This window comes from Mesonia sp. HuA40 (assembly GCF_008017835.1).
Taxonomy (GTDB): Bacteria; Bacteroidota; Bacteroidia; order Flavobacteriales; family Flavobacteriaceae; genus Mesonia.
Window position 1 is genome coordinate 57,672 of sequence record NZ_VRLT01000005.1, and the last position, 57,671, is coordinate 115,342.

51 protein-coding genes, 3 tRNA genes, 1 other RNA gene and 1 riboswitch (2 of these 56 cut by a window edge) are annotated in these 57,671 nt (G+C 36.7%); of the genes, 28 read left to right on the top strand and 27 right to left on the bottom strand.

All coding sequences use genetic code 11. The annotated features are described in order from the left end of the window. Window positions 1–143: the beginning of a YkgJ family cysteine cluster protein gene (locus FT993_RS00420; protein ID WP_147860570.1), read on the bottom strand. The gene continues 352 nt to the left of window position 1, outside the view; the window shows 143 of its 495 coding nt (coding positions 1–143); the start codon lies at window positions 141–143; the stop codon falls past the left edge of the window. 18 nt (window positions 144–161) lie between these two features. Between FT993_RS00420 and FT993_RS00425 the strand changes: the two genes are divergently transcribed. Then, window positions 162–887, top strand: coding sequence for a bifunctional 2-polyprenyl-6-hydroxyphenol methylase/3-demethylubiquinol 3-O-methyltransferase UbiG (locus FT993_RS00425; RefSeq protein WP_147860571.1), 726 nt, complete (start codon window positions 162–164; stop codon window positions 885–887). Between the two features lie 9 nt (window positions 888–896). On the opposite strand, the gene FT993_RS00430 is transcribed toward FT993_RS00425, so the two are convergent. Genes FT993_RS00430 through FT993_RS00440 form a run of 3 tightly spaced genes read right to left on the bottom strand, consistent with a single transcriptional unit; the run spans window position 897 to window position 7,342 of the window. After that, window positions 897–2,519, bottom strand: coding sequence for an amidohydrolase (locus FT993_RS00430; RefSeq protein WP_147860572.1), 1,623 nt, complete (start codon window positions 2,517–2,519; stop codon window positions 897–899). Between the two features lie 12 nt (window positions 2,520–2,531). After that, a complete protein-coding gene (locus FT993_RS00435) occupies window positions 2,532–4,307 on the bottom strand; it encodes a TonB-dependent receptor (protein WP_147860573.1) in 1,776 nt (591 codons plus the stop codon). A gap of 11 nt (window positions 4,308–4,318) precedes the next feature. Beyond that, on the bottom strand, window positions 4,319–7,342 hold the full coding sequence (locus FT993_RS00440) for a tetratricopeptide repeat protein (protein WP_147860574.1): 3,024 nt from the start codon (window positions 7,340–7,342) through the stop codon (window positions 4,319–4,321). A 221-nt stretch (window positions 7,343–7,563) separates the two neighbouring features. Between FT993_RS00440 and FT993_RS00445 the strand changes: the two genes are divergently transcribed. Genes FT993_RS00445 through FT993_RS00455 form a run of 3 tightly spaced genes read left to right on the top strand, consistent with a single transcriptional unit; the run spans window position 7,564 to window position 10,093 of the window. Further along, on the top strand, window positions 7,564–8,247 hold the full coding sequence (locus tag FT993_RS00445; RefSeq protein WP_147860575.1) for a cell division ATP-binding protein FtsE: 684 nt from the start codon (window positions 7,564–7,566) through the stop codon (window positions 8,245–8,247). Between the two features lie 15 nt (window positions 8,248–8,262). Continuing rightward, window positions 8,263–9,159 carry a glycosyltransferase family 2 protein gene (locus FT993_RS00450; protein WP_147860576.1) on the top strand — a complete coding sequence of 299 codons (897 nt, stop codon included), beginning with the start codon at window positions 8,263–8,265 and terminating at the stop codon, window positions 9,157–9,159. Then, window positions 9,152–10,093, top strand: coding sequence for a glycosyltransferase family 2 protein (locus tag FT993_RS00455; protein WP_147860577.1), 942 nt, complete (start codon window positions 9,152–9,154; stop codon window positions 10,091–10,093). The genes FT993_RS00450 and FT993_RS00455 overlap by 8 nt, the downstream gene beginning before the upstream one ends. Here FT993_RS00455 and FT993_RS00460 read toward each other — a convergent pair. From FT993_RS00460 to typA, 4 genes are all read right to left on the bottom strand, one after another. Then, the gene (locus FT993_RS00460; protein ID WP_147860578.1) at window positions 10,080–11,171 is read right to left on the bottom strand and encodes a glycosyltransferase; all 1,092 of its coding nucleotides are present in this window, start codon (window positions 11,169–11,171) and stop codon (window positions 10,080–10,082) included. The genes FT993_RS00455 and FT993_RS00460 overlap by 14 nt on opposite strands. Then, on the bottom strand, window positions 11,168–12,745 hold the full coding sequence (locus FT993_RS00465; RefSeq protein ID WP_147860579.1) for a phosphoethanolamine transferase: 1,578 nt from the start codon (window positions 12,743–12,745) through the stop codon (window positions 11,168–11,170). Before FT993_RS00465 ends, FT993_RS00460 begins: the two co-directional genes overlap by 4 nt. After that, window positions 12,738–14,027: an O-antigen translocase gene (locus tag FT993_RS00470; RefSeq protein ID WP_147860580.1), complete on the bottom strand. Its 1,290-nt coding sequence runs from the start codon at window positions 14,025–14,027 to the stop codon at window positions 12,738–12,740. Before FT993_RS00470 ends, FT993_RS00465 begins: the two co-directional genes overlap by 8 nt. A gap of 128 nt (window positions 14,028–14,155) precedes the next feature. Then, a complete protein-coding gene (gene typA / locus FT993_RS00475; RefSeq protein WP_147860581.1) occupies window positions 14,156–15,958 on the bottom strand; it encodes a translational GTPase TypA in 1,803 nt (600 codons plus the stop codon). Window positions 15,959–16,277: 319 nt separating this feature from the next. On the opposite strand from typA, the gene kdsA reads away from it, so the two are divergent. Beyond that, complete coding sequence (gene kdsA / locus FT993_RS00480; RefSeq protein ID WP_147860582.1) at window positions 16,278–17,096, top strand: 3-deoxy-8-phosphooctulonate synthase; 819 nt, start codon at window positions 16,278–16,280, stop codon at window positions 17,094–17,096. Window positions 17,097–17,478: 382 nt separating this feature from the next. On the opposite strand, the gene FT993_RS00485 is transcribed toward kdsA, so the two are convergent. Continuing rightward, on the bottom strand, window positions 17,479–18,240 hold the full coding sequence (locus FT993_RS00485; protein WP_187240722.1) for an endonuclease/exonuclease/phosphatase family protein: 762 nt from the start codon (window positions 18,238–18,240) through the stop codon (window positions 17,479–17,481). Between the two features lie 97 nt (window positions 18,241–18,337). Then, window positions 18,338–19,540: an NAD(P)-dependent oxidoreductase gene (locus tag FT993_RS00490; RefSeq protein ID WP_147860584.1), complete on the bottom strand. Its 1,203-nt coding sequence runs from the start codon at window positions 19,538–19,540 to the stop codon at window positions 18,338–18,340. Window positions 19,541–19,869: 329 nt separating this feature from the next. Here FT993_RS00490 and ssrA point away from each other — a divergent pair. Next, window positions 19,870–20,269, top strand: a transfer-messenger RNA (tmRNA) gene (ssrA, locus tag FT993_RS00495). A gap of 228 nt (window positions 20,270–20,497) precedes the next feature. On the opposite strand, the gene FT993_RS00500 is transcribed toward ssrA, so the two are convergent. Together FT993_RS00500 and pnuC are read right to left on the bottom strand one after the other, a co-directional pair. Then, window positions 20,498–21,526 (bottom strand): acyl-CoA dehydrogenase, encoded by a 1,029-nt coding sequence (locus tag FT993_RS00500; protein ID WP_255504370.1) that lies wholly within the window; start codon window positions 21,524–21,526, stop codon window positions 20,498–20,500. After that, window positions 21,486–22,097: a nicotinamide riboside transporter PnuC gene (gene pnuC, locus FT993_RS00505; RefSeq protein ID WP_147860585.1), complete on the bottom strand. Its 612-nt coding sequence runs from the start codon at window positions 22,095–22,097 to the stop codon at window positions 21,486–21,488. Before pnuC ends, FT993_RS00500 begins: the two co-directional genes overlap by 41 nt. Window positions 22,098–22,148: 51 nt before the next feature. After that, window positions 22,149–22,254, bottom strand: a riboswitch (TPP riboswitch). Between the two features lie 170 nt (window positions 22,255–22,424). Between pnuC and FT993_RS00510 the strand changes: the two genes are divergently transcribed. From FT993_RS00510 to FT993_RS00555, 11 genes are all read left to right on the top strand, one after another. Then, window positions 22,425–23,876, top strand: coding sequence for a sodium:solute symporter (locus FT993_RS00510; protein ID WP_147860586.1), 1,452 nt, complete (start codon window positions 22,425–22,427; stop codon window positions 23,874–23,876). Between the two features lie 117 nt (window positions 23,877–23,993). Beyond that, on the top strand, window positions 23,994–24,131 hold the full coding sequence (locus FT993_RS12245; RefSeq protein WP_187240723.1) for a hypothetical protein: 138 nt from the start codon (window positions 23,994–23,996) through the stop codon (window positions 24,129–24,131). Window positions 24,132–24,234: 103 nt separating this feature from the next. Beyond that, the gene (locus FT993_RS00515) at window positions 24,235–24,867 is read left to right on the top strand and encodes a flavin reductase family protein (protein WP_147860587.1); all 633 of its coding nucleotides are present in this window, start codon (window positions 24,235–24,237) and stop codon (window positions 24,865–24,867) included. Next, on the top strand, window positions 24,860–25,000 hold the full coding sequence (locus FT993_RS00520; protein ID WP_147860588.1) for a DUF2256 domain-containing protein: 141 nt from the start codon (window positions 24,860–24,862) through the stop codon (window positions 24,998–25,000). The genes FT993_RS00515 and FT993_RS00520 overlap by 8 nt, the downstream gene beginning before the upstream one ends. After that, the gene (locus tag FT993_RS00525; RefSeq protein ID WP_147860589.1) at window positions 24,970–26,286 is read left to right on the top strand and encodes a DASH family cryptochrome; all 1,317 of its coding nucleotides are present in this window, start codon (window positions 24,970–24,972) and stop codon (window positions 26,284–26,286) included. Before FT993_RS00520 ends, FT993_RS00525 begins: the two co-directional genes overlap by 31 nt. Continuing rightward, entirely contained in the window at window positions 26,283–27,818 is a 1,536-nt protein-coding gene (locus tag FT993_RS00530; protein ID WP_147860590.1) for a cryptochrome/photolyase family protein, read from the top strand. The genes FT993_RS00525 and FT993_RS00530 overlap by 4 nt, the downstream gene beginning before the upstream one ends. Window positions 27,819–27,966: 148 nt before the next feature. Further along, window positions 27,967–28,683: a LytTR family DNA-binding domain-containing protein gene (locus tag FT993_RS00535; protein ID WP_147860591.1), complete on the top strand. Its 717-nt coding sequence runs from the start codon at window positions 27,967–27,969 to the stop codon at window positions 28,681–28,683. Window positions 28,684–28,834: 151 nt separating this feature from the next. After that, window positions 28,835–30,790, top strand: a complete 1,956-nt coding sequence (locus tag FT993_RS00540; RefSeq protein ID WP_187240724.1) for a tetratricopeptide repeat protein — start codon at window positions 28,835–28,837, stop codon at window positions 30,788–30,790. A 64-nt stretch (window positions 30,791–30,854) separates the two neighbouring features. Continuing rightward, entirely contained in the window at window positions 30,855–31,691 is an 837-nt protein-coding gene (gene prmA / locus FT993_RS00545) for a 50S ribosomal protein L11 methyltransferase (RefSeq protein WP_147860593.1), read from the top strand. Window positions 31,692–31,740: 49 nt separating this feature from the next. Next, window positions 31,741–32,016, top strand: coding sequence for an ATP-dependent Clp protease adaptor ClpS (locus tag FT993_RS00550; protein ID WP_147860709.1), 276 nt, complete (start codon window positions 31,741–31,743; stop codon window positions 32,014–32,016). A gap of 57 nt (window positions 32,017–32,073) precedes the next feature. Then, entirely contained in the window at window positions 32,074–32,778 is a 705-nt protein-coding gene (locus FT993_RS00555; protein WP_147860594.1) for a ZIP family metal transporter, read from the top strand. Here FT993_RS00555 and FT993_RS00560 read toward each other — a convergent pair. Together FT993_RS00560 and FT993_RS00565 are read right to left on the bottom strand one after the other, a co-directional pair. Further along, a complete protein-coding gene (locus tag FT993_RS00560) occupies window positions 32,775–33,545 on the bottom strand; it encodes a TIGR03915 family putative DNA repair protein (protein ID WP_147860595.1) in 771 nt (256 codons plus the stop codon). The genes FT993_RS00555 and FT993_RS00560 overlap by 4 nt on opposite strands. 1 nt (window position 33,546) lies before the next feature. Continuing rightward, window positions 33,547–34,809, bottom strand: coding sequence for a putative DNA modification/repair radical SAM protein (locus FT993_RS00565; protein WP_147860596.1), 1,263 nt, complete (start codon window positions 34,807–34,809; stop codon window positions 33,547–33,549). Between the two features lie 99 nt (window positions 34,810–34,908). Here FT993_RS00565 and FT993_RS00570 point away from each other — a divergent pair, with 99 nt between their 5' ends. Then, on the top strand, window positions 34,909–35,670 hold the full coding sequence (locus FT993_RS00570; RefSeq protein WP_147860597.1) for a S24 family peptidase: 762 nt from the start codon (window positions 34,909–34,911) through the stop codon (window positions 35,668–35,670). A 107-nt stretch (window positions 35,671–35,777) separates the two neighbouring features. Here the strand turns inward: FT993_RS00570 and tpiA are convergent, their stop codons facing one another. The 4 genes from tpiA to FT993_RS00590 are packed head-to-tail and all read right to left on the bottom strand — an operon-like array spanning window position 35,778 to window position 39,269. Beyond that, on the bottom strand, window positions 35,778–36,527 hold the full coding sequence (gene tpiA, locus FT993_RS00575) for a triose-phosphate isomerase (RefSeq protein WP_147860598.1): 750 nt from the start codon (window positions 36,525–36,527) through the stop codon (window positions 35,778–35,780). A 10-nt stretch (window positions 36,528–36,537) separates the two neighbouring features. Beyond that, a complete protein-coding gene (locus tag FT993_RS00580) occupies window positions 36,538–37,614 on the bottom strand; it encodes an ABC transporter permease (protein ID WP_147860599.1) in 1,077 nt (358 codons plus the stop codon). Window positions 37,615–37,617: 3 nt separating this feature from the next. Beyond that, window positions 37,618–38,715 (bottom strand): BT_3928 family protein, encoded by a 1,098-nt coding sequence (locus tag FT993_RS00585; RefSeq protein WP_147860600.1) that lies wholly within the window; start codon window positions 38,713–38,715, stop codon window positions 37,618–37,620. A 2-nt stretch (window positions 38,716–38,717) separates the two neighbouring features. Then, window positions 38,718–39,269, bottom strand: a complete 552-nt coding sequence (locus tag FT993_RS00590) for a DUF1599 domain-containing protein (RefSeq protein WP_147860601.1) — start codon at window positions 39,267–39,269, stop codon at window positions 38,718–38,720. Window positions 39,270–39,327: 58 nt separating this feature from the next. Between FT993_RS00590 and folP the strand changes: the two genes are divergently transcribed. Together folP and cdaA are read left to right on the top strand one after the other, a co-directional pair. Next, on the top strand, window positions 39,328–40,152 hold the full coding sequence (gene folP / locus FT993_RS00595) for a dihydropteroate synthase (RefSeq protein ID WP_147860602.1): 825 nt from the start codon (window positions 39,328–39,330) through the stop codon (window positions 40,150–40,152). A gap of 37 nt (window positions 40,153–40,189) precedes the next feature. Further along, entirely contained in the window at window positions 40,190–40,966 is a 777-nt protein-coding gene (gene cdaA, locus FT993_RS00600; RefSeq protein WP_147860710.1) for a diadenylate cyclase CdaA, read from the top strand. A 22-nt stretch (window positions 40,967–40,988) separates the two neighbouring features. On the opposite strand, the gene FT993_RS00605 is transcribed toward cdaA, so the two are convergent. Both FT993_RS00605 and truA read right to left on the bottom strand, forming a co-directional pair. Next, entirely contained in the window at window positions 40,989–42,752 is a 1,764-nt protein-coding gene (locus FT993_RS00605) for an ABC transporter ATP-binding protein (protein WP_147860603.1), read from the bottom strand. Then, window positions 42,742–43,497 carry a tRNA pseudouridine(38-40) synthase TruA gene (gene truA, locus FT993_RS00610; RefSeq protein WP_147860604.1) on the bottom strand — a complete coding sequence of 252 codons (756 nt, stop codon included), beginning with the start codon at window positions 43,495–43,497 and terminating at the stop codon, window positions 42,742–42,744. The genes FT993_RS00605 and truA overlap by 11 nt, the downstream gene beginning before the upstream one ends. Before the next feature lie 92 nt (window positions 43,498–43,589). Between truA and FT993_RS00615 the strand changes: the two genes are divergently transcribed. After that, the gene (locus tag FT993_RS00615) at window positions 43,590–44,096 is read left to right on the top strand and encodes a metallophosphoesterase (RefSeq protein WP_147860605.1); all 507 of its coding nucleotides are present in this window, start codon (window positions 43,590–43,592) and stop codon (window positions 44,094–44,096) included. A 56-nt stretch (window positions 44,097–44,152) separates the two neighbouring features. Here the strand turns inward: FT993_RS00615 and FT993_RS00620 are convergent, their stop codons facing one another. After that, window positions 44,153–44,563, bottom strand: a complete 411-nt coding sequence (locus tag FT993_RS00620) for a DUF4293 domain-containing protein (RefSeq protein ID WP_147860606.1) — start codon at window positions 44,561–44,563, stop codon at window positions 44,153–44,155. Window positions 44,564–44,791: 228 nt separating this feature from the next. Between FT993_RS00620 and rho the strand changes: the two genes are divergently transcribed. Further along, window positions 44,792–46,462, top strand: coding sequence for a transcription termination factor Rho (gene rho / locus FT993_RS00625; protein ID WP_147860607.1), 1,671 nt, complete (start codon window positions 44,792–44,794; stop codon window positions 46,460–46,462). 153 nt (window positions 46,463–46,615) lie between these two features. Here rho and rpsT read toward each other — a convergent pair whose 3' ends face one another. The 5 genes from rpsT to proS all read right to left on the bottom strand — a co-directional run bounded on the left by rpsT (window position 46,616) and on the right by proS (window position 48,761). Next, window positions 46,616–46,864, bottom strand: coding sequence for a 30S ribosomal protein S20 (rpsT, locus tag FT993_RS00630; RefSeq protein ID WP_147860608.1), 249 nt, complete (start codon window positions 46,862–46,864; stop codon window positions 46,616–46,618). A 31-nt stretch (window positions 46,865–46,895) separates the two neighbouring features. After that, a tRNA-Glu gene (locus FT993_RS00635) sits at window positions 46,896–46,967 on the bottom strand. A gap of 45 nt (window positions 46,968–47,012) precedes the next feature. Next, window positions 47,013–47,084: transfer RNA gene (locus tag FT993_RS00640), tRNA-Glu, on the bottom strand. A gap of 45 nt (window positions 47,085–47,129) precedes the next feature. Then, window positions 47,130–47,201 (bottom strand) — tRNA-Glu (locus FT993_RS00645). An 81-nt stretch (window positions 47,202–47,282) separates the two neighbouring features. Then, window positions 47,283–48,761: a proline--tRNA ligase gene (gene proS / locus FT993_RS00650; protein ID WP_147860609.1), complete on the bottom strand. Its 1,479-nt coding sequence runs from the start codon at window positions 48,759–48,761 to the stop codon at window positions 47,283–47,285. A 100-nt stretch (window positions 48,762–48,861) separates the two neighbouring features. Between proS and FT993_RS00655 the strand changes: the two genes are divergently transcribed. The 6 genes from FT993_RS00655 to lgt all read left to right on the top strand — a co-directional run bounded on the left by FT993_RS00655 (window position 48,862) and on the right by lgt (window position 55,045). Continuing rightward, the gene (locus FT993_RS00655; protein ID WP_147860610.1) at window positions 48,862–49,977 is read left to right on the top strand and encodes a hypothetical protein; all 1,116 of its coding nucleotides are present in this window, start codon (window positions 48,862–48,864) and stop codon (window positions 49,975–49,977) included. Between the two features lie 11 nt (window positions 49,978–49,988). Then, complete coding sequence (locus FT993_RS00660) at window positions 49,989–51,521, top strand: OmpP1/FadL family transporter (RefSeq protein WP_147860611.1); 1,533 nt, start codon at window positions 49,989–49,991, stop codon at window positions 51,519–51,521. A gap of 195 nt (window positions 51,522–51,716) precedes the next feature. Next, window positions 51,717–52,394: a GTP cyclohydrolase I FolE gene (folE, locus tag FT993_RS00665; protein ID WP_147860711.1), complete on the top strand. Its 678-nt coding sequence runs from the start codon at window positions 51,717–51,719 to the stop codon at window positions 52,392–52,394. A 30-nt stretch (window positions 52,395–52,424) separates the two neighbouring features. Further along, window positions 52,425–53,918, top strand: a complete 1,494-nt coding sequence (cysS, locus tag FT993_RS00670) for a cysteine--tRNA ligase (protein WP_147860612.1) — start codon at window positions 52,425–52,427, stop codon at window positions 53,916–53,918. Then, on the top strand, window positions 53,911–54,135 hold the full coding sequence (gene yidD / locus FT993_RS00675; protein WP_147860613.1) for a membrane protein insertion efficiency factor YidD: 225 nt from the start codon (window positions 53,911–53,913) through the stop codon (window positions 54,133–54,135). The genes cysS and yidD overlap by 8 nt, the downstream gene beginning before the upstream one ends. Before the next feature lie 85 nt (window positions 54,136–54,220). Next, window positions 54,221–55,045 carry a prolipoprotein diacylglyceryl transferase gene (lgt, locus tag FT993_RS00680; RefSeq protein WP_147860614.1) on the top strand — a complete coding sequence of 275 codons (825 nt, stop codon included), beginning with the start codon at window positions 54,221–54,223 and terminating at the stop codon, window positions 55,043–55,045. 520 nt (window positions 55,046–55,565) lie between these two features. Here the strand turns inward: lgt and secDF are convergent. Continuing rightward, on the bottom strand, window positions 55,566–57,671 hold the 3' portion of the coding sequence (gene secDF / locus FT993_RS00685) for a protein translocase subunit SecDF (protein WP_147860615.1). It continues 903 nt past the right edge of the window; 2,106 of the gene's 3,009 nt are visible here — the last part of the coding sequence; its start codon lies off the right edge, out of view; its stop codon occupies window positions 55,566–55,568.

Genomic DNA, 57,671 nt, shown 5'->3' on the forward strand with positions numbered 1-57,671 from the left:
TTAGCAAATTCTTCCTCGTGTAAATCTTGCATCAAGACATCAAGCTGTTTGGGGGGCTTTTTTTTAAGCTTAGCAAAAAACTTTTTGTTCTGCTTATGCTTATCTTTGGCGTTTTTGGGTAGGTTTTTCAGCAAATCTTCCATACCACAAAAGTAAATGAAATGAAACAAGATAAAACCTATAATCCCGATATTTTTGGAGAAGCCGTTCACGATTATTTTACTAACGGTCAAGCCGAATCAATTCGCGTTTGGCAAGAAGATTTCGATGAAGATGAAATTCCCACCGCCTATCTTTTTAGAGCTTTCGAGGATATGCTAATTATAGAGCAAAAAGCGCTTAAAAACAGTTTTGGTCATTGTCTTGATGTTGGTTGCTGCGCGGGCAGTCACTCCTTGTATTTGCAGCAAAAGGGATTAGAAGTTACCGCCATAGACATTTCTGCTAAAGCTATAGAAGTATGTCGCTTACGCGGAATTAAGGATGCTCAAGTAAAAAGCTTTTTTGAGGTTGAAGAACAATTTGACACTATCCTGATGCTTATGAACGGTAGTGGTATTATAGGGAAACTCAATCAATTGGATTCTTTTTTTAAACAGCTTAAAATGATTTTAAAACCTGGTGGACAATTGTTAATCGACTCTTCAGATTTGCGGTACTTATATGAAGAAGAAGACGAATCCCTATCAAAAATAACCTCACAAAACTATTATGGAGAGGTTCAATATCAAATACAATATAAAGAACAAAAAAGCCAGTGGTTTGACTGGCTTTATATCGATTTTGAAAAATTAAAATTAGCTGCTTCGGCTCAAGGATTTTCGTGTAAACAATTGGTTGCGGGCGAGCACTATGATTACTTAGCACAAATTACTTATAATAATTAATACTGGCATTTAATATACTTTTTCGCCATTTACATAAGTTGCCAAAACACGGGTAAGCGGCAACTGCTGCTCATTCACTTTCATCAAATCTTGGTTTACCACAACAAAATCGGCAAATTTTCCCACGGCAATACTGCCTTTTTCTTGTTCTTCAAAATTAGCATAGGCTGCCCAAATGGTCATTCCTTTTAATGCTTCTTCTCTCGACAAAGCTTGGGTTTTTTGAAATCCGTTGGCCGGATAGTTATCCAAGTCTTTTCGAGCTACAGCCGCATAAAAAGTAAGTATGGGGTTTACTTGCTCTATAGGAAAATCGGTTCCTAAAGCTACCAATCCCGCGGCCTCTAAAAGTTTCTTATAGGCATAAGCATTTTGCAATCGCTTTTCACCTAGCCTATCTTTTGCCCAATACATATCGCTTGTTGCGTGGGTGGGCTGTACAGACGGAATGATATTTTTATCAAAATAATTAAAATCTTGGGGAGCTACCACCTGCGCGTGCTCAACTCTCCACCTTCTGTTGGGTTTTTCTTTTAAAAGATTTTTGTAAGTGCGCAACACCACGGCATTTGCAGAATCTCCTATGGCATGGGTATTCATTTGCCAAGAAGATTGAGAAAGTTTTTGGGCTAGTGCTTTAAAATCGTCTATACCAATAAGCATACTTCCATAATGTCCTTTTTTATCGGAGTAAGGCTGTTTTAGCACAGCCCCTCGAGAACCCAAAGCGCCATCGGCAAAAACCTTTACAGATCTAAGGTTTAAAAAATCGGTTTTTAGTGGCCCTCGTGCTATAAAATAATCAATCTCCTCTGCATTATTGGCTAGCATAGCATACAGTCTAACTTTTAGCACCTCTGCCTGTTGCAAACTATCAATCAATTCTATTTTATCTTTGTTTAATCCTGCATCGGCTATACTGGTTAAACCGTTTTCAAAAGCTATCTTTTGTGCTGCTAGCAAAGCATCAATTTGGTTAGCACGCGTAGACTCTGGAATAATAGCTTGCACCGGCTGCATGGCATTATCTATCAACACTCCTGTTAATTCTCCTTGGTGCTTTAATAATTGCCCACCTGATATTTCGGTATCGTTATTAAGATTGGCCAATTGCAAGGCTTTTGTATTGGCCAAAAGCGCGTGCCCATCTATGCGTGTAAGCACCACTGGCGTGTCAGGAAACAAGTCATCTAAAGCTTTGTTTGTAGGAAATTCCTTATTGGGCCAATCGTTTTGATCCCAACCCCTTCCTACAATAAACCGGCGTTGTTCTTGCTCTTGAAAAGCTTTTAACTTTTCTAAAACCTCATCAAAACTCTTGGTACCGGTTAGCTCTACCCTTTGCTGCTGCATTCCTAAGTTATAAAAATGAGCATGTGCGTCAATAAAGCCAGGATAGATGGCTTTGCCTTTGGCATCATAAGATTGCTTGGGTTTATAACGCAAATGCAAATCTTCGTAATTTCCCAAGGCCACTATCTTTCCGTCTTTAACAGCAAAACCCTTCACCACATCAAATGAATCATTCACGGTATAAACTTTGGCATTGCTTACTATTAAATCAACCTCTTCGCGCTGTTGACAGGCGCTAAAAAGTATAAGCATGCAGCAACTAAACAGTATATTCTTCATACGTTCTTCTTTTTACCAATCAAATTGATAGGTGGCTCCTGCCATAATTTGCAGACCTTGTGTTGGGTAAGCATACCAACGCTCATAATTATCGCCCAGCAGGTTGTTCCCTCTTAAAAAGAAGCCCCATTGCTCGGTGAATTGATAATCTACGCGTAAATTGGCATCTATAAAAGCGTCTAGCGTTTGGGTTTGTGCACTAGACTCTGGGGTGCTATTTATGATAAATAAACTATCTTTTCTCTCGCCCATCGCCAACATACTCGCGCTTATTAACCATTTTTGATCAATCGCATAATTTAACATAAGTTGACTTTCAAATTGTGGTAAATTCCAAGCTTCTGGCTCTCTGTCTTCCCCGTAGCTATAAAAACTTCCGTTTAATTTTAGGTTAAATTGATCGTTAATATCCAATTGTAATTCTGCAAATAATTGTAATGTATTTACCTCATCGTAAACCACGCCAAAGCTATTGAAGTATTCGTAACCCTCACGAGAGGTTACGTTTTGGTTATCTGTGCTATGTTTAAATAAAGCCTTATTCACCTCGTTTTGGTAACTGGCTTTTACATTATAGCTTAAGGCTTCGGTAAATTTACCTTTACCACCTACAAAAACATTATATTGTTTATCGGTTGGGGCAACCACCAATGCCGGCGCTACAAACGGATTGTTTTGGGTAAAACCATAATAAGAGTTTTGTTTTAATCCGCCTTGAGCGCCCCCATAAACCGTAAAGTAATCGCCTGCTAAGCGGTAACTACCACTGACTTTTGGGTAGATATAAAAATTATTTTTCTCGTTTTCAACATCCATACTGTAAACCAGTTCGGCACCTAATTGCACCGAGTAATCTTGATCTGACAAGACGATACGCGGACTAATACTCGAATTCAGGTAAGCGTATTTAGGCATAAAACTTACATTATTGGGTTGTTCGTCAAAATTACCATTTACATAATCAAATTTTAGCTCTAGGTCTACAGGCATTTGCGTTAAAGGCAGTTCAAATTTAGGGGTTAAAACCAATCTATTCTCACCTGCACCCCAATTATCTGCGAAGCGCATATAGCTTAAATCAATAGCTTGAAATACCCCTTCTCCCGTATTTAAATATGCATCTAGTCCGCCACCTAAATAAGCGTGACCGGTTTCTATACCGTCTAATAAAGGTTCTGGAATAGAAAATTCTTGCGGTAAACCGTACCAATTAAAAGACTGGTGTAAAGCATTAATTTGTGTACCCCAGGTAAAACTACGTGTTTCTTGCTCATAACCTAACTTGAGTTGGGTATCATAAAACTCATCATCTAAGGCTACTCCGTCTATTCCTCCTTGGGTAGATTGGTGTGTAAAACTTAAATTGAGATCTTGGTAACGACTTAGCGGGATACGTCCGAAAAAAGCAGCGTCTACATTAAAGTAGTTGCCCACACCCAAAGAAGCATAATTATCAAAACTTGCGGGTAAAGCCTGTTGTTGCACTCGGGCCGCTCTACCCTTTGCTGGGGTAAAAGTTGAGGCTACTGGAAAAGAATTAATGGTGTAGTTTACTTTTTTCTTTTGTCGCTCGGTAGAATCATTGATTACTGGGTTCTGCTTAATTTTAAAAGCATCGCTTACCGTGGGCGAATATGGTTTTACAATTATCAAGCGTTCGGTATCTATATCGCCTTGCTCTTCTTTGTCTTCTTGGGCAAAACTTAAGGCTGTGCTAACAAGGAATAAGCCAATGGATATACCTAATTTAAAACGCATAGAAGTATTGAATTTATGATTATATAACATAGCTATTTTTTCTAATTTTGAGGGGTTTCTACAGAAGAATTGGTTTTGGCTTCATTGGTTTTTATACGAATCAATTCAGCTTTAGCTTCTTCAACCAAATCGGGGTAGGCTTTAAAATTCTTAATGATATTTTCTAACACATAGGTACTCTGATAGGCATCATTCAAATCATAGAAGTTTTTTGCCATCACGAGAAGTCCTTTGCCTCCAAATTTCTTATAACCCGAATAATCTCTGGCTAAAGTTTGCACCGCTTCGTTTGACTTTTGATAATCGCCATCTTCGCGTAAAAAGTAAGCATCATAATAATGTGCTTCTGCTGCCAATGCTCCTTGTGCTATTTTCTTTACCGCTTCATACGCCTTTCTAGCCTTTGCATCATCGCCTAATTTTATCGCCGCCCGAGCAATAAAAACTTGCGCATCACTCTTTATACTGTTTTCTATTTTCTGATTTTCAAGTACGCGATCGGCGTAGGTGATGGTTTGTGCATACTGCTCTTGCGCATAATAGGCTTTCATTAAATTTGACTGCGCAAAGGTGATATTTTGTGGGAAATCTGCTTCTTGTTCCAGTCGAGTTAAAATTGGAATAGCCGATTTATAATCTTCTTGTTCTAGGTAAACCTGACCCAGTCGGGCTAAGGATTGCTCTGTAAACTCACTGCGCGACTGATTGATTACATATTGGTAATGCGGAATGGCCGCTGCATAATTTTCATCGGCGTAATTGATTTGAGCCAAATAAAAGTGAGCCGATAAAGCGTGTAAACCTTTTGGAAATTGATTCAAGTATTTTTCAAATCCTTTTTTGGCTTGGGTCATTTTATTTTCAATAAAAGGCAATTCTGCCGCCTCATAAGTAGCGTTATCGATATCAGAATCGGCTACCTCAACAAAATCAAGACCGCTTACCCATTGGGCATACTCCTCTGTTCTTCCTAAATCTACATAAATGCTACGCGCGGTTTTTACCGCTTGGTTGGCTTCGGTGGTATTGGGGTAATCGGCTACGACCTTTTTAAATGTTTTCAATGCCTGTTCGCCTTGATTGTTGTTATAATACAGCAATCCTACTTTTAGCATAGATTTTGAAACATACGAGCTAGTAGGTAGTTCTTTTTGCAAACGTTTATATGCTTCAAGAGCTTGGTTGGTTTTACCTTCGGCTACATAGGTATTTCCCAATTCGTACAAGGCATCATCTTTATAAATACTTGTAGGATACTTGGTAATGAAATTGTTTAAATCTTCAATTTTACGCTCATTCTTATCTACAAAACCATAGCTTATAGCTTTTTGAAAGTACGCATAATCAGAGTCAATACCCTTTAAACCAATGGCTTTATTATAAGCCTCCATCGCGGGCCAATAATCACTGCTTACAAAATAACTATCGCCTAGTCTTAAATAGGTGTCGTTCTTTTGTGCTAATGGCACCGATTCTTGTTCGCTATATTTTTTAAAATGCTTTATGGCTTGGGTATAGTCTTTGGTTTTAAAATAGGCATAAGCAATATTATAATCTATGGCTTGCACGGCCTCGGTTTCATTGGCTTTTGGCATACCTAGAAACTCCTTGTACCCAATTAAAGCTTCTTTAAAATTACCTAAATTATATTGCGTCTCGGCCTTCCAATAGGTAGCTTTAGCCGTAAATAAGGCATCGCTACGATTAGCCAGAGATTGATTAAAGTAATGTAATGCTTCGCTGTAACGGTTCTCATTATATAGCTCTACCCCTCTATAAAAACTAACTTTTTGATACACTTGCTTATCGCTGAAGCGTTTGCTACCCTCTAAAAGATCTAGTGCTTTTTTATAGTTTTTACTAGTGATATAAGAATCGATTAAAAGGTTCTGTATCTCGGTCGTGGCCGGATTATTTGGGTAACGCTCAACAAAATCGGTTAATACTTCGGGAATACTTTTGTAGGAGTTTCCTATTTCATAGCTCAACTTGGCATAATTAAGCGCAGCGTCTTCTTGAATCTTAGGCTCAAAATCCATTTCAGAGGCATTTTTAAAAGCGTTGAGTGCCTGTTGTTTCTGGTTTAATTCTACATAAGATTCTGCCAAATGGTAATAGGCATTCTGTGCCACGTGATTTTGACCGTCTATAATTTTATTGAATTCATTTATGGCATTTTGATACTCGCCTTGTTTATAATAAGCATAACCTAATTGGTAATAATCAGTATTATTCCATTTACCGCGCTTGCCTTGGTATTCTTTTAAATAGGGAATAGCCTCTTCATATTGCCCTAAGTTAAAATAGCTTTCTCCTATTATTTTATTCAGTTCAGATTTTTCAAGTCGGTTAGAGCGATCTAGCTGTTCTTTACCCAAAGCAATAGCTTCTTCAAACTTTCCCAATTTAAAATTCATATCGGCTTGAAAGTAAGACAAGGTTTTGTCTAAACGTTTATCCCCTTTAACGGCATCAAACATCTGGTTGGCTTCTTCATATTCATCGCCTTCATAAGCCATAAAACCCAAATAGTATTTCGCCTGTGCCCCAAATTCTTGATCGTCTCGCACGCGGTTCAAGTACTTCTTTGCCTCGTTTGTTCTACCCGCCTTAAAATAGGTGTACCCATTATTAAAATAATAAGTAGTTTTTTCTTCTTTGCTTAGACCATCTACATCTACCTTATTATACCAATTCCTAGCTTCAACATAATTGCCAGCCGAAAAGTAATAATTGGCTACGTTATAGTAGGCCGAGTTTCGTTTGGTACTGGTGGGGTGATTTTGAACAAAACTATCTAAGAGTTGTTCGGCATTGCTCGCTTGTGTTCGCACCGCACAAAGCGCGATATAATAATCACAATCGGCTTTAAGCTCTTCGCTTTGCGTTAACTGCTTGGCCTCTTTAAACAAATTTTGTGCGGCTTGGTACTGCTGTTTATTGAATAAACGAGTCGCCTGCTGGTAGGTCATAAAATTCTCGGTATACACTGCCGTTTGCTGACTGTAACTCGAGAAACCCGAACCGATTCCTAATACTAAACAAAATCCTATTGTTTTAAACATAAAGTCGTTTTTTTATCAAAACTCAAATATAAAAGAATTGCTTACTACATAACGCCAAACCCGGTTAATAATTATATCAAATTTAGCATTTTAGTCCGTCTCAACTTCCGCTTGACGCAAAAGCAAACTCATGAAATTTTCTATTACCCCTATAAATTGACTAGGCTAGTAAAATAGAACTTAAAAACTTTTGTTACCTTTAGCCTCAAATCTTAAAAACTATGGCGCAATCTATCCTTTCGCTTCGCAACGCGGCGATCTACCAAAGAGAAAGTCTTATTTTATCTGAATTAAATGTAGAAATCAATAAAGGTGATTTTGTTTATTTAATTGGTAAAACAGGAACCGGTAAAAGTAGTTTTATGAAAACGCTATACGGTGATATTCCCTTGAAAGAGGGCGAAGGAACCATTGTTGGTACCGATTTACGTAAACTCAAAGAAAAGGATATTCCTTTCTTACGCCGCAAACTCGGCGTGGTTTTTCAAGATTTTAAATTGCTGAACGACCGCAATATCAAGGAAAATCTAATGTTTGTTTTAAAAGCTACAGGCTGGAAAGACAAGGCCAAAATGGAAGAAAAAATTGATACGGTATTAAACAAAGTGGGTATGAAGACCAAAAATTTTAAATACCCCTACCAACTTTCTGGTGGTGAACAACAACGTATTGCTATCGCGCGTGCTTTACTCAACGACCCCGAATTAATACTAGCCGATGAGCCTACGGGTAATTTAGACCCACAAACCTCTGTAGAAGTAATGGAAGTTTTGCAAGAAATAAACCGTAACGGTAATACCATTTTAATGGCTACACACGATTATGCTTTGTTATTAAAATACCCGTCTAAAACTTTAAAATGCGACGGCCAAAAAGTGTTTGAAGTTGTACAGAAAACGGCTTAAAAAGAAGATTTATTTATGATTTCTGTTCTGATTCCCACTTATAACTATACTATTTTTCCATTGGTACAGAAAGTACACCAACTCCTCGCTGCCGAGAAAATCGATTTTGAAATTATTTGTTTAGATGATGCTTCTACCAACCAATCTAGTATAGATGAAAATGAAGAGATCAATGCTTTAGACCACGCATCTTACCAAGTACTTAAAGTAAATATTGGGAGAAGCAGAATTAGGAATCTTCTAGCAGACACTGCAAAATTTGATTGGCTACTTTTTTTAGATGCCGATGTGATGCCCATTAAAGATGAATTTATAAAAAACTACCTCAAATTTATCTCTAATGAGCACGACATTATTTACGGAGGCATAAAGTATATTCCCAACAAGCCCGATGCTGCTCAACTCTTACGCTGGCATTATGGGAATTTAAGAGAAGCTTTAGATACCGAAAAACGAAGTAGAAAGCCCTATGTTTCTTTTCTTACACTCAATTTTCTAATCCGTAAGTCAGTTTTTAAGAAAGTAAAGTTTAATGAAGATATCCCAAATTTAAGACACGAAGACACGCTATTTTCTTACCAGCTTCAGCAAGCAGAGGTACCTATCTTACATATTAATAATCCGGTGTATCATTTGGGGATAGAAAGCAGTAAAGAATTTTTGAGAAAATCTTTAGATTCTTTAAAAGCTGCCTTGTATTTTAAACAACATAAACTTATTGACCCCGACTATATTAAAATTTTAGCCTTTCATAAAAAATTAAAAAAAATAAAGTTAGATCGTGCTGCCGCTTCCTTGCCAAAAAGCACTTTACGCCACATCGAACGAAATTTATTAGGACCCAAACCTTCTTTGCGTCTTTTTGACTTGTACCGTCTTTACCACTTAATTCAACTCGATAGAAATGCCTAGGTTTTCTGTGATTATACCTATGTATAATAAAGCTGATTATATACAGCGAAGTGTACACTCTGTATTGCAACAAAAACTAGTAGATTTTGAATTACTCATTGTGAATGATTGCTCTACAGATGAAAGTTTATCTCGTGCAGAAAAAATAAAAGATTCCAGAACAACCATTCTTCAACACGAGGTAAATAAAGGTTTATCAGCTTCAAGAAATACTGGGATTTCTAATGCTAAAGGAGATATTATCACTTTTTTAGATGCCGATGACGAATGGAAGCCCAACTTTCTTGCTGCAATTGACACCCTTGCCAGAAAATTTCCCGAATGTGATATTTACGGAACCGATTACGAAGAAAAGATTAACAACCACACCGTTATTCCCGTAAAAAACCTTCCCAAAGGGGTGAGGCCCAATCAATATGTAAAAATTGAAGATTTCTTTACCGCCAGTTTATTCAACCCTATTTATTGCTATAGTTGTGTTGCATTTTCTAGAAAAGCGTTAAATAAAATTGGAAATTTTAATACCGCAGTAGATATAGGTGAGGATTTAGATTTTAACATAAGAGCCAATTCTCAATTTAAATTGGCTTATTATTATAAGGCTTGTGCAATTTACTATGTAGACATTCCTAATCAAATGACAAATAGTACTATTCGCAATAAAAAGCTAATAGATTTCAAGAAGTTTGACCGTCAAGCGGAAAGTCATCCCGAATTAAAAAAATACCTTAATGCTAGCCGGTATTATTACGCCTCCCAGTATAAAAATCAACGGAATAAAGCCTTGTTTAAAAAATTTAAACAAGAGATAGATTTTTCGGCGCTCAGCTTTAAACAGAAAGTATTACTTGAATGTCCGTTTTGGATGTATCAGGGTTTAAAAAAATTAAAAGCCTTTTTGATAAAAAGAGGAATTAAAGTCACTCCTTTTTGAGCCCAGTTAGGTATTGCTTCCAAAGCTGCTTCACCTTTTCCATAGAGAAACAAGCTACACTTTCAAGTGCAAAACCTTTGCATTGCTCATATAATGCTCTATCATCAATCATTCGATTCATCCCGTTGGTTAAGGCTTTAAAATTTTGATTTTCAACCAATAGACCATTTTTTTCTTGTTGAATAATCTCACTCGGCCCCGAAGAGCAATTAAAAGCCACCACAGGAGTTCCGCAGGCTAATGCTTCTACCAACACATTGGGAAATCCTTCATATTTACTGCTTAAAACCAAAAATTTAGCATGCTTTAAAAAAGGAAAAGGATTAGTTTGAAAAGCTAGCAGTTGTACTTGCTTTTGCAAATTGAGTTGCCTAATTCTATTTTTGAGCACTTCACTCTCGTAGCCATCTCCCATAATAACCAATTTTATTCCTTTCTTTGGCAAATTGCTTTTTGAAAACGCTAGGATTAAAGCCTCAAACTGTTTTACAGGATGATTTCTACCTACAGCAATAATATACTCCTCTGGTGTATTTAGGCTTTCGTTAGCTTTACGCTGAATTGTTTTTATATCTATAGCATTAGGAATGGCTGTAACATTACCAAAACCGTATTGCTGTTGTACTATCTGCTTTATTTCTTTGGCTACGGTTATTATGCCGGTATAATCCGCGTATAAATGTTGAGCGAGTTTTTTGGGTTTTGGAAAATACCACTCCAACCTATAACTGCGCACCATATTTATCATGGGGTATTTAAAAACCAATCTATTCAGTAACTTTTCCCTTAACGGAAAATCCTTCATTCTAAAATCTAAAATCAAATCGGGATTTTCGGCTTTTAAAGTTGTATGAAGTTTTTTATACCTTAAATATTTTGAAAGTGAAGAGCGTGAACCGGTTTTATACTTCCCTAAATTAATCAACTTTCCTTGGTAGGGATAGGCTACATCATCAAACAAGGTCACTATAAAAATTTTATGCCCCAATTCAGATAAAAGTTTCGATATAATTCCTGCAGCACGCTCGGCTCCTCCCCCGTTTAATCGATCGATTAAAATCCCTATTTTGTAACTCATTTTTTCTCTTTCGCTTTAAATTCATCAAAATCAACTCCATCTTGAATCAGACGTTTTTTAGGCCGAAAAGAATCGCTAAAAATACTCCTAGTTCTTTTTAAACCTTCAGCAGAAATGCCCATTAAATGGGTTAGCGTATGCGGAAAGTCATCTAGCATATAGGCTCTACTAGTATCAATCACAAAGTCAGTTGGCGTTTCAAAGCTAGGAGATTTCCAAAATATAAAAGGAATTTCATACATCGTTGAAGTGGGTTTATCTTCAAAATGCCCAAAAAATTCAGCAACATCATACATCTCTTCTCCGTGATCAGAAAAATATAAGAAAGCGCTCTTTTTGTTTTGTTGCTGTATTAACTTTAAAACTTCCGAAAGCACATAATCATTGTAGCGAATGGCATTGTCATAGGTGTTAATATTGCTCGTTTTTTCGTTTTTCTCTTCGGTTTTAAAATAATTAAAACGAGTAGGATAACGCTTATTATAAGCATAATGATTTCCGGCAAGGTGAAGAAAAATAACTTTTTTACCTTCTTCACTTAAGGTTTCATTCAGTAAAGGTAACAGCACCTCGTCATAATTTCCATTTTCATTAAAAGCGGAGTAATTTAGAAATACTGTCTCATGAGAAACTGAGGCTAGTTTAGAAATTAAATTATCATGAAAGCCAACGGGACGTTGATTGGAAAGCCAATAGGTCTTGTAGTTGGCACTTTTCAAAAACTGTATAAGCGATTGTGAGGCTTTAGGGTTTTCATAATTAGCCAGCGTAAGGGCATCATATAAAGAGCCCATAGTATAAACGTGAGAACTTATCACGTCATTAAATAATTTTAAAGAGTCTTGCGCTATCAATAACGGATTGGTAGGCCTATCATAGCCATACACTTGCATGTGTTTTCTACTGGCAGATTCTCCTATGGCTACCACAATCAACTCATTTTGAGTAGTGGTTGCTACTTCAATCTGTAAATTTTCTGCTCTAAATTGCTCTATTTCATTTACCTGCTCCTTGTATTGCGTGTAAGATTTTACCGTGATATACGGTAAATTATAGATTATAAGCTTAGAAAACTTAAGCACCCCTGCTAACATTAAAATAAATATGACACCGGTTACTATCTTGGGTTTTGATATCGCTTTCGCGGAAGCTATAGATTTAGGAAAAAATGAAAAAAGAGGAAGTAAAAATAAAAGTAACCACAGCAGATAATAGGTAGAGAACGTCTGGCTAAATTCGGTTATCTCGGCAGTATTGGTATTTAGAATCACATAAATATAACTCGCGTTAAATCTGGTTTCAAATAGAATATACAATCCGGTTTCAATAATTAAAATCAAGTAAAAGCCAAGCAACATGGCTTTACTAATCCATTTACTGCCTTTAAAAGAATTTAAAATTAAAACAGACACATAAATAATTATCCCAAAAAGCGTATTCTCTAAAACATTTAAAAACGTTGATGGTCCTATTTGATGAATACCTACCTCCAGCAACAGCGCCAAAATTATTGGGTAAACCAATAATAAAATTAAACTCATTTTAGGGGCTTGTAAGTTGAAGATTCTATTCATTTTTTTTTGAATTAAAATGCATATAAACGAAAAACAAAACAAGAATTAAATAGATAAAATAAGCCAAGGCATAGGCCTTCACTATTCCTTGCAACCCATAAACCTCAATAAACAGATGACTAAAAATAAGATAGGAAAGGTTTAAAACGCTATTGCTAATTAAATAAGCCTTAATCATTCGTTTGGCGTGGAACTGCTTTACCAGAGCGATGGCTAAGATGCTTATAAAATCACCAACCAACTGCCATAAAAATAAACGCTCTGTAGGTAAAAATTCATCGCCCAACAACAATTGAAGCAACCAAGTACGCAAAAAATAGATTATAAAAAATGCAACTACCAACAAAGGGATTGTAAGGGTATAAAAATGCTTCAACTCTTTTTTAAAGCTACCATACGCATCGGTTTTTGCTAGTTTGGGTAACAAATAAAATGAAGTAAGGCTTATAAAAAACATTAAGTAAAAAGAAGACAATCTATTCATAGCCTCCCAATAACCAGCGTCTTCTGTAGATAAGGTTTTAATTACTAAATTTCTAATCATTAAATAAGTAACCGAAACTATTGCGGTAGCATAAATGGTCATCAATAAATAACCACTTAATTTTTTTACCACAGTAAGAGAAAATAATTTGAATTGAAATAAATTCAATAATACCTCTCTTTCTTTTCCTAGCCCCAAAAGCATAAGGATAAAAACTAATATTGGTCCTAAGATAACGCCTATAAGCGCGCCCCTTAAACCCATTTGAAGCGCCAAGACAATAGTCATTACCATATTGCCTAGGCTTAAAACTCCATTAAGTACCACTAATTTTTTGTAGCGCTCTAAACCATTAAAAATATAAATTAATAATAGATTAAGCGATAAAAAGGGTAAGCCCACAGCAACCAACCGAATGATGTCTGCGTATGCATCTGTCTTGAAAACCACCTCACTCCAAAAAGAAGAAAATAAAAAAAGCACCACCCCAAAGACTAGCGCTACCCCCATACTCAATTGAAAAATACTGGCGATAATTTGTTGCTGTTGCTTAGCGTCTTCTTGGTATTCTGATACGTATCTTATGGCCCCGTTTTGATAACCTTCGGCAGTAAAACTAGAAATAGTCTGAGTAAAATTTCGCAAGTTTCCTAATAAAGCTAGGCCAGACGGACCTATTACCCGACTAACTACCATTGTAGTGACCACTCCAGATAAGGCTTTGAGCGCAACAATAATTCCGTTAAAATAAGAAGCTTTTAATAAAAGCCGATGTGTATTAAAAAACCTAAACCTCATTCGAAACTACTAAAGATACGAAGATACACTATTGAAGATTAATCTTTAGGTAAGCTACTAAAAAAGAATAACCCCAAACCAGCTGGTTTGGGGTTATTGTGATATAAAAACTAAAACAGTTTTTTATTTTAGATTATTTTATTGCGTTTACGTTCGTTCTCGGTTAAGAAAATTTTACGTATTCTAAGATGGTTAGGAGTCACCTCAACATACTCATCTTTTTGAATGTATTCTAAAGCTTCTTCTAAGCTAAATTTAATAGCCGGAACAATTTTTGCTTTATCGTCGGCTCCAGCCGAACGCACATTCGAAAGCTTCTTGGTCTTGGTTACGTTCACCGTCATATCATCTTGACGTGAATTCTCCCCAATCACCTGGCCTTCATAAATATCTTCACCCGGATCTATAAAAAAGCGACCGCGATCTTGTAGTTTATCAATCGAATAAGGAATTGCGGTACCTTTTTCCATAGAAACTAAAGAGCCGTTCAAACGCTGAGGAATGTCTCCTTTAATAGGCTGGTATTCTTTAAATCGGTGTGCCATAATCGCCTCTCCTGCTGTTGCGGTAAGCAACTGGTTACGCAAACCAATAATACCACGTGAAGGAATGATGAATTCACATACCATACGGTCTCCGCGAGCTTCCATACTAAGCATTTCACCTTTACGCATACTCACCATTTCAACCGCTTTACCAGAAACTTCTTCGGGTAAATCTATGGTCAATTCTTCTACCGGCTCACACTTTACACCGTCTATTTCTTTAATGATTACTTGCGGCTGCCCAATTTGCAACTCGTAACCTTCTCTACGCATAGTTTCTATAAGCACAGACAAGTGTAAAACACCCCGACCAAAAACCATAAATTTATCGGCACTATCGGTTTCTTCAACACGCAATGCCAAGTTTTTCTCCAACTCTTTGGTCAAACGCTCTTTAATGTGCCTTGAGGTTACAAATTTACCGTCTTTACCAAAAAATGGAGAATCATTAATAGTAAACAACATACTCATAGTAGGCTCATCTATGGTAATGGTCTTTAAAGCTTCAGGATTTTCTACATCGGCAACGGTATCACCAATATCAAAGCCTTCTAAACCTACTAGCGCACAAATATCTCCTGCTACAACTTCTTGCACTTTTCTACGGCCCAAGCCCTCAAAAACGTGCAATTCTTTAATTTTAGATTTTATAATGCTACCATCTCTTTTTACTAGAGAAACCTGCATACCTTCTTTTAAAACACCTCGTTGCAGGCGTCCAATTGCGATTCTTCCTGTAAAAGATGAGAAATCTAAAGAGGTAATCAACATTTGTGGCGTACCTTCTTTATCTACTTTAGGTTCAGGAATATGCTCAATAACCATATCTAAAAGCGGCTCCAAATTTTCGGTTTCATTTTTCCAATCGGTGCTCATCCAGTTGTTTTTAGCCGAACCATAAACCGATGGGAAATCAAGCTGCCACTCTTCTGCCCCCAACTCAAACATCAAATCAAATACTTTCTCATGTACCTCGTCTGGCGTACAGTTTTCTTTATCTACCTTATTGATAACCACACATGGTTTTAAGCCTAAATCAATTGCTTTTTGCAATACAAAACGCGTTTGCGGCATAGGCCCCTCAAAAGCATCTACCAATAGTAAAACCCCATCGGCCATATTTAAAACTCGCTCTACCTCACCTCCAAAATCGGCGTGACCAGGGGTGTCAATAATATTAATTTTGGTTCCCTTGTAAGTAACCGATACGTTTTTTGAGGTAATCGTAATACCACGCTCACGCTCAATATCGTTATTATCAAGAATAAGGTCACCTGTGTTTTCGTTTTCACGGAACAAACGGCAATGGTACATAATCTTATCTACCAAAGTGGTTTTACCGTGGTCAACGTGTGCAATAATTGCAATGTTTCTAATTGAAGTCATATAGTAATTTAAAGGCTGCAAATTTACGCTTAATTTTCTGATATTAAAGCTTTAACCTAAAAATATAACATGAAGTTTAAAGAAACTAACATTTACTTACATAAACCCTTTATTTTAAACGATTTCTATCCGCTTTAAGCGGAATAATTCACTCATAAATAAAGAAAATGCAATGCTCAAGATTAAAAAATAACCGCTTATTACCGTATAATTACTTGGTTAGGGCTCTGTTTACGAAAGTATGCCCATTGGCTATAATTTTTCTTCAGCGGCAAATCAATTTTAATTTATTCTCTACCTTTGTCTTAAAGTTAATGTTATGAATTTAGAGCAAATACCCCATATTAAACATATAGATAAAGATAATTTTTTCTTACTCGCCGGCCCTTGTGCTATTGAGAGCGAAGAAATGGCACTGCGTATTGCCGAAAAAGTGGTAAATATTACCGATAAACTAGGAATACCCTATATTTTTAAAGGCAGTTTTAAAAAAGCCAATCGAAGCCGAATAGATAGTTTTACCGGGATTGGCGACGAAAAGGCCTTAAAGATTTTACGTAAAGTTGCCGAAACTTTTAAGGTACCCACCGTAACCGATATTCATGAAGTTAGCGATGCAAAGCTGGCCGCCGAATATGTAGATGTACTGCAAATACCTGCCTTTTTAGTGCGCCAAACCGACTTGGTGGTGGCTGCCGCCGAAACCGATAAGGTAGTTAACTTAAAAAAGGGACAATTTATGAGTCCAGAAAGCATGCAACACGCGGTTAAAAAAGTTACCGACAGCCACAACGAGCAAGTTATGATTACCGATCGCGGTACTATGTTTGGTTACCAAGATATGATAGTTGATTTTAGAGGTATACCTACTATGCGCCAGTATGCGCCCACAGTGCTAGACGTTACGCACTCCTTACAACAACCCAACCAGAGCAGTGGCGTTACCGGTGGCCGACCAGAAATGATTGAAACCATTGCCCGTGCAGGAGTGGTGAATCATGTAGACGGACTTTTTATTGAAACGCATTTTGATCCGGCAAACGCAAAAAGTGATGGCGCGAATATGCTAGATCTTAAGCATCTAGAAAAACTTTTACACAACCTGGTGCAAATTAGAAAATGCGTTAAGGCTTTATAAAAGCTTGACTCTGGCTTTAGTGTAGCATAGATTTTAAGCACTAACTGCTCAACTTTTAAACCTAACCCCAAGAACTTTTTAAATTAAGGTCTTGGGGTTTTGTTTTCAACCTAAAGAGCTTTTCTATAAAAGTTGTACAACTTTCTGAAAAATATTGTACAATTTTTATAAAAATATTGTACAATTTTTGGTGGAATATTGTACAATATTTTATTACACTCTCAAAGGCTTGTGTTTACAAGCCCTACAACTTGTCATTAAAAGCTGCTGTAGTTTTCATTAATTAGCTGGCAATTACCCCATAAAATAAATAAAACATAGCCTTAAAGGCTATGTTTTATTTAGTAAAATCTTATGGTTGATAATAAAAGTTTGTCTAGTGCTAAGGAAGCATCAAGGCTACGTAAACCGGATAATGATCTGAAGGATACCTTCCTTCATACTGATTATCTAAAACTTGATAACTTTTTACTTTTATCGCTTTAGATACGTAAATATAATCGATACGGTATTTATGCGGTATTCGTGAATTAAAATAATTAAAAGTACCCTTTGGCCCAATGGGCGCTGTTTGAGCAACTTTTTTTGCGTCTTTAAAATACTTATCAAAATAAGCAATAGGCGCTGTGGTCTCTTTCGAGTTAAAATCACCTCCTATTATAACAGGGTAGTGTTTTTTATTTATTTCTTCAATCTTTCTTTTGATCAGTTTTAAACTTTCTAATTTGGCTACCTCTCCCACTCTATCTAGATGAGTATTTAGTACATAGAACCTTTTACGGGTTGCCTTATCTTTTAATAATGCATAAGTAGCAATGGTAACTTGTTTGGCATCCCAGCCTTTAGATTCTTGTTCGGGCGTTTCAGACAACCAAAACGTATTGCTTTCTAACAAGGCAAATTTATCTTCATTATAAAAGATAGCGTTATAGCCTCCCCATTTTACATTTTCAACACGTCGATCTCCTACAAAACTAAAATTAGTTAGCGCCTTTTTTATATCTATTATCTGCTGATCTAATGGCTCCTGCAACAAATAGATATCTACGGGCACTTCTTTTAACTGCCTTATGAGCAATTCTTTTCTGTTCGACCAGCTAATTTCTCCCACACCTTCTTGAGCATACCTAATGTTGTAACTCATGATCTTAAGATTCCTATCTTTTTCGGCTTTGGGCAAACGCTTTAATCCAGCGCAAGAAAAAAGAATGCCGGTGCCTAATAGCAAGCATAAAAATGCTCTACTCCCCATTTACATAATCTTTTAAGTAAGCATATCTTGGGGTTAACTCTCCATTAGACGTCATTCTAGCCCGTTCTAAGATACCGTCTGGGTCGTCATTAAAAAAGTTGGGAATTACATGCTCTAAAAACATATCTCCAAAGCCTTCGCTAGCATCTTTAGGTAGTTCACAAGGCAAATTATCTACAGCCATTACGCAAATCGCATTTTTTGCATCGTAGGCGACTTCTTTGCCAGTGGTTTTATCATAGCCATAAAACGGATCGGCGATGGTTGAAGCCCTTATGGTGCTGGCAATGGGTCCGTTGATATCGCAACTTACATCGGCAATGAGATTGATCTTAAAATCTGGCTGTTGGATTTGTTCTTGGGTAATCAATTTTGGCGCGCCTTCACCATAAAAATGACCGGCTATAAAATAGTCGGTTACCCGCGAAAAACGCATAAAATTAGATTCGTATTGTTCAGGATGATTGTAAAAGTCGTATTTATCTAGCACCTTAGCATCTTTACGTTTGTTATAATCAAGCACATCTAGCAGCGTATACACCGGCTCATCATAGCTTTTGGTTAAGAAATCGTGCACGCTAATCATTTTGATATTCAGGTGTTCTAAAATTTCTTGTGCCCCGTGGGCTACTTTTCCCGATCCTGTTAGCGCTATTTTAATAGGTGACAATTTTACCTGCTGCAAGTTGGCTACCACAGCATTATAATCGGGTAGGTCTTCTACCTTGGGTAAATTGAACAAATTATCGCGTAATCCTAAAGCTCTAAAGCCATTGTACGCCCCAACAATACCAGCGTAGCGACCAAAGCCAATAAGCCTGCTGTTTTGGGCATCGGTAATTACTTCGTGATCATAGAGTTCTATATTCTTGGACAAAATAGCCTGCAACAAAGCCCTATTGTAGGGTTGCTTTTTGATGGTATGCGAGAAGAAAAAATATTTTTTATTGGGTATTAAAGCTTCAACCGGCACCTCCTTTACTCCTAATAACACATCGCAGTCGCTCATATCTTGCGTTACCTCAAACCCCAAATGCTTATAGTCTTCGTCTGGAAAAACGCGAATAGCTGAAGATTCTACCGCAATTTGGCAGCTGGGAAATTGCTTTTTAAGTTGAGAAAGTTTTTCTGGAGAAAACACCACTCGCCTGTCGGGCGGATTTTTACGTTCTTTTATAATTCCTATTTTCATATTTTCACAAAAATTTTATCGGCAAAAGTTAAAACCACTTCGTCTTTAACAAGTTAGCGGAAGACTTTCGGATTTATTGGGTAAATATATGATTTTATTGTATCTTTGCCAGCCTTATCTATTACAGATATTGTTCTTTTAAACTATTTTGCGTTAGGGATAGCAGCGGCATACTTTTAAAGCTGGTTTGCTTTAAAAGATATAGCGGATAGCCCGCCGCTTTTGCATCAAAAGCGGAACGCCCAGAAATTTGAATTAAGCTTGTTGCCTAAGTTTTTTCTGCCAAGGGTAAAAAGGGAATAGTTGTTGTAGATAATGGTACTACTATTGGGGTCGATTTGGTTTTGACAGCGAGTCGAATTGAATAGTAAGCACGTCGAGCGCCGGAATATAGCTCGTAAATCTCATGTTTCAGACTTTTTTAAACGGCGAAAATAATTACGCCTTGGCTGCATAATCTGAATTATAGTAAGATTAGCTTAGTCCCTGTAAGACAGGGAGCCGAGATGTCTCGTGAGGGCCTTAATTTACGGCACTTGCATTTGAGGCACCGATAAAGTAAATTTAGGTATTCTGACGCCTTTAAGGAATACCGAAATTGAAAAGGCTAAGGAAAGATTAGGCGGTTTTCTGCCAGATTTTTCTCGAAAATCCAAGTGAAAACTAAGCGTGTAGAAAGCTATTGAATTGCTTGTTTGGACGGGAGTTCGAGTCTCCCCGACTCCACTTAATAAAACCGTAACTACTTTGAAATATTGTAGTTACGGTTTTTTTTATTTTTAATATGTGCCCTATAAAGTGACCCATTAATTGTGATGACCTATTCAAAATGCAAATAAAAACGGATTATTTGCTCTTTCTATTTTTCGTTACTAAAGAAAAAATCTTACCGCGCTTTTTCTAACAGTTGTATGTTATTCTCAATTTGGTAACGCCCGTGTTGGCAAGTGATCTTTTTTAGCGCTTCTTTGTAAAAATATGATGTTGCGTTGCGGTGAAGTAATCTTTGAATACTTGGTTCAACTCGGTGCCTTCTTTACTTGCCGAAATACCTAAAAACGGATACAAACCTATTATAGCCTGAGAGATGGCTTGCACAGATTGTACGGCTGCTTGGTGTACCTCCACCACCCATTCTTCCCAACCAAATGTTGAGTTGTCTAGACGCCTTTCGGTTTGTAGTGCTAAATCATACAAGCGTTTTTCGCCTTCTTTTAGCCTAGTATTTAAAATTCGCCAAGCTGGTTGAGCCTCTTTAAAACTGGCTAAAGCTAAAAAATGTTGCGCCATGCCAATATAGTTGATCCATAAGGTGAAATCGGCAAAGATCAAAAAAGGAATTTGGTACAAGTCTGCCGTATGTTTTACTTCGTGATAAACAAAACTAAATCTTGGCGCCACACGATAATCTGAAACCTGAAAAGAATGTGTAGCCGTAGCCTTTAAACCCATACTCGACCAGTTAGGAATAATCTTCACCGCTTCTTTGGGCAAAACAAAACTCTTTATTAAGTCGTTTCCGTTGTCATCTTTTACTGGCTTCCCGGCATTCATAATTCGAGCATTTAAAGTAAAATGCGTAAGATAAGGTGCACCAGTGGCGTAATGCCAAGTTCCATTAATACGGTATTGCCCTTCTTCTTGATGCGCTTCGCCAAATACTCCGCCGCTTCCGCCTAATATGGTGTTTTCTTTACCTTTAAAGACTTCGGCTGCAGCCTCGTGTGCTAAATTGCCAACAAAGAAATTGGCACCACTGCACAAGGTGAGCGTCCATCCCAGGCTGCCATCTATTGTTGCTACTGCCTGTAACTTCTTTAAACCTTGGGTTAAAGATAAAGCTTGACCGCCATATTCTTGAGGTACCCAGATATTCCATAAATTTTCTTGCGCCAAGTATTGCAGTACTTCATTAGAGAAGCTTGTCGCATTTAAACAGGCGGCTTTAAGTTGTTGCTGGCTGATGCCCTGTAGATTGGTTTTCATCTTGTATTAATTTTCTCCACTTTAAATATCCTGAAACCCCTACCACAAATAAAAAACTGGTGAGGGCGGCATAGATATAAAGTTCTTTATAAATAAGTAAAGGGATGGTGATGATATTACTGATGTTTAGAAAAATCCAATTCTCCATTTTCCGTTTTGCCATCAACCACATGCCTGCCCAAGCAAAAGCACTGGTGGTTGCATCCCAAATAGGTACATCAGAATCGGTGTAATTGATTAACCAGAAGCTCATCGCCCCAAAGCAAAACAACACAATGCCAAAGCTTTTTATATAATCTAAACGATTGGCATATTGTATGGGTGGCGGATTGTTTTTTTTGCCAAACTGCCAATACAACCACCCGTATATACTCATTACTAAGTAATATAAACTCAAAACAATATCGGCATACAACTGGGAGTGATAATGAATCCAGATACTTAGCAGTATAGAAACAATACCAAATAGGTAATTATGTATATAGTTTTGCCTGGCCAGTAAAACTTGAGTGACGCCAAAGCAGGTGCCTAAGATTTGAATAAGGGTAAAATTGTAAAACAGCGAATCCATTTCTTTACAGTTTAACGAAATGGCAAGTGCAGACCAAGACTTTTATTTGCAAAAGTAGCCCGTTAAAATCCCTACGCTGGCATTATCCAGATCAGGTTTAGAGGATGACCTCTGGGTATCTTCTCAGCCTATGAAATAAGCACCCCATTTCTTAGTGCGAATGTAAGCAAAATAATCATGCGAATACCCTATAAATTTGATTTTGTTTAAGCCTACTCCCTTTGCGTGAAAATAGAGAATATTGTCTACTGCCTTAAACTATATTTAAGTTAGGTTGCATTCAAAAAAAAGAAATATTCTCGTACTTTCGGCCACAAAATGAACGCAATGGACAGTCATGAACTAAGTGTAATCTTTTTAGTGATTTATGTGGTACTAATCGCTGGTATTGGCATTTACTACAGCAAAAGTAAAAACAACGAAGATTACTTTCTGGCTTCGCGCAAATTACCCGCGTGGTTACTGGCAGTGACCTTCATTGCCAGTTGGTGGGGAGGCGGATCGGCAATAGACTTGGTAGACCACGCCCACACCAACGGCCTCAACTCTTTTTGGATTTACGGAGTACCCGTTTTACTTGCAACAGGCTTGATGTATGTTTTTTCTAAAGGTATTAGAAACTTAGGGCATTTGTCGCAACCACAATTGATGCAAGCCCGTTATGACCGAAGGACCGGATTTCTACTCAGTATTTTCATACTGCTTTTTATGCTTATTGCCGCTGCTATTCAAGTAATTGTCATAGGTAAATTTTTTGAGGCTTTCTTTAACATTAGTTATGAAACCGGAGCCGTTTTGGGTACAGCTATAGTCCTTTTATATTCGCTCTTCGGCGGATTTAAAGGAGTAGTGGTAACCGATTTACTCCAATTTGTCTTTTTCTTATTGGCGGGAATTTTTCTATTTTATTTTACGTACACCGCTTCTGGTGGAATGCAGGCGGTACAGCAACAAGCGCTGCTTCAACAAAAAACCGGATTTACCTCCTTTTTTTATAAAGTTCCCGACCAATTAGCCTACGTGATTACCTTTGGTACCTCGTGGATGATACAAGCCAACGTTTGGCAAAGAATTTCGGCCGCCAAAACTGGTAGCGACGCCAAAAGAATGATGCTGTACAGTTTTATTGCCTTTATTCCTTTATACCTCATGGTAACCTATACCGGAATGTTCGCCAGTGTACTATATGAAGATTTACCGTCAAGCGGAATTGTACCCACTATGGTTGCGCAAATAGAGCAACCTATGCTAAGCGCGATGATTTTTGTAGGCTTGAGTGCCGCCATTATGTCGACTATGGATTCACTGCTCAATACCGGTGCTATGGCACTAAGTGTAGATATTTATCAAAACCACCTGAAGCCCCAATCGAGCAATAAAGAGAAAATATTGGTCTCGCGCGTAGCTACCTTACTTATGGCTGCCATTGCCTTATTTATCGCACTAAAAATAAAATCGGTTTTAAAAGTATCTTGGATAGGGTCAGATTTCTTAACCAGCGGCGCATTTGTACCATTAGTTATGGGATTTTTATGGTATAAGGGGAGTAGCCAAGCCGCCTTTTATACCATGCTGTACGGTCTAGCATTCTCAAGTTATCATTTTGCTATTGCCCTAGGGGCCGATTTACCTCTGGCTTGGGAGGTGGCTTCTACACAGCAAGCGCTAGTAGGCATTGGCGGGGCTTTTATTTTGTATGTAAGTTTAAGTTATTGTACTTCTTCAGATTATAATCAAAACAAGGCTTTCATCCGTAAAGCAAATATTTTAAAAAGATAAAAGCAATAAATTATGCTTTATTGATTTATTTTAATAAATTTAAACCTAATTAACAAAAATTTAATTTTTAATTAAAATTTTTCTGCAAAAATAAGCCTAATTTTAAAGAAAAAAGAAATGGGACGAATTGAAGAGAAACATAGAAAAAGAAAAGAACAAGATCAGCCGTTAGATTCATTTGGTAATCGAAAGCGAGAGAACAATGAGGTAGATTTTGATGAGGAAACTATAAAAGACCAAAAAGACAAAAAGTAGTTTAATTTTAAGTTTAGTTGTTGGAAAAGGGCAGTTGTTTTAGCTGTCTTTTTTTTGCTAAAAGTTTATTTTTGTTTAACGTAACAATAAAATTATTAAACATATGTATTTTTCACGAGCACAAATCAAGGCTATGGACCAACGCTACCGTGCTAATTTTATCAATAGCTTGAGTGGATATAAATCGGCCAATCTGATTGGTACACGATCGCAAGATGGAATTGAAAATCTCGCTATTTTCAGCTCTGTAATTCATTTAGGAAGTCATCCGCCTTTACTAGGATTTATCTTACGCCCTACTTCTGCAATTCGCAACACTTGGGATAATCTTAACAGCACTGGTGTTTTTAGTGTAAATCACGTGAACAAATCGATATATCAACAAGCTCATCATACCTCAGCCCGCTATAGTGGTGAGGTATCAGAATTTGAGAAAAGTGGTCTTACACCTGTCTATAAAAACGATTTTGAAGCTCCATTTGTAGCAGAAGCACCGGTACAAATAGCTTGTAAAATGAAAAATCATTACTTTATAGAAGAGAATAAATGCCGATTAATTGTAGGAGAGATTTTAGGCGTTTATAGCGAAACCTCGCCAGCAGAAGATGGTTTTTTAGGATTAGCCCAACAAGATACGGTGTGTATAAATGGTTTAGATGCCTATGCCTTACCTCAACTTTTAGATCGTCTGGCCTACGCCAAACCTAATGTACCCACAAAAAGTATTTATGAATAAGAAACATCTTCCTGTAAAGATTTGCGTGACTTGCCAGCGTCCATTCACTTGGCGTAAAAAATGGCAACGCGATTGGGAACATGTAAAATATTGTAGCCAAAGATGCAGACAAAACAAAAAGACAGCGCACTAGTTTGGTTTAGAAACGACCTGCGCATTGCAGATCAAAAAAGCTTATACACCGCTTGCAAAAAACACCCACAAGTATATGCGGTTTATTGCTTTGATCCGCGCCATTATGCTACCACCTCCTATGGTTTTAAAAAAACAGAGAAGTTTAGAGCGCAATTTCTTATAGAGAGTGTAAAGCAGTTAAAACAGAATTTAAAGACTAAATTAGGCATAGACTTATTAGTTTTTAAGGCGCAACCCGAGGATAAAATACCCGAATTGGTCGAACAATTTAATATTACCAACCTCTATTCTCAAAAAGAATGGACAGTAGAAGAGTTTTTGGTTTATAGTAAAATTAAAAGTCGATGCAGTTTGTTGAAAACGCAAACTTTTTTTGACCAAATGCTATATCACCCTAAAGACATCCCCTTTAGTTTTAATCAAATACCCGAAGTCTTTACGGCATTTAGAAAAAAAGTAGAAAAAGAAGCCAAGGTAAGAGCTTGCCTACCGCTACCGCAAAAAAACTACCATCAAGCACTTAGTGAACATTCAGAAGCTATACCAACATTGGAGGAGCTAGGGCTGAATTCTTTTAAACCCGATTCTCGCACCGCTTTCCCCTTTAAGGGAGGAGAACAAGAGGCCTCTAAAAGAATACAGGATTATTTGTGGAAAACCCAAAAGTTGAGCGTTTATAAAAAAACGAGAAATGGACTATTGGGTGCAGATTACAGCTCAAAACTATCGGCTTGGCTGGCTAACGGTTGTATATCGGCTAGGCAAATTTATTGGGAAGTCAAAAAATATGAAGAGGAAATCATAAAAAACGAAAGCACGTATTGGTTAATTTTTGAGTTGCTATGGCGAGACTTCTTCAAATACATTTCACTCAAGCACGGTAATTCTATTTTTAAGCAATCAGGAATCCGTAAAGAAAAACTAACCTGGCATAATAACCCACAGGTATTTGAACAATGGCGACAAGGTAAAACAGCCGAACCGTTTGTCAATGCTAATATGATTGAATTAGCTCAAACCGGATTTATGAGCAACAGAGGAAGACAAAACATCAACAGTTATTGGGCAAAGGAATTAAAACAAGATTGGCGAAAAGGCGCCGCCTACTTAGAGAGTATGCTAATAGATTATGATGTGCACAGCAATTGGGGCAATTGGATGTACAACAGTGGTGTAGGCAATGACCCTCGAGATCGTAAATTTAATATTAAAAGTCAAGCCAACCGATACGATGCTTCTGGTAAATACCAACAGACTTGGCTACAAAACAAACTATTTTCATGAAAACGCTACGCTTAATTTTGGGTGACCAATTGAATTATAAACATTCTTGGTTCTCTACTACCGATGATAATGTGCTTTATTTTATGGCCGAAATGAGGCAAGAAACCGATTATGTTAAACATCACATTCAAAAAATTGTAGGCTTTTTTGCTGCAATGCGAAACTTCTCTCAGCATTTAAAAGAGCGTGGTCATAAGCTAGTGTACTATACACTGACCGATAAAAAGAACAAGCAAGATTTAAATGCCAACCTTAAAGCTTTAATAGATGAACATGACGTTGAATGCTTTGAGTACCTCTTACCAGATGAATATAGATTGGATGAGCAACTAAAAAAATTTACCGATGAGTTAAAGATAAAAACCAAAAGCTATGATACCGAACATTTTTTTACCCAACGCTATGATTTAGCCGATTTTTTTGAAGGCAAGAAAGAATTGATAATGGAGTATTTTTATCGTGCTATGCGAAAGAAGCACGGTATTTTAATGCAAAACGAAAATAACCCAGAGGGCGGCAAATGGAATTTTGATAAAAGTAATCGGAAAAAGTGGAAAGGCTCTCCAACGATTCCGCACGAAAAAGGATTTAGAAAAGACGTAGCCGATATTGTTGATGCGCTAACTAAAACCGATGTAAAAAGTATAGGAGAGATAAACAAAACACAATTTAATTGGCCCACTTCGCGTGAAGACAGCTTAAAAGTTTTGCGGTATTTCTGCGACGAGCTCTTAGTGCACTTTGGCGATTTTCAAGATGCTATGCATACGAAAGAAAACTACCTTTTTCATTCTAGACTCTCTTTTGCCTTAAACACCAAAATGCTATCCCCTAAAGAGGTTATCGATAAAGTTCTAGACACTTACTACGATGCCAAGAACGATATTAATATTTCTCAAGTAGAGGGATTCATACGTCAGATTTTGGGTTGGCGCGAATATATGCGCGGAATTTATTGGAAGGAAATGCCAGGATACCGCCGCAGTAATAAACTGGACCACCAAAACCAACTCCCCGATTTTTATTGGACCGGTAAAACCAAAATGAATTGTCTTAGCCACGCCATTTCGCAAAGTCTAGAACTTGCCTATGCGCACCACATTCAACGGCTTATGGTTACGGGTAATTTTGCCCTGCTTATTGGTGTGCACCCCAATGAGGTTGATGCTTGGTATCTAGGCATATATATAGATGCAATTGAGTGGGTAGAAATGCCAAATACTCGCGGTATGAGTCAGTTTGCCGATGGTGGCATTGTAGCCACAAAACCCTATATTTCAAGCGGTAGTTACATCAATAAAATGAGCAATTATTGTCAAGACTGCCACTATAAGGTAAAGGAGAAAACCGGAGAAAGCGCATGTCCATTTAATGCACTTTATTGGAATTTTCTAGCTACTCATCGCGAAAAATTAAAAGACAACCAACGTATGAGTATGATGATGAGTATGCTTAATAAAATGGATAAATCTACCTTAGCCGCTCATCAAGAACGCGCTCAGAAAATAATAAATAAACCAGATGACTTTTAAACTAAACTCACCAAGGTACTTGAAAATGAACATCTTGAAAACAATCAAGGTATTTTAACCAGATATACGGTTTTTAATCCAAACTATACAATATACCACTATTTAATTCAATTTTTTCGTAAATTAGATAGAGTAAACAACCAACAAAATGTTAGAAATTGTATTATTGGATGACGAGCTTAAAGCCGTAAAAAGTCTGGAGTGGGAAATTGAAAATTATTGCCAAGGGGTAAATATATTAAAGACTTTCACCAATCCTAACGAGGCACTCTTGTATCTAAAAAATCATACTCCAGATTGCTTATTCATCGATGTAGAGATGCCTCAGATGAATGGTTTAGAGTTTATCAGCAAATTTCAAAGCCGTCAGTTTGCGGTAGTTTTCGTAACGGCTTATAGTCAATATGCCATAAAGGCCATTAAAGAAAGTGCTTTTGATTACCTGCTAAAGCCTATTGATACAGATGATCTGGTTTCTACCATCAATCGGTTAAAGTATAATAAAGAAAAGAAAAATCCCAGTGATATTTTAGAAGAACGTCTAAACAATCAAAAAAGGGTTGCCATTCCCGTCGATGGAAAATTAGTTTTTATTGAACCACAGCAAATTGCCTATTGTAAAAGTGACGGTAATTATTGTCGCATTTATTTATGCGACGGTAATGAATTGTTTTTATCAAAAAAGCTAAAAGACATACAATGCCTTCTACCCGACAATCATTTTTTTAGGGTGCATAACAGCTACTTGGTAAATTTAGATCAAGTATGTGAGTTTGTAAAAGCCGAGGCTTATATCGTGCTTAAGAACAACATAAAAATTCCAGTCTCACGCAATAAAAAAGCTGATTTTCTCGGTCGGGTATAGGCAGTGGTTTGTTTGTAATTTAATATAAGTTATTTTGTCATCAACAGCTCTCCAAACTTTATTAAAATTCGCAAAGGCTCTAAACCTTAAGCTATTATGCTTTCTATGGATGAATATTTTGGTGAGTTTTAGTATTGGTCGAGCCCAAAATTTGGATACAGAGCTTTTTGTTCGATCACCAGACAGCACCCAGGTACTCGCTCTTATAAATCGTTCACGTGAATTGCATAAAAAAAAGCAACAAGACAGTTTAGAATTTGCCTTGGCACGGCAAGCTATACTTTTAGCAGAAAAACTAAACGACACCCTTTTGATGGCTCGAGCAAATGACAATTTAGGCTTGCTTTACCGCTACCATAAAAATTATTCTACCGCTTTTGCTTACCATCAACGCGCTTTTGAGTGGATTGAAAATAAATCAGTTGACAAACTTTACAAAATGATTTTTGCCAACAATGCAGGAGTAGCTAGTCGGTACGACCAGAAATATGCTACAGCAGTAGATTTTTATATGAAAGCCCTGCAACTGGCCGAGGAGGAAGAAGACTTAAGAAATATAGCCATTGCTAGTAATGGGATTGGCAATGCTTTAAGTCAAATCCCGGGAAAACAAAAAGAATCTTTGGCTTACTTTAACCGTTCTTTAAAAGCAGAACAACAACGCGGTAATAAGCTGGGTACAGCCATGAACTATTTATCGATTGCTGATTATCATATCGAAACTAAAAATTATGTTTTAGCCAAATCTTACCTTAACCGCTTATTGCGTATCAATCAAGAAATGAACAGCGTTTTTGGCTTGGCAATCGCTTATGAGTATTTGGGTCTAACCTATCTTGAGGAAAGTAAAAATCTTACTCAAGCTGTTATTTACTATAAAAAAGCCCTTGCGGGTTATGTTCAACTTGAAAACCGTCATAAAGAAGCAGAAGTACTGCATCAATTAGGGCATACTTTTTTAAATAAAAAAAATTACACCCAAGCCAGTAATTATATACAACAATCGCAAAAATTGGCCACGACAAACAAGCAAACGGCTGTTTTGCAAGGTAATTATGAGCTATTGGCGCAATTGCACGAAGAACAAAACCAATTTGCCGATGCCTTGAAACACTATAAATGGGCGCAAGCTTACGCAGATAGTTTAAAAATACATGAGCAAAATGTTAAAATAGATGCCCTGACCAAACAGTATAACTTGGCTAAAAAGGAAAATGAAATTGCGCTATTAAAAAAAGATAAAGCCCTGCAAGCTGTTAAACTAGCTAATCAAAATGAATTGCTTGCTAAGCGTAATCTCATCAGTTTTTTTCTAGGGGTTAGTCTGCTTTTAATCCTTATTATTTTGTATTTACAATCCCGTAATTACAAAGAAAGAAAAGCAACCAATGCCAGAATTAATCAAGAAGAGAAAGAAAAACTAAATGCAATTTACGAACGTAATTTAGCTCGAGCCGAAATACTAGTTACCCGATTAAGGATAAATCCGCATTTTTTATTCAATAGTTTAAACGCTATCACCTACTTGATTCAAATCAAGCAAAATGAAAAAGCAATTAAGTACCTAAAATTATTCAGCAGGTATACTCGTATGGTTCTCGAAACTTCAAAACAACACGTTATTTCATTATCCGAAGAACTTAAACTGGCCAACTACTACCTACAACTAGAAGAAAATCGCTTCGAACAAGACTTGGAAATCCAGTTTGTTGGTGCTAATAATACTGAAATTCAAGAAGTTAAGATTCCACCACTTTTGTTACAGCCTTTTTTAGAAAATGCTATTTGGCATGGCTTAATGCTCAGTGACAAAAAAAAGAAAAAAATAAGTATCGTTATCAATCACAACACAACAAAAACCAGCATAAGCATCACCGATAACGGAGTAGGTCGTCAACCCAAACCCAGTTCACAGAAAAAACACAAAAGTATGGGCGTTTCTATCATCAAAGAACGAATAGAATTATATAATAAATCCTTTCAAGGGGAAATTACCTATAGAATAGTCGATTTGAAAGATGAATATCAAGCTCCGCAGGGCACCCAAGTTATTTTAAACATTTATCCGCAAAAGAGAACTGAAATGAATATCGCTTTCGCGGAATAAAATTTAAACGAAGTCTCTCAGCTACTAAAAATCTTACTTACTTTTGCATCAAATAATGTAAACCATGACTCCAACTTATATAGGATATTTCTTTCAATTAGAACCCGTCCAACCGCTTGCCGAAATCTTGATTGCCCAGCTTAACGAATTAGGTTTTGATAGTTTTGTTGAAACCGAAACGGGATTAGAGGCCTATATAGAGAAATCTCTACATCAGCCAAAAGAGGTTGAAGAATTATACGTTTTTCAAAATCCTGATTTTAAAATAGATTATGAAGTTAAGGAAATTGAACAGGTAAATTGGAATGAGGAATGGGAACGAAATTTCCAACCTATTTTAGTGGATGATATCTGCCAAATAAGAGCACCTTTTCACGCCAAGCAAGAGACGACTTATGATATTATTATTGAACCTAAAATGTCTTTTGGTACTGGGCATCACGCCACCACCCATATGATGGTACAACACTTGTTGCAACTAGATTGCACCGATAAAACGGTTTTAGATATGGGCTGTGGCACGGGTATTCTTGCCATTTTGGCCGGTATGCGAGGTGCTACAGATATAACCGCTATAGACATAGACCATTGGTGCTTTTTAAATACACAAGAAAATGTAGTTCGCAATAACTACCCTGCAATTAAAGTTTTTGAAGGCGACGCATCACTGCTTGGCCCTAAAAAATTCGATTTAATCATCGCCAATATCAACCGCAATATTCTTCTTCAAGATCTACCCATTTACGAAAAGGTATTGCAACAAGAGGGTATAATTTTATTAAGCGGCTTTTACGAAGAAGATTTAGGTCTCATAAAAGAAAAATGCAATCAATTGGGACTGCAATATGTAAACCACCACATAAAAGATAATTGGGTGGGGGCAAAATTTGTTAAAAATTAAAATTTACATTCAAAAATATTTATTTTTGAAAGAAACAAGTTTAACAACTATGAGTGTTCAGGAGGAAGTACTAGAAAAGAGAGCGACAGAAATCGCAGAAGAAGAACAGAACCAAATTATTGTTTTTAATGATGATGTCAACACTTTTGACCATGTTATTGAAATGCTAATGAAGAGTTGTGATCACGATGCCCTACAAGCCGAGCAATGCACGCTTATTATACATTACAAAGGGAAATGTGCCGTAAAAACGGGAGATTATGAAGATTTAAAACCACGTTGTACTGCTTTACTAGAAGCGGGAATAAGTGCCGAAATCCAATAATTTAAAATAGCCTTAACAGCCGGTTTGGTTTTTTTATTTAACGTTAAAAACCTACCTATGGAAAAATTATTACTCTTTTCGTTTCTAGCTGGGGTAAGTGTTTTTATTGGCGGACTTCTAGCCTATTTTTTTAATCATCACCTTAAAGAAACCCCTATAAAATACGAGTTAAGCCATAGTTTTATGGCCTTTGGTTCAGGAATTATCCTATCGGCAGTAGCTTTAGTTTTAATACCTAATGGCCTTGAGAAGTTAGCGGTATGGCCGCTGGTTTTGACTTTCTTATTTGGGGCGCTCGGTTTTTTAATAATCGATTGGTATTTGAGTAAAAAAGGTGATCAAACCGCCACCTTACTGGCAATGCTTATGGATTTTATACCAGAATCCATTGCTCTGGGAGCCGTGTTTGCATCACAGTCTCAAATGGCCAAATTACTTGCCGTCTTTATTGGTTTACAAAACTTACCCGAAGCCTTTAATGCTTTTAGAGACTTAACCCAAAGTGGTTTTAGTATCCGTAAAACCCTGCTACTTTTCTTCTTTTTAAGCTTTTTTGGAATAGGCGGTGCCTTAGTAGGTCATTATTTCTTGAGTGATTACCCTGACTTAACAGCTTATTTGATGACTTTCGCAAGTGGCGGAATTTTATATCTTCTCGTACAAGATCTCATTCCTGAAAATAAATTAAAAAACACTTACCTCCCCACGCTAGGAGCAATATTAGGGTTTTGCATTGGTATGATTGGCGAGAAAGTAATTTAATAATCCAAAATATATTTCTCACTTAAGTATTTCCAATATCTTTTAGGAACGTGTTGAGTATGCAGTTTTTTATTGGCGCGTTCTTGAATATTGGTATGTTCAAAATAATTTTTCCATAATTTTTTATAAGCTACTTCATCCTCAGCCAACAAATTTGCTGGCGTACTATGTAATAAAGTATTTACCGATGGCAAGTGCACTTGCCTTATGGATTCTAAATCGTACAACAAACCGTAATCTCGTTTTACATCATATATACACCAGTGTTGATCGGCATAACGGTTTTTAAAATGCTTGGCATTTAGGGGCAATACATTAAAATCTGGAGCTATACGCGCAAAATACAGACCGTTTGCCGTTTTTTCGAAACGCACAAAAGCATCCATACGATGCTTTTCTCTCCCAATCATTTTATTAATCTTTTGCAATTGTATTACTGCATCTCTACTAAAGTCATTTTTACCACTATGCTTATCAACCATCAATTGACGTAAATAATCAAATATTAACTGCGGAACCTCAGCCAACTCGCTCAAAAAGCATCGGTATAACCAAGTGAGGTCGCTTTTACCCCCATATTTAATAATTCCCTTTGCCACACGGGCGGCTTTAACTTGATCTGTGTTTACCCAGATTTCTTCATCAAAAAAAGATGCAGCATGGTTGTTTTTCCCTACCAGTTTTACATCTTTCAATCTTAAATGAAACACCTCAAAAATGGCAGATAACAAACCTTCAAAACTATGATCAAATAGCACGATTTTCATTTTATTCAAATAAATTTAATTGTGAATTAAACAATGGCTTGTATTTGCTTTTTCCTTGAGTAAGTATATTTGATTTTATTTGTTGCGCACTCATATCGGCCTTTAGAAAATCACGAGAATCGCATATCATAAAATATTGCGCTCTATTCAAAGCAATACCCATTTTCTTTAGGTGATGCCAGCCTAGTTTCCGGTACTTTCTGGCTTGCAGAATCTTGTAAACAGATTTTAGTCCCACACCAGGTATGCGCGCGAGTTGTTTTTTATCGGCTTTGTTTATATCTACAGGGAAAAGATGTAAATTTCGTAAGGCCCAACTTAATTTTGGGTCTATATCACTATCTAAGTTAGGATGATTCTGATTTAATAACTCATCGATTGAAAAGCCGTAAAATCTTAGCAACCAATCGGTTTGATAAAGTCGGTTTTCTCTAAGCATAGGCACCTCTGTACCAATGGCGGGAAGTCGAGAATCATAAGAAATAGGAACGTACCCCGAGTAATACACCCTTTTCATATTATACTTTTTATAAAGATGAGCAGCCGTATACATAATTTGGGCATCGGTCTCATTGGTAGCGCCTACAATCATTTGAGTACTTTGCCCCGCTGGCGCATACACCGGCGTACTTTTAATCAGTTTTTTTTCAGATTTATACTTTACAATCTCATTACGCACCTTTTTCATCGGCTTTAAAAAATCTTCGCGGTTTTTTTCGGGAGCCAGTAATTTTAAACCGTTTTGTGTAGGAATCTCGATATTAACCGAAAGTCTATCGGCATATAAACCGGCTTCATACATCAAATCATCACTCGCCCCAGGTATAGACTTTAAGTGAATATAGCCGTTGAAATTTTCTTCTAACCGCAATTTTTTGGCAACCAAGATAAGGCGCTCCATCGTATAATCCGCATTTTTAAAAATACCTGAACTTAAAAAAAGCCCTTCAATATAATTGCGCCTATAGAAATTAATTGTTAAATCGACTACTTCTTGCACTTTAAAAGCGGCCCGCTTAATGTCATTACTTTTTCGCGTTACACAATAAGCACAGTCAAAAATACAATGATTGGTAAGCAAAATCTTTAACAATGAAACGCATCGACCATCGGCCGTGTAGGTATGGCAAATGCCCATGCCACTTGAATCGCCTAAACCCTTTTTATTGTTGGTTCGCTTGCTGCCACTACTTGAACAAGAAACATCATATTTAGCTGCATCGGCTAGTATATTAAGTTTTTCTTTGATTCTATCAAAATTCATTTATATGGATTTTATACAAATTTACGGATTAAATCCGTTTAAACGGAAATAAACCGAATAAGTTTTGGAAAATATCCGTCAAATGATGTATATTTGGATATGGAATTATCAATAGAAATACGTCGATTTAAAGAAATTAGAGAAGAGCAAGGTGCAACTCAAGCCGAGTTTGCTTCTCTTTTAGGTGTTAAAACCTCAACGGCCGATATTGAACGCGGTCGAACTAAACTTAGCGGAAGTGTAGTAATGGAGCTACTCAAGCAGTTTAGTATAAACCCACTATGGTTGTTTGGTGAAAGCAATCAAAAGCGTTTGCCTCTGCACCGAGTAGATACCATGCCTAAGGTAATTAGCCTTAATTCTGAAGAAAATGAAAACATTGTAATGGTAAATCAAAAAGCTGCTGCAGGTTACCCTCATAATGTTCAAGATGTTGATTGGTACCGGCAATTGCCCGCTTTTGATATGCCGCTTCCTCAATTTAGAAATGCAACTTATAGAGGGTTTCAAATAGAAGGAGATAGTATGCTGCCCAATTTTAGACCAGATGAGTGGGTGTTAGCCAAGGCTGTTCCCAGCTTAAGTGATGCAAATGATCATCGTGTATATGTGGTGGTGATGTATGATAGCGTGGTGGTAAAAAAATTGCATAAGTTAGCCGATCCTAGCCGTATTCGATTAATTTCTTTTAACGATGAGTACCCAGCCTTTGAAGTTAATGTTGCTGAAATTCAGGAATTATGGCAGGTCAATTCTAAACTAACGTTTAATTTGGATGCCAACTCTGATAATGGCATTTTGCGGGAATTACAGGCTTCTATGCAAGAACTAAAAAGCAAAATCAATAATTTAAATAAGTAGAAAAACCCGGTATTTCACCGGGTTTAAGTCTCCTATTAATTGGATCACTTGACTTTAGTCTATTTGAAAAGTCTATTAAAGATAAACAGTTTTACCCTTTCTGATTATTAAAAAGCATTTATAATAGCTGTAAAATCATCCGCTTTAAGCGATGCACCACCTATCAATCCGCCATCTACATCGGGTTTTGAAAAAAGTTCTTTGGCGTTGTTAGGCTTTACACTTCCTCCATATAAAATAGAGGTATTTTCAGATAAATCAGCGTCAAAGCGCTCAGAAATCTGTTGCCTGATATATTGATGCATTTCTTGGGCCTGTTCGGGAGTAGCCGTTTCACCAGTTCCAATTGCCCAAACCGGTTCATAGGCAATTATAACCTTCTTCATTTGCTCTGCGCTTAGGTGAAAAAGACTATTTTTAAGTTGGCTTTTAATGGTTTCATTTTGACGATTGGCTTTTCTATCCTCTAGCTCCTCTCCCACACAAAAAATTATTTGCATCGATTCTTCTAGAGCAGTATTAACTTTATCAGCCAATAAATCATCGCTTTCATTATACAGATGTCTGCGTTCAGAATGCCCTATAATCACAGTTCTTACTCCAATACTGGTTAACATGGACGCAGCAACCTCTCCCGTATGCGCTCCCTGCTTATGCGCATTACAGTTTTGTGCAATTACTTCAATAGCAGAATCTTTTAGCATTTCTTTGACTGGAAATAACAAAGGGAAGCTAGGTGCAACCATCACTTTAACTTCTGAATGCATTTCATTCTGTTTTAAAGCCTCTAACAAAGTTATTGATTCGGGCAGGTTGTTATTCATCTTCCAGTTTCCTGCAACAATTTTATCTCGCATAATTTTTTATTTAATTCGTTCTTATTTTTGGATCTAAATAGGCATAGATTACATCTACCAAAATATTGATAAGCATAAACATACATGCTATAACAATAACAGCGCCCATAATGATAGGCAAATCTAAGGTGTTTAGTGCGTCTACAATTTCTTTTCCTAAACCATTCCACCCAAAGATATACTCAACAAAAACTGCCCCTGCCAACATTGAAGCAAACCAGCCAGAAATGGCAGTTACAACCGGATTCATAGCGTTTTTTAAAGCGTGCCTCCATACTATTTGATAGGTATTAAGACCTTTGGCTTTGGCAGTACGAATATAATCTTGACTCAGCACATCGAGCAGAGAATTTCGCATTAATTGAATAACTACAGCCAATGGCCTAATGCCTAAAACCAAAGCGGGTAGTATTAAATTTTTAAGTTGTAATTGATTGGCTTCGCCAAAATCATCTAACTCATATAAACTTCCTGTGGTATTAAGACCAGTGTACTTGTGCAAAACAAACCCAAACAGCCAAGCAAATATAATGGCACTAAAAAATGAAGGGACACTCATACCTACCGTACTTAGCACTTGAATACTTTGATCTAACCAAGAGTCTTTTCTCAAGGCCGATAAAATGCCCAAAAAAACACCCAATAGCAAAGCAATACTAATTGCCGAAAATGCTAAAACTATTGTATTGGGAAGTGTTTCGGCAATCACCTGCCCAACCTGTTTATTGTTTTTTTGAAAGGATTCTCGTAGATAAGGTTGTTTGACAACACAAGTAAAAGAGTTTGTTTTGAACAAAGCGATAGCATCATATTTTCCTGAACTAAGAGCGGTGTAATGCGACTTGTTATTTGCGTGCACCGATATAGGTGACAAGTCGTTTAAATAATACCCGTATTGTGCGACTAAGCTTTGGTCAAAGCCATATTTTTCTCGAATGATTTGCAATTGCTCTTCACTTTCATTCTGACCGAGCATCATTTGAGCGGGATCGCCGGGTAAAACTTGAAACAATAAGAAAATAACACTTATTACACCCCAAAGGGTCAAGGCTGCATAAACTATCTTTTTACCAATGTATGTTATCAAAATTTAATCTAATGCAATTTTTTGAGCATCATTCCAATGCAGTTTTTGTTTGATGGTACCTTCGTGAAGCAGAACCAAACCTGGGTTAGAACGCACAATAGTTTTAATAGTGGTTTCATCGGCAAAATAAAAATCTAGGTTTAGTTGAAAATCTTTATTAATTTCTTGGTATTCTGCCGCTCCAGAAGCCGATAAAGCTATTACTTTATAACCTTTTTCTTGTGCTTGCTGGAGAACTGGTTTGATTTTTGCCCAACCTTTACGTTCGGTTTTAGATAAATTATAAGCGCTAACAATTAAAACCTTTGGTTCATTTAAAATTTGGCCGGTTAAATCTTTACCGTTTATTTCTAATGCAAAATCGTGGATTGGTGGCACATAACCTTCAGCTACCAGTTCGGTTTCTACCTCAACAAACTCTCCATCAACCTGCGGGTAACTGCCTTGAGTAGTGTAAATTTTTTCCTCACCATCTACTTTGAATTTCCAATGGTAGTCGTAAATTGCTTCTGGAGCGCCTTCTGGAACTCGCATGGCCTCTTGAATATTAACCCCTTCTTTATAGGCTCTAAAATCTACAACCGGCAAATGCATTAAGACGTGATAAGCTAAGCCCAAACAACCTATAAACGCCGCAAAAAATATCCATTTATGAGAATTTGGGTTAAAAATAGGTTGTATATATTTTTGATTAAAGAAGATTATAAGAATAAGTACACTTAAAACAACGTCTTTATAAAAGCTCTCCCAGGGCGTTAAGGGTATCGCATCACCAAAGCATCCGCAATCGGTTACCTTATTAAAGTAGGCCGAATAAAAAGTTAAAAATGTAAAGAAAATAATCATTAGCAATATACTCCAGCTAGTAAATTTCTTTAGGTAACCGAGTAGTAAATTTACACCCAAAAGCACCTCGAAAATTACAATAAAAACCGCCAAAGCCAATGCATATGGCACTAAAAAGGGCAGATTAAGAACGCTGGCTGCAAAATAATCTTGTAGCTTAAACGAAAAACCCACCGGGTCATTAAGTTTTACCAAACCACTAAAGATAAAAAGCACACCTACAAATATTCGTGCAAAGTTTACAACTGCTTTCATAATTATTTTTTTTGCTGATTGAAATTAAGTAAAATAAGAGCAAATACGGCATAATTCACCATATCTTGATAATTAGCATCAATACCTTCGCTAACCAATGTTTTGCCTTGGTTATTTTCGATTTGTTTTACCCGCAACAATTTTTGCAAAATCAAATCGGTTAAAGAGCTTACCCGCATTTCGCGCCAAGCTTCGCCATAATCGTGGTTTTTATTCAACATTAACTGTTTGGTTATTGTAATTTGCTCGTCATAAACTTCTAGAGCTTGCTCTAATGACAAGTCAGGTTGCTGCGCAACACCTTTTTTAAGCTGAATCAAAGCCATGACGCTGTAATTAATAATGCCTATAAATTCTGGAATTTCACCTTCATCTACTTTCTGCACTTGATTCTCTTGCAATCCGCGAATGCGTTGTGCTTTAATAAATATTTGATCGGTTAGTGAAGGTAATCGCAGAATACGCCAAGCGCTGGAGTAATCTTGCATTTTCTGACTAAAAAGAGCTCTACATTTTTGGATTACGGCATCGTATTGCTGCGCTGTTTGTTGCATAGAAAAGATGAATTTTGCGTAAATTTCGCATTTATAATTATAAAAATCAATTTTTAAGATGACAATTAATTGCAAAGGAAGCCTCATCGATTTGAGTTCGCCTAAAATAATGGGTATATTGAATCTAACACCCGATTCTTTTTATGATGGTGGACAATATAAATCTGAAGCACAAATACTTCAACAAACTGAAAAAATGCTTAGCGAAGGAGCCGATTTTATTGACCTTGGCGGATACAGCTCTCGCCCTGGCGCTAAAGAAGTGAGTGTAACGGAAGAGTGCCAGCGAGTGCTACCAGTGATAGAGCTTATTCTTGAAAATTTTCCCGAGACACTTATATCAATAGACACTTTTAGAAGTGAGGTCGCCGAAAAGAGTATTGACGCAGGAGCAGCAATTATTAACGATATCTCTGCAGGAGAGTTAGACCAGGCTATGTTATCAACAGCAGCCAAATTACAAGTACCTTACATTATGATGCATATGCGCGGAAATCCAAAAACCATGCAAAGCTTAACCCAATACTATAACCTTACACAAGAAATTATTTTTTATTTTTCAAAAAAAATACAGCAGGCTCGCGATCTTGGTCTTAATGATATCATCATAGACCCAGGATTCGGATTTGCTAAATCTCTTTCTCAAAATTACATCTTGCTGAATGAACTTGCTCTTTTGCAGCAACTTCAAGCACCAATATTAATTGGCGTTTCAAGAAAATCAATGATTTACAAGCTATTGAACTCAAATGCACAAGACGCTTTAAACGGAACTACAGTCTTACATACACTCGCACTACAAAAAGGAGCACAAATTCTTCGGGTTCACGATGTTAAAGAAGCCAAAGAATGTGTGCTTTTACTAGACCAACTTAAAGATTAATTTATAAATTTACGAAAATCATTTTTTTTTGGATAGCATTAGTTTTTTAGAACTCAGAATATTAGACATTATAGACATCTTATTAGTAGCTATACTACTATATTATGTTTATCGCTTGGTCAAGGGCAGTGCCGCCATTAATATTTTTATAGGAATTGTAATTATTTACCTTGTCTGGAAATTAACCCAATTACTTCAAATGGAGATGCTAAGCAGCATATTAGGACAGTTTATTGGGGCTGGGATGTTCGCTCTAATTGTTGTTTTTCAGCAAGAAATAAGAAAATTCTTACTCATGGTTGGCTCAACCAATTTTGGAAGTAAGCGCAACTTTCTGCGTCAGTTTAAATTCAATAAAAACAATGGTAATCAACTTGAAACCGATTTCAAATCGATAATTAAGGCTTGCCAGAAAATGGGTCAAAACAACACCGGTGCGCTTATTGTTATTAAAAGAAATACAAATTTAGATTTTATAAAAAGTTCAGGAGACAGTATGCGCATTAAAGTAAACCAGCCTATTGTAGAATCTATTTTTTATCCAAACTCTCCTCTACATGACGGAGCTATGATTATCGAAGACAATACTATTACAGCAACAAGGGTTATTTTACCTGTTTCTAACGATAGAAACATTCCGTTGCGTTTTGGGTTAAGGCATCGAGCTGCTATTGGAATTACCGAAAAGACAGATGCTGTTGCCTTAGTGGTTAGTGAGGAAACTGGACATACCTCCTATATCAAAGATGGAAGTTTTGATTTATACGATGATTTAGAGGAGCTAGAAAAAAAATTAGAAGAAGACCTTTCTTAAACTTCATCTATTTCATTAACTATTATAAATCGTATTCGAGAAACTGTACTTCATAAAGGCTTTTGTAATAGCCTTCTTCTTTTTGAAGCAATTGTTGATGTGTTCCTATTTCAACAATTTTACCAGCATCCATGACAATGATCTTATCTGCTTTTTTAACGGTTGCCAATCGGTGTGCTATTATTATTGAGGTTCTTCCTTGGGTAATCTTATCGGTAGCCTCTTGAATCAATTGTTCGCTATAACTGTCTACGCTAGAGGTAGCCTCATCTAAAACCAAAATGCTTGGTTTACTTACATAGGCCCTTAAAAATGCTATCAATTGCCGTTGCCCGCTAGACAACATCGTGCCTCTTTCTTTTACATTATATTGATACTTCCCTGGTAAGGTATTGATAAAATCGTGTACGCCGATTTCTTTTGCTGCAGCAATAACATCCTCTAAGCTTATCTTCGGGTTTTCTAGTGTGATATTATTCTCAATCGTATCGGCGAAAAGAAAAACATCTTGTAAAACAACGGCAATTTCGTTCCGTAAAGATTTTAGCTGAAACTCTTTTATATCAATACCATCTATGCTAATACTCCCTCCATTAATTTCATAAAACCTACTTAACAAATTTATGATAGTACTTTTGCCAGCACCAGTTGCACCTACAATAGCTACCGTTTCTCCTGCCTTCACTTTCAAATCAATCCCTTTAAGCACTAATTCATCAGGTATGTAACCAAAGCTCACTTGTTTAAATTCAATATCTCCTTGAAGATTTTTTGCTATTTTAGTCCCTTGATCTTTTATTATAGCCTTAGTATCTAAAATCGCAAATACCCTATTTGCGGCTACCATTCCCATTTGCAGGGTATTAAATTTATCGGCTATTTGTCGTAAAGGCCTAAACAACATTTGTATAAGCTGGATAAACATGACAATTATACCCAAATTTAATTCTTCGCCCGCTACAACCCTCAAGCCTCCAAACCAAACTACTAATCCTATTGCTATTGAGGTTGCCATTTCTGCGATAGGAAAAAAAATAGAATTGTACCAAACTGTTTTAATCCAAGCATTTTTATGTTTCTCATTAATGGCTTTAAAACGAGCATATTCTACTTTCTCTCGATGAAAAATCTGCACTATTTTCATTCCCGTAAGCCTTTCTTGTACAAATGTATTGAGATTAGAAACCTGTGTTCTAACCTCTTCAAAAGCTATTTTCATTTTTTTCTGAAAAACACGTGTAGCGTAAATAATCAGCGGTAAGATGAGAAAAACCAAGAGGCTTAACCTCCAGCTTTGATATAACATAAACCCAACTACCACAAGCATTTTTAATAAATCGCTAATAATCATGAAAAGCCCCTGGCTAAAAATACTTGCAATGGTTTCAATATCGCTTACAGCACGGGTAACCAACCTACCTACAGCAGATTGATCATAATATTGCTTTTTAAACTGCAGCATATGAGCAAACAATTTAACTCGAATATCCCTTATAACTTGCTGCCCAAGCCAATTCGCAAAGTAAATAAATCCAAACTGAGTAAGCACTTCTAACACTAAAGCTCCTAACATTAGCATAATAAAGTTAACCAGTAAACTCGCATCTTTTGGTACTATGCTTTGATTAATGACTATCTTGGTTAAATACGGGTTAACCACCCCAAGTAAGGAGAGCAAAATAGCTGTAAAAGCTACAAAGTAAAAGGTCTTTTTATACGGATTAGTATACGTGAGTAAACGCTTAAACAACCTAAAATCAAATGCGTTGCCCGTTTTATTTGCCATGGTTTGTAAAAATATGTGCAGGATAATCAACCTGCGTTAAATAAAGACCTCGAGCCGGCGCAGAAGCTCCAGCATTAGACCTGTTTTTAGATTGAATGATTTGGTGCATTGCTTGCGGTTCGCGCTTTCCACTACCCACTTCTAATAAAGTTCCTACTATGGCTCGTACCATATTACGCAAAAACCGATTTGCCTGTATACTAAAAATAAGTTGATGCCCGACTTGTTTCCAACTAGCGTGCATAATGGAGCAATCAAAAGTAAAAACATCTGTCTTAACTTTTGAAAAAGATTCAAAATCGGTATAATCCAATAAAATATCGGCCGCCTCTTGCATTTTCTTTATATCTAAATTACGTTTCACATAATAGCTTCCTTGATTTGTAAAAGGATTCTTTTGCGTATCAATCATATATTCATAGCTACGCGCGGTCGCATCAAAACGCGCATGTGCTCCATCGGGAACCTCAAAAAGTTGAGAAATCGCAATATCTTTAGGCAACAGGGTATTCATTTTGAAGCAGAAGTCTGTTGCGTTTAAGTTTTTTTCATAATCAAAATGAGCAAACAACTGCTTGGCGTGCACACCAGCATCGGTACGACCTGCACCCACAACCGGCGTATAATTTTGCAAAGCAATTTGCAGTTTGTCTTCTAAGACTTCTTGTACGCTAATCACATTCGGCTGCCTTTGCCAGCCAAAATAAGCCGTACCGTTATAAGCCAATTCGATAAAATACCTCAAACTATTTACCTATTTTTGCTTTGCAAAGATACAAGAATCTAAAGACCATATGGGTCTTAAAACATTAAACCCTGTTAAAAACCTCGTATTTTTTGAAAAAGATTCTCCTTTTAAGTGACACCCATTCACATCTTGATGAACGCATAATTACTTATGCCCGTCAAGCGGATGAAATATGGCACGCCGGCGATATTGGAAATTTAGATGTAACAGATACTTTAAACAGTATAAAACCTTTAAGGGCTGTATATGGCAATATAGATGATGATAAAGCTCGGCGTAATTTCCCTTTAGATTTGTTTTTTGACTGCGAACAAGTGAAAGTATATATGACTCATATAGGCGGTTATCCAGAAAGATATAATGCCCGAACAAAGCAAATAATTGAAGCCGAACAACCTCAGCTTTTTATTTGTGGGCATTCGCACATTTTAAAAGTGATGTATGATAAAAATAATCGCGTTTTACATATGAATCCCGGTGCTTGCGGAACTCACGGTTTTCATACCGTTCGCACCATGCTTCGCTTTGAAATTAATGGAGACAAAATTGAAAAACTCGAAGTTATTGAACTGGGCCAACGCGGAAAATTAAAATAAAAAACCCAGTGAAAATCACTGGGTTTTTACGCACTAATACTACTAAGATATTAGGTTTATCGCAATCGGTCTACAGATTTTACAAGTGCTTCATCCTTTTTAATGGCTTTATTAGCCAACACTAAAAAAACGATAGAAATGATAGGAAGAAACAACCCAATACCTTTCTCTGAGACATTCATCTCTCCAGGTACGATTAGAGACCAGTACACGAAAAATCCTAGTAAAATAAAGTTCAATATGATGTTGAGTCTGTTCATAACAAACTGCAATTTTCTATTTTTAAATAAAAAGATACTTACTAATGCCAATAAGGCACTCAACAGAAGTCCAGCTAAAACATAAGGTAGATCTGTGGCATAAATTGGATTTGCATTGGGGTTCAACCACAAGCTAAATACAAATGACGCCAAAACACTAATTACCAAACTCAGCAATAAATAAATACTTTGAATGCGTTGAATCATTTTTATTTTTTGATATGGATACAAAAATATAATATTTATTGTATTTGAAAACCCTAAAAAAGAAAATAAAATTGTATTATTGCAGTATCTATGCGTAATCACTTCAAACAAGGTTACTTAGAACTTCATAATTTTTTCAAAAAAAACATACATTTTACCAAAACGCCGTTTTTCACATTTGGGTTTTGGTTTTAATACAAAACATTCAATAATATATTTTTTCAATAGATGTTAGAAATATCAGAATTAAAAGCAAAAAAGCTACCCGAGCTTAAAGAAATTGCCAAATCGCTCAATGTACCTAAGTACAACCGCTTAAAAAAATTAGATTTAGTTTATCAAATTTTAGATTACCAAGCGGCAAACCCGCACAAAACCAAAGAGGCTTTAAGCGAAGAAGAACCAGAAGCAAAACCTAAAGAAAAAAATATTGCAGAGGCTCGTCAAAGAGAAAAACCGACAAACCACTCTAAGCCTCAAAAAAAATCTCACCCTAAAGAAGGAGCAAAAGACCAAAAATCAGAAAAAGCTCAAAAACAAACTTCTAAACAAAATAAAAAGAATCCTTCACACTCTGATCAAGGAAAAAAAGCCAGCGAAAGCTCAAAACCTAATTCTGGCCGCTCTAATGCTCAAAAGGAAAGACAAAACCAGCACACAAAGCAGGACCAAAATAAAAGGCAAGCTGAGCGTTCACAAGAGAAAAAAGAACAACAACATAAAAACAAATCACAAAACGGCAACAAGGATAAACGTAATAAATACCGTGAGCCTAATTATGAATTTGATGCCATCATAGAAAGTGAAGGAGTTTTAGATATTATGCAAGATGGCTACGGATTTTTGCGTTCATCAGACTATAATTATCTGTCATCTCCAGACGATATTTACGTTTCTCAATCACAGATTAAATTATTCGGGTTAAAAACTGGAGATACTGTTTTAGGACAAATAAGACCCCCCAAGGAAGGTGAAAAGTATTTTCCCTTAATCAAAATTAGTAAAATAAATGGTCTAGACCCTCAAGTGGTGAGAGACCGTGTATCTTTTGAACACTTAACACCTCTTTTTCCCCAAGAAAAGTTTAAACTAGCCGAGAGGGAAAGCAATTTATCAACGCGCATCATCGATTTATTCTCTCCTATAGGAAAAGGACAAAGAGGAATGATTGTTTCGCAGCCCAAAACCGGTAAAACGATGTTATTGAAGGATATCGCAAATGCCATCGCTGCCAACCACCCAGAAGTTTATCAAATTGTATTATTAATCGATGAGCGCCCGGAAGAAGTTACAGACATGCAACGCCACGTAAATGGTGAAGTTGTAGCTTCAACCTTTGACAAAGAAGCGCACGAACATGTTCGCGTTGCCAATATCGTACTAGAAAAGGCAAAACGCTTGGTTGAATGCGGGCACGACGTAGTAATTTTACTTGACTCAATTACTCGATTGGCACGAGCCTACAACACCGTACAGCCAGCCAGTGGTAAAGTATTAAGTGGTGGTGTAGATGCAAATGCCCTACACAAGCCTAAGCGCTTTTTTGGTGCAGCCAGAAATATTGAAAAAGGCGGGTCTTTATCTATTATCGCAACTGCTTTAACCGATACAGGCTCTAAGATGGACGAGGTGATTTTTGAAGAATTTAAAGGTACGGGTAATATGGAGCTTCAGTTAGATCGTAAAATTGCTAACCGTAGAATATTCCCAGCCATAGACCTTACCTCTTCAAGTACCCGTAGAGATGATATGCTACACGATGAAAACACAATTCAACGTATGTGGGTACTTAGAAAATATCTAGCAGATATGAACCCTATAGAGGCCATGGAGTTTATAAACGACAAAGTAAGAAACAGTTTAAACAATGAAGAATTTCTTATCTCGATGAACGGATAGAAGGATCGTAAGACACTCAACATAAAAACCGATTGATATTACCAATCGGTTTTTTTTTATTACTAAAAGCTATAAAAACTTCAGCTCTAGCTAAAAATAAAAAAAACCTTCCAAAAAAGGAAGGTTTCAAAATTTTTGAACACTAACTAAAACTTACAGAGCAGCAACGTGCTTTGCTAATTTAGATTTTAAATTGCTTGCTTTATTAGTGTGAATTACATTTTTCTTCGCTAATTTATCGATCATTGAAACAACAGAAGGATATAGCTTCTCTGCCTCCGCCTTATCAGCCGCTTTTAATTTCTTTATGGCATTACGGGTAGTTTTATGCTGGTAGCGATTTCTTAAACGCTTCACATCATTACTACGTATTCTCTTTAATGCCGACTTATGATTTGCCATAACTCTATTTCTTATCTCATTAATTAAATTGTAGTCCGTAGGGGATTCGAACCCCTGTTACCAGGATGAAAACCTGGCGTCCTAACCCCTAGACGAACGGACCATTAGTTTACTTATTTCAAAAACAAACCGACTGTTTGTTACTTTGTAGTCCGTAGGGGATTCGAACCCCTGTTACCAGGATGAAAACCTGGCGTCCTAACCCCTAGACGAACGGACCATTAGTTTACTTATTTCAAAAACAAACCGACTGTTTGTTACTTTGTAGTCCGTAGGGGATTCGAACCCCTGTTACCAGGATGAAAACCTGGCGTCCTAACCCCTAGACGAACGGACCATTATTGTTTGAATGCGGATGCAAAAATAAGACTTATTTTAAATGCACCAAACAAAATTTCAATTTTTTTTTAAACTTTTTTTAATAAGCCTTAGCAAACAAAACACGCTGATTAGACGGCTTACCAGTCAATACGCAGTTACCTGATTCATTTTCAGCATCAAAAGGAATACAACGAATGGTTGCCTTAGTTAGTTCTTTAATTCTCTCTTCCGTTTCGGTTGTCCCATCCCAGTGAGCTGAAATAAATCCACCTTTCTCTTTTAATACTTTCTTAAACGTATCAAAATCTTCAACTTTAGAAATGTGTTCATTTCTGTAGTTAAGTGCCTTATTAAATAGATTATCTTGAATTTCAACCATTAAAGCTTTCACTTTCTCTACAAGTTCATCTTGTTTTATAAATTCTTTGGTAAGGATGTCGCGTCTAGCCAACTCTACTGTACCTTTTTCTAAATCTTTTGGTCCTATTGCCAAACGTACAGGAACCCCTTGTAATTCATATTGAGCAAATTTCCAGCCTGGTTTATGTGTATCTCGATCGTCAAATTTCACAGAAATACCAGATTCTCTAAGATTTTGAGCAATTATTTGCGCCTTTTCGCTAATTTGTTTCAACTGTTCTTCACCTTTATAAATAGGAACTATAACCACTTGGTTAGGCGCTAATTTTGGCGGCAATACAAGTCCTTTATCATCGCTATGGGTCATAATTAGGGCTCCCATTAATCGCGTAGACACCCCCCAACTTGTGGCCCAAACGTGTTCCAATTTACCTTCTTTGCTAGCATATTTCACATCAAAGGCTTTAGCAAAATTTTGACCTAAAAAATGTGAAGTTCCAGCTTGAAGGGCCTTCCCATCTTGCATAAGGGCTTCAATACAATAAGTTTCTTCTGCACCCGCAAAACGTTCACTTTCGGTCTTTTTACCCTGAATAACCGGAATTGCCATAAAATTTTCTACAAAATCAGCATACACCTCATTCATTTGTTTGGTTTCAAATAAAGCCTCTTCTCTTGTTTCATGAGCCGTATGCCCCTCTTGCCACAAAAATTCGGCTGTTCTTAAAAACAAACGTGTACGCATTTCCCATCGCACCACATTAGCCCATTGGTTAATCTTAATAGGTAAATCACGGTAAGATTGTATCCAACCTTTATAGGTGTTCCAAATAATAGCCTCGGAGGTTGGCCTAACCACTAATTCCTCTTCTAGTTTAGCCTCTGGATCTACAATTAATCTTGATGCATCATTAGGGTCTGTTTTTAGTCTATAGTGCGTTACTACCGCACACTCTTTTGCAAATCCCTCTGCGTTTTTTTCCTCGGCTTCAAATAAACTTTTCGGTACAAATAAAGGAAAATAAGCATTCTGATGCCCTGTCTCTTTAAAACGCTTATCTAATTGAGCTTGCATTTTTTCCCATATGGCATACCCATAAGGCTTAATTACCATACAACCTCTAACAGCTGAGTTTTCTGCTAGATCTGCTTGTACAACAAGCTCATTATACCACTTTGAATAATCTGTACTTCTTGAGGTTAGCTTATTTGCCATATAAATATCTTTGGCACAATGCTTGTGCTATTGTTAATGAGTTTTTAGTTTAGGCAAAACTAGTTAAATTTGAAATGTTCAACAATAAAATACAAAAGATATGCATCTTAATTCTATAAATATATCGAAATACGCATCTTGGCCACTTGGGGTAGGGATGCTATTTTTACTGATATCGTGTGGCACGTATCAGAATTCGTCTATTCCTCAAGATGGCATCTACAGTCAAAACGTAAATCGATCTACTGCTACGCAACAGCAGCGGCAAAATGAAAAGGCTGATTACTATCAGAATTACTTTAAAGAACAAGGTGAGCAAATCACTATGGCTCAAGGAGTAAACCAAGAGAATGAAGTTTTTACTGATATTGATAATTACTCTACACAGCGTGATTATCAAGACAACAATCAGGGGGATGTAATTTACGAAGATGAGGAATATGCCTACAACAATGCTAGTTGGGGATCTAATCCTACCGAGGTTAATATTACCGTTATTGATAGAAACCCTTATTTGTTTTCTGGCTTTTATCATCCTTGGGGTATCTGGAACGGTCCTTTTTACGGTGCCTGGCATGGAGGTTTTTACGGCAATTGGGGATGGGGATGGCATAATCCTCGTTTCGGATGGGGATCTGCATTTTGGGGATGGGGTCATCCTTATCATTACTGGGGCGCTTGGAATCATCCATTTTATGGTGGCGTAGCTTATCATCCTGCATATCATAATTATAGACATTCCATAGCCTATCACGATGCAACTAGAAATTATCGTAACACGCGTAATAGCAATTACAGACGCAATGCCGGTGATAGCTATCGTAGAAATGCCTCAGAAAACTACCGTAGAAATTCAAATAGCGGTATAAACAGAGGTAGCAATAGTAGCATTCGCAGAAGTCAATCAAGAACCACCATAAAAAACACCCGTGGCATTAATGCGAGAGGTGATAGCCGTTACCAAAGCAATCGAGGCGTAAACAGAAATTCATCGGCTACACAATCCAGTAGAAGAAGTGGTTACTACAACCGAAGCGCACGTCCTAGTACTAGAAGTTCGAACTCTATAAACCGTAGGTCTACAAATTCAGGCAATCGTACTTATTCTCCTAGTCGATCAACGCGCAGTTCGAGCACTACAAGATCTTCTAGATCTACGCGGTCAAGTAGCGGAACAAGAAGCAGCAGTAGTTCATCTCGTCGTTCACCTAGATAAAAAATATCTTTATGAAAAAGAAATATATAAGCTTAATAACAGCAGCATTTATCTCAACAATAGGTGCTGCTCAAAGTATTAATGAGGCCCTAAATTTTGGACAGTCTGATGTTTTAGGAACCGCACGTTTTACAGCCATGAGCGGAGCTTTTGGCGCATTAGGTGGTGATTTATCTGCGCTTCAAGTAAACCCTGCCGGATCCTCAATTTTTCTCCACAACACCGCAGGGTTCACCTTTGGTTACCAGCATCTCAAAAACAATTCTTCTTTTGCCGGTGAAAATGGAGCTGCGAAAGAAAATGAATTTCACATTCCTCAAGCTGGAGCTGTCTATGTTTTTGAAAATTACAATTCTCAAGCCACAATAAATAAATTTAGTTTTGGTCTTACCTATGATCAACAAAAAAATTTAGAACAAAATTTTTTTGTTCGCGGAACAAGCAATGAGTCAATTGGTTCTTACTTCACAAATTTAGCCAATGGTATTCCACTTGATTTATTCACTACTCGGCCTGGTGAATCTTTAGATGATCTATACCAATTTTTAGGCGAAACAAACTTTAACAACCTTGGAGTTACCAACTCCGAACTGCAAACAGCTTACTTGGGTTACGAAACTTATCTTTTTGATCCAGCAGATCCGAATGATTTAGAAAACACGCAATATATTTCAAATACCACCACCAACAATACATATCATTCCTATAGCCACCAAAGTACAGGCTTTAATGGTAAATTCTCTTTAAACGGCTCCTTAGCTTTGCAAAACAGATTTTATTTAGGACTTAACCTAAATGCTCATTTTATTAATTATGAACGCATTACAAGCTATTTTGAAAGACCCGACACTGGCAGCAGATTATCCTCAATTTACTTCGAAAACAACCTGAGTACAGTAGGTTCAGGATTCTCTTTTCAAATAGGTGGAATAGCTAAGGTCAATGAGGTTTTACGACTTGGATTGAGTTACGACTCTCCTACTTGGTATACAATTTCTGATGAAACTACCCAATATCTAAGCACCTCAAGTCAAGAATTTGGTAATGCTACGGCTAATCCTTTTATTGTGAATGTTTTTCCAAATTATAAACTTAGAACCCCAGGTCAAATAAAAGCAAGTGCAGCTTTGATTTTTGCACCTTCAACACTGGTCAGTTTAGATTACGGCTATAAAAACTATGGTAATATTAAATTGCGATCTAGAGAAAACCAAAATTTCGAACTACAAAATAAAGGCTTAAGCAACAGGTTAACTTCCGCCTCAAGCATAAGGATGGGTGCAGAACATCGGCTAAAAAATTGGAGTTTACGTGCAGGAGCTCGCTATGAACAATCTCCATATGAAAATAAGGATTTACAAGACGATCTTTACGGATTTTCAGCCGGTATAGGGTATAATTTTGGTCGAATAAAAATAGATTTTGCCTACAGTTACTATCAGGTAAACATGCAGCAAAACCTATTAAAAACTGGCTTAAGCAATGCTGCTCAACTTGAAAGAAATGATTCTAACTACATCATGAGCTTAATATTTGATATGTAGGCGCCCATTTGGACATTGTTTTTTTTATAGATAATGTTACAAGTCTAAGCCTTATGGTACAACTTTCTCAAAACTTAATCATAGCCCAAAATAAAGTTAAAAAATATAATGTTTAAGCCTTGCTTAATAAAGCTTTAGTTTAGAAAAACATAAATGCTTATCTTTGCCAACTTAAAATCGATAGAGGCTTGTAAAATGAAAATTGATAATATCTCGGAAAATATAGATGAAATTGGTGACAACCATGTAAGTTCTAGCGCAAAGAATCCACTAAGAAAAGATGCGTTTGAAAAAACAGATGAAGAAAAGATTGCTTTAATACAGCAAGATGTTCAAAATATATTAACAACCTTAGGTTTAGACTTAGAAGATGATAGTTTAAAAGGAACTCCTTTACGAGTGGCTAAAATGTTTGTGAATGAGTCTTTTGCCGGTTTGCACCCCAAGAGAAAACCTAAAGCTTCGGTTTTTCAAAACAATTATAAATACGGAGAAATGCTGGTAGAGAAGAACATTACGGTTTATTCTACCTGCGAACATCATTTACTACCTATTGTGGGGCGTGCACATGTCGCCTATATTTCTAATGGCACTGTTGTGGGGCTATCAAAAATGAATAGAATTGTAGACTATTATGCCAAAAGACCTCAAGTGCAAGAACGCTTAACCATGCAAATTGTTGCCGAGCTTCAAAATGCATTGGGAACAGAAGATGTAGCTTGCGTAATCGATGCTAAACATCTTTGTGTCAACAGTCGAGGTATACGAGATATTGAAAGTAGCACCGTTACGAGCGAATTTGGTGGTAAGTTTAAAGACAAGAGTATAAAAAGAGAGTTTTTAGACTACATCAATATGGATACTGAATTTTAAATTTCTTACACCAAGTTAAAACTTATACCCATGCCGTTATACGAAAATCAAGAATTGAAAATATATAATTCTCTAACCGGAGAAAAAGAACGTTTTAAGTCCATCACTAAAGATTATGTTGGAATGTATGTTTGTGGCCCCACAGTCTACAGTAACGTGCATTTAGGGAACTGCCGTACTTTTATTTCTTTTGACTTGGTTTTCAGATATTTAAAGCATTTAGGGTATAAAGTGCGTTACGTGCGCAATATTACAGATGCAGGTCATTTAGAAAACGATGCTGAAACTGGAGAGGATCGAATTGCAAAAAAGGCACGTCTAGAAGAAATTGAACCTATGGAAGTGGTTCAAAAATACACGGTAGACTTTCACCAAATTCTACATCAATTCAATAACTTACCCCCAAGCATTGAACCTACCGCTACAGGTCATATTATTGAACAAATAGAACTAATTAAAAAAATTATTGAAAAAGGTCTAGCATATGAGGCCAACGGCTCTGTTTATTTTGATGTTATAAAATATAACCAAAGCAAACACTATGGTATTCTAAGCAAAAGAAAATTAGAAGACATGATTGCGAATACCCGCGAACTCGACGGGCAAACAGATAAAAAGAATCCCCAAGATTTTGCTTTATGGAAGAAAGCTGAACCGCAACACATTATGCGCTGGCCGTCACCCTGGGGTGTTGGCTTTCCTGGCTGGCACTTAGAATGCACCGTGATGAGCTCTAAATATTTGGGAGAATCTTTTGATATTCACGGAGGAGGAATGGACTTAAAATTCCCTCATCATGAATGTGAAATTGCTCAAGGAGAAGCCGCCCATGATAAATCTCCAGTTAATTATTGGATGCATGCCAACATGCTTACCTTAAATGGTAAAAAAATGGCAAAAAGTACCGGTAATAATATTTTACCAAAAGAATTATTTTCTGGTGATAATGATGTCTTGAGCAAATCATATAGTCCATCGGTAACCCGATTTTTTATGCTTCAGGCCAACTACAGAAGTATTCTCGATTTCTCGGATGAAGCCCTGCAAGCAGCAGAAAAAGGTTTTAATCGTTTAATGGAAGCCATTAGTTTAATCGAATCACTTCCAGAATCAAGCAAGAGCAGTTTGAACATCAGCAAATGGCGTCAAAACTGCTACGATGCTATGAATGATGATTTCAATAGTCCAATTCTAATTGCACATCTTTTCGAGGCGGTAAAAATGATAAACGCAGTTCGTGCAGAACAAGCTAAAATAACCGCTGCAGACAAAATGCAACTATCTGAAACAATGCATAATTTCGTTTTCGATGTTATGGGTTTAATTCCTAATGCTAATCTTGTAAGTAATCAAGATAGTAACCGGGTAGAAAAATTAGTTGAACTACTTATAAATTTAAGAAAGAAGGCCCGCGACAACAAAGACTTTGCCCTTAGTGACTTAATAAGAGATGAGCTTAATAAAGTTGGCATTCAGTTAAAAGATAGCCGCGAAGGCACTTCTTTTACCATTAAAAATGATTAAGAAAATACTTATAGTGCCTTTATTAGCTTTAATTTGGCTCTATAAAAAATTCATCTCGCCTCTTACGCCTGCGACCTGTCGCTTTCAGCCAACCTGTTCTTCTTACGCACAAGAAGCACTTAAAAAACACGGATTATTTAAAGGTGGTTATTTGGGCTTTAAAAGAATTTTAAAATGTCACCCTTGGGGGAAAAGTGGCTATGATCCCGTTCCTTAATACATACCACGGATTTAATAATACAATCTCGGCTCTAAGCTAAATATATCCTTATATTTACGCTGTCAACAATAAAAATTAGTATATGATAAGTAATGCCATAGTATGGGATCCGTCTTTAGGAATTGATTTAGGCTTTTTTACGCTTAGATACTACAGTATGATGTATGTTATTGCGTTTGCATTGGGCTGGTACATCATTAAAAAAATGTTTGCCCACGAAAATATTTCAGAAGAAAAATTAGATCCTTTATTTCTATATACCGTTATCGCGACGCTCTTAGGAGCTCGTTTAGGTCATGTTTTCTTTTATCAATCTGAATTAATTTTTGAAGATCCATTGTCTATTCTCCTACCAGCCAGGTTTAATCCTGAATTTGAATTTACAGGTTTTCAAGGCTTGGCCAGTCACGGTGCGGCAATAGGAATTATAATTGCAATGTATCTGTATTCCAAAAAAATACTAAAAAAACCGATGCTCTTTATACTAGACCGCATTGTTTTACCGGTTGCCATTGGAGGTGTTTTTATTCGGATAGGTAATTTTATTAATTCTGAAATTATTGGTAAACCCACTTTTTCTGACTATGGTGTAATTTTCGCCCAACTAGGCGAAAATTTCCCTAGACATCCAGCTCAATTATATGAGGCTGGTTGTTATGTTATCGTGTTTATTATTCTTTCTTATCTTTATTGGAGCACCAATAGTAAAGAGAAACTTGGTTTTATCTTCGGGGCATTTTTAGTAATGCTGTGGAGCGTTCGATTTATGGTAGAGTTTGTTAAAGAAGCCCAAGTAGACCAACGTGCCGAGTGGGCTTTAAATACAGGGCAATGGCTAAGCTTACCTTTCATTGCCATAGGAATATTATTAATTTTTCGCGCCCAAAAACAATTCTCAAAGAATTAATATTGCTGCCCTTCAAGGCATCTTTATTGAATTTTATTAAACAACCAGTAAAAGAAATTTTACTGGTTGTTTTATGATGAAAAAATCAATTACATCGAATGAAAATATACCTGAGTGCTTAGATTCGATATTTCCATAAAATGTTAAATATCCTACTTTACAAAACTTGTTTATACTCATTGTTGAACTACAGAATAAATAAAGTACCCAGCAAATAACACCGAAAAATTACGCTTTAGTATTTATTAGCAGCCAGCTGAGGCTGATACAGATTGGTATTTGTTAAGCTATTTATTATTTATACAAGTTTTATTGATTTCTGTACTGTATTTTATTGAGTATTTAAAGGTTTATAATTATCCGATAAATAGCATATAAATGATAATTCTATTTTTAAACCAGCAAGATTAAAAGATTATCCTTGAAGCGTGAAGATAAATTCACACCCTTAACAATATAAAAAAAAGTTGCTTCAACTAGTGAAGCAACTTAATATTAAACATATATGTTAGAGCAAGCTTTAAGCTATCGCTTCCTCTTCAATTTCTTCTTCTTTTTTAGCTAGTAACTCATCGCTTTTCTTCTTGGCAGTATCATACATTATTGGTGTTGCAATAAATAAAGAGGAGTAAGTACCTACTAAAACGCCAATAATTAATGCAAACATGAATCCGCGAATACTTTCTCCACCAAAGATGAAAATTGCTAATAAAACAATAAGCGTTGTTAACGATGTATTTACAGTTCTACTAATTGTACTGTTTAAAGCAGCATTAATGGTTTTCTTAAAGGGCCAAGTAGTGTGCTCATTAAAATACTCTCTGATACGATCGAATACTACCACCGTATCATTTAATGAATAACCAACAACCGTTAGAATAGCTGCAATAAAAGCTTGATCTATTTCCATGCTAAAAGGCATAAATCCTTTTGCTATTGAGAATACCCCTAAAATAATAACAACATCATGAAATACCGCAGCTACTGCTCCTAAGCTAAATTGCCACTTTCTAAATCGGAATAAAATATATAAGAATACTACGATTAATGAACCTAAGACGGCCCAAACAGAAGCTTTTTTAATATCATCGGCTATGGTTGGCCCTACTTTCATAGAAGACATCACTCCAACTTGGTGACCTTCTCCACTTGAAAGGTTAAATTCTTCATAAGTTAATCCTTCAGGTAGATCCGCTTTAAGCGCCTCAAATAACATGTTGCTTATTTCATTATCTACCTCTGTACCTTCTTCTTCAACCTTATATTTTGTCGTAATTTTTAATTGGTTATCGGCTCCAAAGGTTTTAGCTTCTGCACTACCAAAAACATCTATCAATTTGTTTTCAATTTCTGAAGCCGTAACTGATTTATCAAATCGAACGGTATAGGTTCTTCCTCCTACAAAATCTACTCCTTGGTTAAGACCAGTAGTAAGTAAAGCTGCCACACTAGCTACTACTAATATTCCTGAAACTACATAAGAAATCTTACGTTTTACAATAAACTTGATATTTACATTTTTAAACAGGTTTTTAGTTGCTGCAGTAGCAAAATCTAAAGATTTACCATTCTTTCCATAACCGTCTATAAACAAACGAGTAATGAAAATTGCCGTAAATAAAGAGGTACAAATACCAATTAACAAGGTTGTAGCGAAACCTTTAATAGGTCCGGTTCCAAAAACCAATAGGATAATACCCGTAAGGCCAGTAGTAATATTGGCATCTAAAATAGAAGATAAGGCATTGCTAAATCCGTCTTTAATCGCATCAACTTGGGCTTTACCTTTTGAAAGTTCTTCTCGAATACGCTCAAAAATAAGAACATTAGCATCTACAGACATACCAATGGTCAAAACGATACCAGCAATACCAGGCAGTGTAAGAACAGCACCTAATCCTGCCAAAATACCAAAGATAAATAAGATATTAACTGCTAGAGCTACATCTGCAAAAAGGCCTGCTTTTCCGTAATAAAACACCATCCAAAGTAATACAAAGGCTAGTGCAATAGCAAAAGAAAGAATACCACTATCTATGGCTTCTTGACCTAAAGAAGGTCCTACTACCTCACTTTGTACGATATCTGCAGAAGCTGGCAGCTTACCTGCGCGTAGAACATTAGCTAAATCTTGCCCCTCAGTAATGGTAAAACTCCCAGTTATTTCACTACGACCTCCTGAAATTGGACCACTAGAAATTCCTGGTGCAGAATATACAATATCATCTAAAACAATAGCAATTTGAGATTGATTGTTAAAAGCAACCGTAGTCATTTCTTCCCAAATCTTTGCACCTTTACCATTCATCTCCATAGAAACCGCTATTCTTCCCAATTGGTCATAAGTTTGGGTAGCGTTGGTGATTACACTACCACTAAGGTCTGGCGTATTGGTTTTATTTGCTTTTAAAGCATATAAGTCAATAAATTCGTTGCCGTTTACTGGTTTTCCCCAAACAAATTTTGCATAGCGCTGATTAGCGGGAAGCAAATTGCGAATTTGTGGCATTCTTAGGTAAGCGCCAACCGCAGCCGTATCTTTAATATTTGCAGTTCCTAAAACTGGTCCTTGACCAGCAACTGGCTGTAATTTACTAAATAACGGATTATTTTTAGCGATATCTGC

Coding starts and splice junctions, on each gene's coding strand:
- FT993_RS00425 (WP_147860571.1), top strand. CDS start 162: ATGAAACAAGATAAAACCTATAATCCCGATATTTTTGGAGAAGCCGTT.
- FT993_RS00430 (WP_147860572.1), bottom strand. CDS start 2,519: ATGAAGAATATACTGTTTAGTTGCTGCATGCTTATACTTTTTAGCGCC.
- FT993_RS00435 (WP_147860573.1), bottom strand. CDS start 4,307: ATGTTATATAATCATAAATTCAATACTTCTATGCGTTTTAAATTAGGT.
- FT993_RS00440 (WP_147860574.1), bottom strand. CDS start 7,342: ATGTTTAAAACAATAGGATTTTGTTTAGTATTAGGAATCGGTTCGGGT.
- FT993_RS00445 (WP_147860575.1), top strand. CDS start 7,564: ATGGCGCAATCTATCCTTTCGCTTCGCAACGCGGCGATCTACCAAAGA.
- FT993_RS00450 (WP_147860576.1), top strand. CDS start 8,263: ATGATTTCTGTTCTGATTCCCACTTATAACTATACTATTTTTCCATTG.
- FT993_RS00455 (WP_147860577.1), top strand. CDS start 9,152: ATGCCTAGGTTTTCTGTGATTATACCTATGTATAATAAAGCTGATTAT.
- FT993_RS00460 (WP_147860578.1), bottom strand. CDS start 11,171: ATGAGTTACAAAATAGGGATTTTAATCGATCGATTAAACGGGGGAGGA.
- FT993_RS00465 (WP_147860579.1), bottom strand. CDS start 12,745: ATGAATAGAATCTTCAACTTACAAGCCCCTAAAATGAGTTTAATTTTA.
- FT993_RS00470 (WP_147860580.1), bottom strand. CDS start 14,027: ATGAGGTTTAGGTTTTTTAATACACATCGGCTTTTATTAAAAGCTTCT.
- typA (WP_147860581.1), bottom strand. CDS start 15,958: ATGACTTCAATTAGAAACATTGCAATTATTGCACACGTTGACCACGGT.
- kdsA (WP_147860582.1), top strand. CDS start 16,278: ATGAATTTAGAGCAAATACCCCATATTAAACATATAGATAAAGATAAT.
- FT993_RS00485 (WP_187240722.1), bottom strand. CDS start 18,240: ATGAGTTACAACATTAGGTATGCTCAAGAAGGTGTGGGAGAAATTAGC.
- FT993_RS00490 (WP_147860584.1), bottom strand. CDS start 19,540: ATGAAAATAGGAATTATAAAAGAACGTAAAAATCCGCCCGACAGGCGA.
- FT993_RS00500 (WP_255504370.1), bottom strand. CDS start 21,526: ATGAAAACCAATCTACAGGGCATCAGCCAGCAACAACTTAAAGCCGCC.
- pnuC (WP_147860585.1), bottom strand. CDS start 22,097: ATGGATTCGCTGTTTTACAATTTTACCCTTATTCAAATCTTAGGCACC.
- FT993_RS00510 (WP_147860586.1), top strand. CDS start 22,425: ATGGACAGTCATGAACTAAGTGTAATCTTTTTAGTGATTTATGTGGTA.
- FT993_RS12245 (WP_187240723.1), top strand. CDS start 23,994: ATGGGACGAATTGAAGAGAAACATAGAAAAAGAAAAGAACAAGATCAG.
- FT993_RS00515 (WP_147860587.1), top strand. CDS start 24,235: ATGTATTTTTCACGAGCACAAATCAAGGCTATGGACCAACGCTACCGT.
- FT993_RS00520 (WP_147860588.1), top strand. CDS start 24,860: ATGAATAAGAAACATCTTCCTGTAAAGATTTGCGTGACTTGCCAGCGT.
- FT993_RS00525 (WP_147860589.1), top strand. CDS start 24,970: ATGCAGACAAAACAAAAAGACAGCGCACTAGTTTGGTTTAGAAACGAC.
- FT993_RS00530 (WP_147860590.1), top strand. CDS start 26,283: ATGAAAACGCTACGCTTAATTTTGGGTGACCAATTGAATTATAAACAT.
- FT993_RS00535 (WP_147860591.1), top strand. CDS start 27,967: ATGTTAGAAATTGTATTATTGGATGACGAGCTTAAAGCCGTAAAAAGT.
- prmA (WP_147860593.1), top strand. CDS start 30,855: ATGACTCCAACTTATATAGGATATTTCTTTCAATTAGAACCCGTCCAA.
- FT993_RS00550 (WP_147860709.1), top strand. CDS start 31,741: ATGAGTGTTCAGGAGGAAGTACTAGAAAAGAGAGCGACAGAAATCGCA.
- FT993_RS00555 (WP_147860594.1), top strand. CDS start 32,074: ATGGAAAAATTATTACTCTTTTCGTTTCTAGCTGGGGTAAGTGTTTTT.
- FT993_RS00560 (WP_147860595.1), bottom strand. CDS start 33,545: ATGAAAATCGTGCTATTTGATCATAGTTTTGAAGGTTTGTTATCTGCC.
- FT993_RS00565 (WP_147860596.1), bottom strand. CDS start 34,809: ATGAATTTTGATAGAATCAAAGAAAAACTTAATATACTAGCCGATGCA.
- FT993_RS00570 (WP_147860597.1), top strand. CDS start 34,909: ATGGAATTATCAATAGAAATACGTCGATTTAAAGAAATTAGAGAAGAG.
- tpiA (WP_147860598.1), bottom strand. CDS start 36,527: ATGCGAGATAAAATTGTTGCAGGAAACTGGAAGATGAATAACAACCTG.
- FT993_RS00585 (WP_147860600.1), bottom strand. CDS start 38,715: ATGAAAGCAGTTGTAAACTTTGCACGAATATTTGTAGGTGTGCTTTTT.
- FT993_RS00590 (WP_147860601.1), bottom strand. CDS start 39,269: ATGCAACAAACAGCGCAGCAATACGATGCCGTAATCCAAAAATGTAGA.
- folP (WP_147860602.1), top strand. CDS start 39,328: ATGACAATTAATTGCAAAGGAAGCCTCATCGATTTGAGTTCGCCTAAA.
- FT993_RS00605 (WP_147860603.1), bottom strand. CDS start 42,752: ATGGCAAATAAAACGGGCAACGCATTTGATTTTAGGTTGTTTAAGCGT.
- FT993_RS00620 (WP_147860606.1), bottom strand. CDS start 44,563: ATGATTCAACGCATTCAAAGTATTTATTTATTGCTGAGTTTGGTAATT.
- rho (WP_147860607.1), top strand. CDS start 44,792: ATGTTAGAAATATCAGAATTAAAAGCAAAAAAGCTACCCGAGCTTAAA.
- rpsT (WP_147860608.1), bottom strand. CDS start 46,864: ATGGCAAATCATAAGTCGGCATTAAAGAGAATACGTAGTAATGATGTG.
- proS (WP_147860609.1), bottom strand. CDS start 48,761: ATGGCAAATAAGCTAACCTCAAGAAGTACAGATTATTCAAAGTGGTAT.
- FT993_RS00655 (WP_147860610.1), top strand. CDS start 48,862: ATGCATCTTAATTCTATAAATATATCGAAATACGCATCTTGGCCACTT.
- FT993_RS00660 (WP_147860611.1), top strand. CDS start 49,989: ATGAAAAAGAAATATATAAGCTTAATAACAGCAGCATTTATCTCAACA.
- folE (WP_147860711.1), top strand. CDS start 51,717: ATGAAAATTGATAATATCTCGGAAAATATAGATGAAATTGGTGACAAC.
- cysS (WP_147860612.1), top strand. CDS start 52,425: ATGCCGTTATACGAAAATCAAGAATTGAAAATATATAATTCTCTAACC.
- yidD (WP_147860613.1), top strand. CDS start 53,911: ATGATTAAGAAAATACTTATAGTGCCTTTATTAGCTTTAATTTGGCTC.
- lgt (WP_147860614.1), top strand. CDS start 54,221: ATGATAAGTAATGCCATAGTATGGGATCCGTCTTTAGGAATTGATTTA.